Here is a 56,778-nt window from a genome sequence, read left to right on the forward strand (position 1 = left end):
GGTCGGGGCCCTTCGTTGAAAATCAGGCGACGCGGACGTTCTCGGCCTGCGGGCCCTTGGGGCCGGCGGTGACGTCGAACTCGACCTTCTGGTTCTCGTCGAGCGACTTGAAGCCGTTGGTCTGGATGGCGGAGAAGTGGACGAACACGTCCTCGCCGCCGCCGTCCTGCGCGATGAAGCCGAAGCCCTTGTCAGCGTTGAACCACTTGACGGTGCCCTGAGCCATGATCTTTTCCTTTGTTCGGTGCCAGGGGCACTGTGCCCCGAGCCGCTGAAGACATCCATCTGTGCTGATGTCCAGCGAACCGAAAACCAGGATCAAGAGATACAAGCCGCGACATCGTGTGCGGCCAGGACGACTTGCAGAGCCGTCCCTTCAACATCCGACACGGTACGCCATCGGGCCCGGGATCGCGGTTTCCACGCGATCCCGGGCCCGTCGGGTCAGACCCGCGCCGCCTCCTCGCGCGAACCGTCGGCGTCGAGCAGGCGGATCGCCTCGTCGAACTCGGCCTCGATGTCCGGGTTCTCCTTGTAGGTGGCCAGGCTCACCGCCACGGTGACGATCGTGTTGAGCACGAAGCCCGGCACGATCTCGTACATCTGCGAGCTGAGCGCCTCGATGTTGCCCCACACCACGACCGTCACGGCACCGACGACCAGACCGGCGAGTGCGCCGGGCGCGGTGAGCTTCCGCCACCACAGCGCCAGCAGGATGATCGGGCCGAAGGAGGCGCCGAAGCCTGCCCAGGCGTAGGCGACCAGGTCGAGCACGGTGCCGGTCCTCGGCCAGGCCAGTCCGGCCGCCACGAGGGCGATCGCAAGCACGGCGAGCCGGCCGAACAGGACCAGCTGGCGGTCGGAGGCGTCGTTCTTGAAGACGGCCTTGTAGAGGTCCTCGACCAGCGCCGAGGAGGTGACCAGGAGCTGCGAGGAGATCGTGCTCATGATCGCGGCGAGCACGGCGGCGAGCATGATGCCCGCGACCAGCGGGTGGAAGAGGATCTGGCCCAGGACGATGAAGACGGCCTCGGGGTCCTTCAGCGTCGCGTCGGGGTTCTGCTGGAAGTAGGCGATGCCCACGAGCGCGGTGCCGACCGCGCCGAAGAGGCTCAGCAGCATCCAGCCGATGCCGATGCGCCGCGCGGAGGCGGCCTCTCCGGCCGTACGCAGGGCCATGAACCGGACGATGATGTGCGGCTGGCCGAAGTAGCCCAGACCCCACGCCGCTGCGGAGATGACACCGAGCGCGGTCGCCCCTTCGAGCATGCTCAGCCGCGACGGGTCGACGGCGCGGATGCTGTCGAGCGTCTCGGCTGGCCCGCCGGTCATGAAGACCCCGACGACCGGCACCAGGATCAGCGCGAGCAGCATGATCGCGCCCTGCACGAAGTCGGTGTAGGAGACCGCGAGGAAGCCACCGAAGAGCGTGTACGCCACCACGACCGCGGCCACCACCAGCATGCCGGTGTGGTAGTCGGTGTTGAAGGAGCTCTCGAAGAAGACGCCGCCGGCGACCATGCCCGAGGACACGTAGAAGGTGAAGAACACCAGGATGACGGCGCCGGAGGCCATCCGCAACAGCCGCGAGCTGTCCTTGAGCCGGTTCTCCAGGAAGCTCGGCACGGTGATCGAGTCGCCCGAGACCTCGGTGTAGGTCCGCAGCCGCGGCGCCACGACCTTCCAGTTGAGCCAGGCGCCGACGGTCAGACCGACGGCGATCCAGCCCTCCATCAGCCCGGTCGCGTAGATCGCACCGGGCAGGCCCATGAGCAGCCACCCGGACATGTCCGAGGCACCCGCGCTCAACGCACTCACCATCGGGCCGAGGTCACGGCCGCCGAGCATGTAGTCGTCGAGGTTCGAGGTGCGCCGGTAGGCCCAGGCGCCGATGCCGAGCATGGCGACCAGGTAGGCCACGAGCGCAAGCATTTGGTAGGTCAGGTCTGACATCAAAACTCCATAATCGGGGGAAACGCCGCCGCAGAACCTAACCCGTAGACCTCGTTTGACTGTGATCGACGCCGCACGGCCGCGCTGGACCACGTCTGAGGTTGCTTGGCATCGGCGTGACGATCTCGACGTACGCACCCGCGGCGGGCTCAGATGCCCTACGGTCTTCCGCTGTGAGTACCACTGTCATCGTGGCCGCGACGAGTCTCCTCGCCACCCTTCTCGGTGCCGGGCTCGGCGCGTACTGGCAGCACCGGAACAACCGCAACCTGCAGCTGCTGGACGCCAGGATCCGCGTGTACGGCGAGTGCGCGGCGAGCCTGTACGAGTTCGAGCGCGTCACCTACAGCCGCGTCAAGGCCAGGCTCGACGATCTCCCCCACGCTGAGCGGGAAGCCCTGCGACAGGAGGCCTACCGCAACAACTCGGCCGCGCGCGCAGCCATCGGTCAGCTGAGCGTCCTCAGCGCCGGCAGCGCGGTCCCCAAGCGGTTCGGGCGCATCCGCGAGGACATCGGCGACCTCAACGACGCCACAGACCGCGAGGACCTCAAGGAGCGGCACGACAAGATCTACGTCGACCTCGACCGGGTCCTCGAGCAGGCCCGCACCGACCTCACCCGCTAGCTCGACGGTGACCAAAGCCCCTCGCCGGGTCCACCTTGGACCCTGCCGACCCGACTCTCCCGCGGGCGAGATTCGTAGGGACAGCGGGTCGCGAGGAGGATCGGCATGCAGGCAGTCATCGAGGGAGAGTCTCGGACCTTCAGCGACTACGAGGAGGCGTACCGCGCCTTCACCTGGGAGTCGGTGCGCGCGGGCCTCCCGGACCTGCCCGGCGGCCGCGGGCTGAACATCGCCCACGTCGCCGTCGACCGGCACCTGGCCGAGGGCCGCGGCGGCACCGTCGCGATCAGATGCGTGGCCGAGGACGGCACGGTCGAGGACCTGACCTACGCCGACCTGGCCGCCCGCACGAGCCGGTTCGCCAACGTCCTGGCCGAGCTCGGTGTGAAGAAGGGCGACCGAGTGATGAGCCTGCTCGGGCGGCAGCCGGAGCAGTACGTGGTCGCGCTCGGCACCCTCAAGCACACTGCGGTCTTCTCGCCGCTGTTCTCCTCGTTCGGACCCGAGCCGATCCGGGACCGGCTCTCGCTCGGCGACGCCCGCGTCCTGGTCACCACCCCGTCCCTCTACCGCCGCAAGGTGGCGCCGATCCGCGCCGAGCTGCCGGGACTCGAGCACGTCCTGGTCGTCGGCGACACCGCCGCCGAGGGCACGATCGCACTCGATCCGGCGATGGACGCGACGTCGCCGGACTACACGATCCCGCAGACCGACCCCGGCGACATGGCTCTCCTCCACTTCACCAGCGGCACGACCGGCAAGCCCAAGGGCGCCGTGCACGTGCACGAGGCCGCCGTGGCGCACCACGCCACCTCCGCCTTCGCGCTCGACCTGCGCCACGGCGACGTGTTCTGGTGCACGGCCGATCCTGGTTGGGTCACCGGCACCTCGTACGGCATCATCGCGCCGCTCACCCACGGCGCCACCCTGATCAGCTACGCCGGTGAGTTCGCCGCCGAGGCGTGGTATCGCCTGCTCGAACAGCAGCGGGTCGACGTCTGGTACACGGCACCGACCGCGCTGCGCATGCTCGTCAAGTACGGCACCGACCTCCCCCGGCAGCACGATCTCTCCGCACTCCGGCACATCGCCAGCGTCGGCGAGGCGCTCAACCCCGAGGTCGTGGTCTGGGGCCGCGAGGCGTACGGCCTCACCGTGCACGACAACTGGTGGCAGACCGAGACCGGCGCGATCATGATCAGCAACTACCGGGGCACGGAGGTACGCCCCGGCTCGATGGGCCGCCCGATGCCGGGCATCCGGGCCGCGGTGCTGGCCCGCGGCGAAGACGGCCGAGCCGCGATCGTCGACGGCTCCGCCCGCGAGGCAGGCACCGACGAGGTCGGTGAGATCGCCCTGCGGCCGGGGTGGCCCTCGATGTTCCGCGGCTACCTGAACGACCAGGAGCGCTACGACTCGTGCTTCGCCGGCGGCTGGTACCTCAGCGGCGACCTGGCGCGCGTCGACGCCGACGGCTACTTCTGGTTCGTCGGCCGGGCCGACGACGTGATCAAGTCCGCCGGCCATCTGATCGGGCCGTTCGAGGTCGAGACCGCGCTGATGGAGCATCCAGCCGTGCTCGAGTCCGGCGTCATCGGCAAGCCGGACGCGGTGGCGGGTGAGGTCGTCAAGGCGTTCGTCACGCTCAAACCCGGGTTCGAGCCCTCCGACGACCTCGAGCTGGAGCTGCTCGCCTTCGGCCGGCGGCGGCTCGGCGGTCTCGCGCCGAAGGAGATCGCGTTCGACCCGCACCTGCCGCACACCAGCAGCGGCAAGGTGATGCGCAGGCTGCTGAAGGCACGTGAGCTGGGTCTGCCCGAGGGTGACCTGTCCACCTTGGAGCGGCCGTCATGACCGCCCGCCGTCGGCCTGCTCAGACCAAGGCCGCACAGACTCCGGGTGGCGCGGTCGCCAAGCATCGGGCCGAGCTGCTGCGTACGATGCTGGTCATCCGCCGCTTCGAGGAGCGGTGCGCGGAGCTCTACAGCGCCGCCGAGATCCGCGGCTTCCTGCATCTCTACGTCGGCGAGGAGGCGATCGCCACCGGCGTCGTCTCGGCGCTGTCCGGCGACGACGCGATCGTCTCGACGTACCGAGAGCACGGCCACGCGCTGGCCCGCGGCGTCCCGATGGACGCCGTCATGGCGGAGCTCTTCGGCAGGCAGACCGGCTGCAGCCGTGGCCGAGGCGGGTCGATGCACCTGTTTCACCGGCCGACCTCGTTCGTCGGAGGCAACGCGATCGTCGGCGGCGGGATCCCGTTGGCCGTCGGTCTGGCGCTGGCCGACAAGCTGCAGGGACGCGATCGGGTGACGGTGTGCTTCTTCGGCGAGGGCGCCGCGGCGGAGGGCGAGTTCCACGAGGCGCTCAACCTCGCCAGCCTGTGGCAGCTGCCGGTGCTCTTCTGCTGCGAGAACAACCGCTACGCGATGGGCACCGCGATCGCGAAGGAGCACGGCCGGACCGATCTCGCGCTCCGTGCCTCGTCCTACGGCCTCGTCGCGGCCCCCGTCGACGGCATGGACGTCCTCGCCGTCGAGAGCGCGGCGCGACGGGCGGTCGACTGCATCCGGTCCGGCGGCGGTCCACACTTCCTCGAGCTGGCGACCTACCGCTTCCGGGCGCACTCCATGTACGACCCGGACCGCTACCGCGACAAGACCGAGATCGCGGGCTGGAAGGGACGCGACCCGATCGACGCGCTCGAGACGGTGATGCGGGCCGACGGCCAGCTCACCGACCAGGCACTGAGCGCGATGGAGGCCGAGATCGCCGCCGAGATCGACCTGGCGGTCGCCGCCGCCGAGGAGGGCCCGCTGGAGCCGGTCGAGGAACTGACCCGATTCGTGTGCTCGGACCAGGAGGCGTCATGACCACGGCGACCGCGTTGGAGACCACCTATCGCGACATGCTCCGAGAAGCGCTGCGCGAGGCGCTCCGCGAGGACGACCGGGTGTTCCTGATGGGCGAGGACGTCGGTGACTACGGGGGCTGCTTCGCGGTGAGCCTCGGTCTGCTCGAGGAGTTCGGTCCTGAGCGGATCCGGGACACCCCGCTCTCCGAGTCGGCCTTCGTGGGCGCCGGGATCGGAGCGGCGATCGGCGGGATGCGACCGATCGTCGAGGTGATGACCGTCAACTTCAGCCTGCTCGCGCTCGACCAGATCATGAACACGGCGGCGTCGCTGCTCTACATGTCCGGTGGGCAGTACAACGTGCCCCTGGTGATCCGGATGACCACCGGCGCCGGACGGCAGCTGGCTGCGCAGCACTCGCACAGCCTCGAAGGCTGGTACGCCCACATCCCGGGCATCCGGGTGCTCACCCCGGCCACGCTCGAGGATGCCCGCGGGATGCTCGCCCCAGCGCTCGCGCACCCCGACCCGGTGCTGATCTTCGAGCACGGCTCGCTGTACACGTCGAAGGGGACGATCGCCGCCGATGCCGGTCCCGTCGACATCGACCACGCAGCCATCCGACGGTCTGGCACCGACCTGACGTTGATCACCTACGGCGGCACGCTGCAGAAGACGCTCGAGGCGGCCGAGACCCTGGCCGTGGACGGGATCTCCGCCGAGGTCGTCGACCTGCGCACCCTGCGCCCGCTCGACGACGCGACGATCATCGACTCGGTGCGGCGTACGCATCGGGCCGTCGTCGTGGACGAGGGCTGGCGCAGCGGCAGCATCTCCGCCGAGATCGGCACTCGCATCATGGAGCAGGCCTTCTACGATCTCGACGCCCCGGTGGAGCGGGTCTGCACCGCCGAGGTGCCGCTCCCCTACGCCAAGCACCTGGAGGACGCCGCCCTCCCGCAACCCGAGGACATCGTCGCCGCCGCCCGCAAGGTGGTGGGGTGAACCATGGCCGACTTCACCATGCCCTCGCTGGGAGCCGACATGGACGAGGGCACGCTGCAGGAGTGGCTGGTCAAACCCGGTGACGCCGTCCACAAGGGCGACATCGTCGCCGTGGTGGACACCGCCAAGGCCGACATCGAGGTGGAGTCCTTCGTCGAAGGCGTCGTCCAGCAGCTGCTCGTCGAACCAGGGACCACCGTCCCTGTCGGACAGGTCCTCGCGGTCCTCGGGAACGGAGTCGCCGCAGCACCGTCCGGCGAGGAACCGGTGGCGCCGACTGTGCCGGTCGAAGCACCGCCTGTCGCACCGGCCCACGCCCCGAAGAGAGCCCCGAAGAGAGCGCCGAAGAAGGGCGCGGAGGAAGCCGAGGCGGACGTCTCGGTGGCTGCCGAGGTGGCTGCCGCGGTGGCTGCCGAGCGCCCCGAATCGGTCCGCGTGACTCCTCTCGCCCGACGACTGGCCGCCGAGCTGGGCGTCGACCTCCGAACCGTGACGACGACGGACGACGCGCCGATCCGCGCCAAGGACGTACGCGCCGCCGCGGCGGCCCCGCCCGCCGCCGTCGCCGCGGCCCCGCCGGCGCCGGTTGCCGAGGAGGCCCGCCCGGCGCAACAGCCGCCCAAGACGGACGCGATGCGCACCGTGATCGCCAACCTGATGAGCCGCTCGAAGCGCGAGGTACCGCACTACTACCTCTCGACCACGGTCGATCTGGCACCCGCGATGGCATGGCTGCACGAGCGCAACCGTGCCCTCGACGTCAGCCACCGGCTGGTGCCGGCGGCGCTGATGCTGAAGGCGACCGCGCTGGCCGCGCAGGCGACGCCGGCGCTGAACGGCTTCTGGGTCGACGGCGGCTTCACCCCCGGCGGTGCCGTGCACCTGGGCATCGCGATCTCGCTGCGTGGCGGTGGACTCGTCGCTCCCGCGCTGCACGACGCGGCCGACCTCTCCGTCGAGGAGCTGATGGCAGGGATGCGGGACCTGGTGACCCGAGCCCGCGCGGGCCACCTTCGTGGCAGCGAGCTCAGCGACTCGACCATCACGGTCACCAACCTGGGCGAGCAGGGTGTGGAGGCGGTGCACGGGGTCATCTACCCGCCGCAGGTGGCGCTGGTGGGCTTCGGCCGCGTCGTCGAACGCCCCTGGGCGGTGGACGGCCTCATCGGCGTACGTCCTGTCACCACTCTCACTCTCGCGGGCGACCACCGCGCCACCGACGGTTTCACCGGCGCCCGTTTCCTCACCGACATCGAGCAACGACTCCAGCATCCGGAGGACCTATGACCCGCGACGCCACCACCATGTCTCCCGCCGCCGCCCGGGCGGCGATCACCGCGGCGATCAGGCGGATCGTGCCCGACGCCGACTTCGACGCCCTGCCCGACGATGCTCAGCTCCGCGCCGAGCTGGAGCTCGACTCGCTCGACTTCCTCTCCTTCGTCGAGCTGCTCAGCGGCTCGACCGGCATCCGGATCGACGAGTCCGACTACCCCGACCTCGGGACCATGGGCCGCGCCATCGCGTTCCTGACGACTCGTGCCGCCGGCAGCGGGGGCCGTGGGGAAAAGTAGCGAGCCGCCGACCTCGATCAGCCCGCCTCCGTCACCCGAGACCACCTCTCGCCCGCACCCATTCGTCGTACGGCACCGGGTCGGCGTCCTCCTCGGCCTGTCCCACGATGCTGTCGGTGAACCACGTCCGAAGCGACACCATCTCCGGCGTGGAGCGCAGGGTGAGCAGGTGGTGGGTCTCGCCGATCTCGTCGGCCAGGTTGTCCGCGGCGAGCAGCTCACGGAGCAGAGGCGCCATCTCGCGGGGAAGGGTCATCTCGATGTCGACGTACTCCAGCCCCGACGCGGCTGCTTCCAGGGCGATCCGACGACCCATGTGACGTGCGAAGGCCGGCCGGGTCACCAGCCGCTCGATGAGCTGGCCGAGCTCGCGTGGCGGGGTCGGGCCGTCGTCGGAGTCGATGAGCTGGAGCTCACGGACCAGGTCGTCGAGCCGCTGGTCGATCTGGAGCCCGAGATACACCGGGCACCGGGGCAACCGCACGGTGACCCAGTCCGTCGGCAGCGCGACCGGCTCCGGCATCGGCTGCTCGCCGTACTCCACCAGCGGCGGACGTACGTCGTGCTCGACGCCGTCGCCGACGAGGTCTGCCCAGATGCGCCGGCCGTCGGCACGCTCCTCGATGCCCCACGACTTCGCCAGCACCGACACGATCGCCAGCCCACGCCCCGTGGTTCCTTGGCTCGCGACAGGAGGCGGGGCGACGGCCGGGAGCGGGATCAGCGCGCCGTCATCCTCGACGCTGAGGCGTACGCCGGGCTCGAGGTCACTCATCCGGACCTGCATGTAGGGGCTGCCACTGTGCAGGGCGGAGTTCGCCGCCATCTCGGTGACGCACAGGGCGGCGTCGTCGACGAGATGCGGGCGGCCCCACCCCCTGAGCCCGTCGGTGACGAACCTGCGCGCGCCGGGAACGCTGGCGGCCTCGGCGGCGAGACGCACCCGCAGCTCCGGTCGGCCTCTGTCGGGCACAGAGATCATGAGGCCAGTCTGCCTCGTGTCTCCCCCAGCCGTCACCGATCTCGGCAGCCCGATCAGCTGGCGGTGGCGGAGCGCCGGGCCCGATGCCGGCGTACCGCGGCGCGGTTGGCGCAGCGGACCGAGCAGTAGCGCTGCCGTCCGTTGCGGGTGACGTCCACGACCACCGCGGCGCACGGGTCCCCCTCGATCTGCCCCGCGGCGCACCTGCTCAGGCGGTGGATGCCGCGAGTGGTCAGGTGCAGCGCCGTGCCCACGCTGATCACCGCTCGCAGCACGTCGGGCAGAGAATCGTTGGTGTCGTCACGGAAGTGGAGGTGCCACCCCTCCTGGTCGTGATCGGTCAACCTCGGGTACGCCGTCGCCTGCGCCATCAGCTCGTTGAGCAGCCGCGCCCGATCCGCCGGCTCCTGCGCATCGACGACACGAAGCCACTCGTCGATCACCTCCCGCGTACGCCGGTGGTCGTCCGGCGACTCACCGAAGTCCATCGTCATCCCGAACTCCCGGGTCCGGGCCTCGATCCCGGCCCGGTCCTCGGGCCAGTCGTCGGCGAGCGAGGCGGCCATCAGCACGGCGTACTCGCCGTAAGGGTTGAGATGCATAAGACCATTACAGCAAAGTGGTGACCATGACCGACAGCGCAATCGAACAGTCCCGGGACGTGGACGCCCTCCACGAGCACGGCTGGCTCACCGAGTCCAGCCACCAGACGTCGGAGGGTCGAGTCCTCTACGTGCGCTGCGGGGAATGCGGCGTACGTCGCGTCGACCTCCAGCCTCACCCGCTCGTACCGCCGTGGTCGCTGAGCCGAGAGCAGGGGTGACGGGCACCGGGGAGGATCCGCGGCGACCGGTCGCTCCGATGCCGGCCGGAGCGATGCCGACGATCACCAGCGCAGGCAGAAGCCGACCTCCTGCCGACTACAGGAGCCCGGCCGCCTTCAACAAGACCGGCGCGATCACCAGCACCCCGCCAAGCACGACGGGCGCGCCCAGTACACCCAGGATCACCACCCAGACGCTCAGGCCGACCCGGCGGGCGTATGAGATGGCAAGGATGCCGAACCCGATCGCGGCCACCAGGAATCCGACGACGTAAGCAAGGGACCGCGCGTCCAGATCGTCTGCGTCGCCGGCGATCCCGGCGAGGATCACAACCGCCTGGCCGATGCTACCGAGGACGTACACCGTCACCGTGGCGAAGGCGCCCCACAGCACGAGCCCTGTGGTGCGCGGCGCCACCGGCCGGGGCCGGATCGCCAGGAGAGCCACCACGACGCCGAGGACCTTGAGAACGACCACCAACCAGTTCATGACCGACAGCGCGTCAGCCTCCTCAGCGTATTCTCCGGTCGCGAACCGGTCGGTGAGCTCGAACCAGACGCTGATCGCTGCGAACCCGGCACACCACAGGGCGACGACCAGTCCGACGGCAACGACGAATCGGCTGGGCGGGGACGATACGCGATGAGCCGGAGTCACGGACTCACCCGTCGTTGTGGGCTTGGTTGTCATGAGCACTCCGAGTTCAGTTGATGGAAGGGTTGGATACCTCCGGCTGACGAGCTCGCACTCGAATGGGCACGTCGCCGACGTGGCATCCGTCGAGCCAATGGTGTGACGAGCCAGCAACTCCGCTTGTGAGGTGCCCGGCGAGGTCGATCGGCTGACGTCACCTCCGGTCGAAGCGGGCAGAACGCGAAAAGGACCCGGAAAGAAGCCCGTGAGAGTGGGTACTCCCGCATCTCACGGGATCCTCAGGATCGCCTACACCCACCTCATGGACACCGAGTGCGCACGCTCACCATCGACGGCTTTCTCGCGCCAGCGGTGGCACCCATACGCCGAGGCCGTCCGCGGACCTCATCTGGATCCCTCGCCAGACCGACCATGATCATGACGAGGTCGCGAAACGGAACCTCAGGTCAGTCAACCCGCCAACGGCTCTCCCCCCGACGCCCGGCGGCGCTGGGCGAGGCGTTCTCCCAGCCGAAACTGGCGGTCCCAGTTGGGACTGTACTCAACCCCACACAGGGCCAGGACTCGCACCAAGGACTCGCGTGTCTCATCGCTCGGTTCTACCCCTAGGCCATTGCGCAGGCGGTCCTCGCACTCGCTGTACCAGCGCAACGCCATTCCCAGCTCGCTGCAGTTGCCGTGCATCTCCATCATGAGGCGGTACATTTCCTCGTTGTAGGGATCCAATGAGACGACTCGCTTGCATAGATCGATCGCCGCCAGCTCTCTGCCCTCGGACACCGCGATCACGATCAGGCCGTTGAGGACCTTGACGTACAGCGACTCGGCCCACATGCGCTCCTCGCGGGCCCACTCTGACTCGTCGTCGGGCAGAAACGGCCCATGATAGAGAGCTGCGGCTTGAGCGTAGGTGGCCTTGGCCAGGTCCACATCTCCGGCTTCAGCAGCTGCCGCTGCGGACTGCGCGAGCGTCGAGAAGTCCGTGATGTCGACACAAACATCCTCCGTGACCAACTCGTACCCGAAATCCACGTATCGCACCTCGGCCACCGAGGCGCCCGCCTGCTTCTCGCACTCACGAAGCACCCTGCGCAACGCATGAACGGCGACCTTCAATGATGCGTTGCCTCCCCCGTTGCTTCCCTCCGGCCACAGGACATCGACCAGCTGACTCTTCGGGATCACTCGCCCTCGTCGCATCGCGAGGTACTGAAAGAGCTTTCGTGTCTTCCCAGCTCGCAAGCCTGCTGCAGGCACCCCCTGGACGCGCACTTCAGATGTGCCCAGCATCTTGACTTCCAACCTTCGATCTGTCATCTGCTCCCCTGAGACGTCCGGCTCGATCATGGCCCCGAGAACGCCACCGGTGAAAAGTGTTGCCACTGTGGCTACACACTGCCACCCTGCACTACGCATGGGCATCGCGTAACTGTTTTACGCGAGAACGTTTAGCGCTCTCAGGTTTACCTTCGTCACGACGCTGCGGCCAAGCGACGTGGCGTTGGCCGGTCGACCAACGTCAGGAAGTCCATTTCGACACCACAGTCGGACTCGGCACGCTCGATCAACATGGCGGCCTGCAGGGACCCACCACCGAGCTCGAAGAAGTCGTCGTCAGCACCGACCGACGCCAGGCCCAGGACATCGGCGAAGATCCCGCAGAACTGCTTCTCCCGCTCGCCCTCCGGAGCCGAGAACGGTGCGCTGAGCTCGGGACGATCGAGCGGTTGCTGGCTCAACGTCAAGCGGTCGATCTTTCCGTTCCGACCTGTCGGTACTGCTCCGACAACGTACCTTCGAGGCACGGATGGCGCCGGGAGCCGGTGTTCCAAGAATGTCCGCACGACGTCGACATCGATCTCGCTGTCACCATCGATATAGGCCACCAGAACGCGGGATCCGTTGCTCGGCTCATGAGCGACGACCGCGGCGGTCGCGATCACGTCCAGCGATAAGAGCTCGTGCTCGATCTCCGCCGGCAGAACCCTGACACCGTCGATCTTGACCTCATCGTCAATGCGACCAACAACCTCCACCACGCCGTCAGCACCGAAACGGGCCAGGTCTCCGCTGCGATACAGCACCGGGAAAGGGTCAGAGTCGATCGGATTCGCAACGAACTTCGTCGCAGCTCGGGCCTCGTCGTTCAAGTAGCCCCTGGACAGGCTTCTCCCTGAGACGCACAGCTCACCGATCACGCGGCGAGGAACCGGGTTCAGGTCAGAGTCCAGCACATACATGTTCACATTTCGCACCGGCCGCCCGATCGGAACCGCAGACAGCCGTTCACGTGGGACGTCGTGCATGAGGCGGGTGGCGTCGCACAGTGACACGACGTTGGCCTCGGTGGACCCGTACACGTTGAGCACCTGGTACGTGCACGACAACGTGGGCCACACGCCCAGGCGTTCACCCGCCACTCGCAACGAGCGGAAGGACTCCGGTACGCCCGAGTCGAGCTTGATCATCTGCTCGGCGAAGGCCGTTGGCATCTGCGCGTGCGAGATGGCCTGATCCTCGATCCACTTCCAGGCCGTTCGCGGATCGCTGCCCAAGCTGTCGGGGGCAACGACCACGGTTGCTCCGGTCCACAGGCTGGGGAACAGGTCCACCTGGACCAAGCCCACGCCAGGAGGGCAGAACCACGATGCCCGTGAGTCCGGAGCCAATCCCGACGCCGCGGCGATCGCCACTGCGGTGTTGGCCATCGGCCCGTGCCTCAGTTCCACCGCCTTCGGTGTCCCTGTCGAACCGGACGTGAATGCGATGTGACTGGTGGCATCGGGGTCCAACGGGGGCGACACCTTGATTTCGACGTTCAGGTCGATCGTCGAGTCGCCGATGTCCATGTCAACGTCGATGAATCTCAAACCAGCCGCCGCGGCGCTGTGTCGCACCGAGTCAGTACTGCTGCTTCCCACCACGGCCACGGCCCCCGACTGGCGTAGCTGCTCCTCAACCCGCGTCGGCGGGAGGACTGGATCAATCAGCACCACCGGGCAGTCGGCCAAGAACGCAGCCAACTGGGCCACCGCGCTCCGCGTACCCCTCCCCAGCCCAACCGCCACAGGCTCGCGCGGCCGTGCGTGGCCGGCGATGAGTCGAGCGTTCGCGACTGCCAGCCTCGCGAGCTCGTCATAGTTGGTCGAACACTCGCCTTCCTCGATGGCGCATTTCGTCGGGCTCATCAGTGCGTGTCGCAGCACTGCCGTCCACACGCCGGACTCGGGGCCTGGTTCAACGGGCCCCATCCCGACAGCCAGCTCGTCTCGGGCGATGGCACCGGCCTGCTCCGCGGCCCCTTCCTCTCCCAGCAGCTGAGCCACTAGAGCGGCGAAGCCACGCACCTCCTCTGCCCCAGCCATCGGACCACGACCGGTGAACGTGACGAGATCCCCCGTGCGCTCGACCGACATCGCCGCTGCCGGCGATCGGACCACTCCGTCGGTGACCAGTTCGACGTCCACTTGGACGCCGGACACGGCACTCCTGGGCTGCTCCCGATATCCGTCGTCGTGAACGCAGGTCCAGGATCCCTCGGCATCGTCGATCTCGACCACACCGTCGGGCCGATAGCGAGTCGCGACTCTGGTGAGGACCTCGCGCGCACCGCGGGCGCCGGCCCCGTCCCATACCGCGGCGCGGAATGTCGTCTGGTAGGTGTTCATGTTCGCACGTCCGTTTCCGTGACTCGAAGTGTCGAAAAGCTGCTCGTGAAGCCAGGGCGGGCCGATGCCGCGACGGAGTCGAGAAAGTTGCTCACGATCCGGTGACCGTCGTGGCTGCCATGGCTCTCGGGATGGAACTGGACACCAACGGCAGACGCGCCGACCTCGAGACCCATCACCACGCCGTCATCGGCGGCGTTGGCCACCACCCGAAGGCTCGGGCCGGCGGTTGCGGGATCAACCGCCAGCGAGTGGTAGCGGGCGACTCTTGCCTCGGCCGGCAAACCGGCGAAAATCCCCGACCCATCATGAATCACACGCGAGATGTGGCCATGCCTCGGCCGGTCGAGCTGCTCGATGGAGGCTCCGGCCAGCAGACCGAGGACCTGGTGCCCCAAGCACACCCCCAACACAGGCTTGGTCTCCATCGTCGCCAACGCCACTGGCACGTGGCACGACTGAGCTGGATGTCCAGGTCCGGGCCCAAGGACCACAGCGTCGGTACGCGGGTCGGTGGCCTCTCGCACGGCCGACTCGACACCGACCTTGTCCGGCCGGACCACCGCCACCTCCACTCCGGCTCGCCTGGCGACGTAGTCGGCAAGCACGTGCACGAAGCTGTCTCTGGCGTCGACCACGAGGACCTTCATGAGCACCTCGTGACCGCTTGCCGGCTGCCGGAGAGTTTGGTCTGCACTTCCTCCCACTCCTTCACCAAGGACGAGTCCCACAGCACCCCGCCGGCGGCTCTGATGCGGTAGCCCCGCGGCAGTACCTCGACCATTCGGATGCAGATGGCCGAGTCGAATCGACCGTCGGAGTAGGCGTAGCCGACCACCCCTGCGTACGCACCGCGGGCTTCGGGTTCCAGGGCGGAGATGATCTCCATCGCCCGGAGCCGCGGCGTGCCCGTCATCGTTCCGGCGGGGAAGACCCTTCGGAGTGTTTCGAAGGGGCCACGGCTGCGGTCCAGCCGCCCTGCCACATGCGAGGCGAGATGAAACACGTTCCCGTACGCTTCCACCTCGAACTCGCTGCGCACCTCGACAGACCCGCCCACACACGTGTTCGCAATGTCGTCGCGACACAGGTCGAGCAGCATCAGGTGCTCGCCGAGCTCCTTCGCGTCCTCCTTGAACAGTGCCAGCGTCGCCGAATCCACCTCCTCAACGCCTGTACGGCGCACCGTGCCGGCCAACGGGTGGAGGTGCAGCTCCACCCCGTCGGACTTGGCGAAGCACTCCGGACTTGCACCCACCAACGTCCGCCCATCGCTCAACGGCCACATGAACGCGTACGGAACCTGCGAACTTCTCGTGAGCTCGTCGAACAAGGCCCGAGGGCACATCGAGCCCTGATCGCGGACGTTGTGGCTCAACACGACCTGGTAGGCATCGCCTTGGGCGATGTGTTCGGTCACCGCTTCGAAGGCAGCCCGGTAGGCAGCTGACGGGTCAGCGCCTGATCCGGGCGCCGTGGCCACCTCCTCGGACGCACGAGATGGCGCGTGTGGCCGGGCAGGGCCCTCGTCACTCAGGCTGACCTCGTGGACTGCTTCGGGAAGCACCAACTCCGCAAGCAGAGTGTCGTTCGTGACCCCAGGTGGGTACGGGATCGAGTCATCGGCATGCGTGGCCTCGAAGGCGAGGTGAAACAACACCGGGGTCTGCTCCGCGACCTCCCGGATCCCGGGCAGACCCAACGCCGCATCGAACAGCACCCACGGCTGTGTCTTGAACCGTTGGCCCAGGGACCACCAGCCGCGGGTCAGTAGATGCTCGGGATCGAACACCTCGAGCCTGTCCACGAACACAGACACACGAAGCCTCACCCCACGTGCAAGCAGGGTGGGCGCGCTCGAGGTCTGGTCGTGCAGCAACCACTCGTCGGACGGCGGCTCGCCCTCGCGCTGGGACGATACGGACCTCTCGTCTTGACGCGTCATTGCGCCGACCGTGAGTCGACGAGGCGCGCAGCCTTCCAGCTCGCCGTCGCGCCGGTCTTGGTACGCGGGCTCAACGAGTCCGCGAACTCCACCGCCACCGGCATCGCCAGCAGGTCGCCCAGTGCCCTGCCCACCTCCGGCGTGCGGTTCGCCGGGTCAGGAATCAGCAGCCGCAGTCGCGCCGCGGGCGACTGGTGAGAACCGTCGACGAGAACCTGGTATCCCAAACACCCCTGGAGGTCCTGCAACGCCAGGCGCTCGACATCATAGGCGGAGACGCGCTGCCCCTCACCCGTCAGTACCTGGTCGGCCACCCGCCCCAGCACCGTGAGCATCCGGCCCGGATAGCCGTCGTTCGGCGAAGTCCCCAGCGCGACCAGATCACCGGTTCTGAATCGGTTCATCGGGCGAAGCCCCGGAATCAGCGACGTCACCACCAGCTCGCCCACCTGGCCCGCGGCGGGGGCGCCGTCATGCGGATTCACCAGTTCGAAGTGGTAGTTCAGCTCGTTCAGTCGCAGTGTCCCGTCCGGCCACCCCGATGCGACGCACAGCGCCTCCTGGGATCCGTACATCGCCGGCGACACCCGTGTCCCGGGCCAGAACGACTCCGCATTCGACCGAAACTCCGGCGTGGACAGCTCGCCCAGCACCAAGAACCTCTTGATGGCGAAGTCCCGTGGGCTCAGTCCCGCGGCCGAAGCGACCTCGGCAAGCTCCAACACCATCGACGGCGCACACACCACATGGGTCACCTGGAGCTGACGCAGAATCCGCAACGCCTTCGACAAGCCCACGCGAGGAGAGTCCGGCCACAGTTTGACCTGTGGAACCCCGAGCGCGCGAGCCACCGCCCCGAAAACGTCGCCGAAGGCGTAGAGCTCACTGGGGCCCATGATCGCCACCACGGCTGGGCGCCCGTCCTCGGCCAGCATCGACGTCCATGCACGGATCAGCGTGCGATTGCTCGCCCACACCTCCAGCTCCCCGCGGGGGCACGGCGTGGGCGGACCGGTGGTGCCGGTCGTCTCGTAGTAGACCTCCGCCTCGGCGACCGATCCGGCCAGGATGTCCAGGCCGGCCTCGACCAGGTCTGCCTTCGTGGTGAACTCGTTGGTCCACCGATCGCCCAGCTGCTCGGCCCGCCGGGAGTAGAACACAGACTTGCGGGCGGCCAGGGCACGCACCTGCTCCAGTCGCTCAGCTCGCCAAGATTCCAGGATGGGCGAGCGCGGGTCTCCGTCCCAGCGATTCTCCACGCTCTCCCACGCGCGCTTGAGAGCCTCAGGCCCTCGGTCCTCAGTTGAAATCGCCACGCGGCCACCGTGTCGAAGGAGGGTTGCCCTGCGGTTTCCACCTGAGCACCCGGCCATACCGACGCTTAGCCCAGCATCACCCCGGTCCGGCTACCGAGACTAAGAACCAGACAGCTCCATGATGACGCGCGCCGTCTCCGTCGGATGAGTGATCATCGGCCAGTGTCCCGTGGCCAGCGTGCGACGGTCCCAGCCGAGCTGCTCGGTGGACAGGTCCTCGACCGGTGGGTTGGTGACCAGGCACTGCACATAGGCAACACGCGCCGCCTCGGCGCGCATCGGGTCCTTGATCGCCGCCTGCCTGTACGTAGCGATCGGCTGCCCAGTCAGCCGCGGTCGCATCCACGCGAAGTCAGCATCGCTGATGCCGTGCCCCGGATAGAGCTGGTCCAGCTGCTCTCGCGTGAACCAGGGGATCGCCCCATCTTGCGCCAGACCCGTCATGAACGTGGCCACGCCGGACCCCATGACCTCGAACCATGACTTGTTGGGTTTCGGCAGGATTGCGTCGATGAAGATCACCCGCCGGATACCGTGCGGCTGTCGTTCCAGTACGGCAGCGGCGACGTAGCCGGCGAAGGAGTGGGCGACCAGGGTCACCTCGGAAAGGCCGGACAGCACCTCGCAGACGTCCTCGACCCACGCGTCCAGGTCGACGGCTTCCGCTGGGGTGGCATCACCGCCCGTGGTGCGCAGCTGTGGCGTCACGGACTGAAACCCATGCTCTCTCAACAGTGGCGTGATGCGCTCCCACACCCAGGGCCCGAGTCCACTGCCACCGATGAGCACGATGGGGTTGTTGGCGTTCATGCGTTCACTCCTACGCGGTTGATGAAGTCGTCCAGATCCGTGATGAAGTCGGTGGCGGAGTCAAGGGAGGCGACGTGGCCGCCGCCGTCATGCGCGTACCAGGCGACGAGGTTGTTCTCGCGTGCGGAAACCTCACGCCCAGCGAAGTCCCCGCTGCCGAACACGCTCACCGCGGTCGGCACGCCTGCGGTGACGGCATCGACCTCGGCTGAATCCATGGAGTAGATCCGCATACTGCTTCCGGCACTGCCAGTCAGCCAGTACAGCGTGGCATTGGCCAGAATGAAGTCCGTTCCGAGCCCGAAACCGTCGCCGAGGTCCCCTTGCCACAGCTGGTATTTGTCGAGCTGCCAGACAAGCAGACCAACTGGAGAATCAGACAGCGCATAGGCCAGCGAGTCCGGGCGACGACTCTGCAGATGAAGGTATCCGCCGCTTCCCGCCAGGAACTCCCTCAGTCGGGTCCAGGCTGACTTGTCGCTCGCATCTTCAGCCATGAAGCCCTTCAGACCCGCGCTGACATGGACGCCGATGACCCGGTCAGGCGCGATCGCGCCGGCCGCGCGGGCCACCACGGATCCCCAATCCTGTCCATGGACGATGAACCGGTCGTGGCCCAATGCCGCCATCGCGTCGGCCAATAGCCGCGCCGAGTCGGCGACCGACCATGCACCCGGTGCTGCCTGGGACGTACCGAATCCCGGCAGCGATGCCAGCACAACCTCCGATGCCAGAGCTCGAAGTGGCTCGATCACCCGATGGAATGCGAGGAAGGAGGTCGGCCAGCCATGCAGGAGCAGGATCGGTACGTGACCGGACCCCGGGAATCTCGCCACGTGCACGCCCCGGCCGTCGATGTCGAGGATGTCGTGGTCACCGAGTCCCGGCTGCCGTGGTTGAGCGAGCCACCGTTCCCACTCAGAAACGAACCGTTCCACCGTCGATGCCGTGACACCGCGCGCCCGGCCATCGGCGGGCGGCAACACCGGCCATCGCGTCTCGCTCAGACGACGACCGAGTGCCTCCATACCTGGGCCCCCACCCGGAAGGGCCCCCACGAGAAGTTGGTAGCATGCTGTCACGTTGCCCACGCTAGAAAACTGACAGGAGCCTGTCAAAAGGAGAGCATCGTGACGGATGTCGATGTCGACGCAGCCCTACACGCCATTTTCCGGGCGAATCGGCTCTTACGTGACGCCAGTGAGCGCATCTCCACTACAACAGGCCAAACACACTCCCGTCGGATGGTCCTCCAAGCAGCCGGCGACCGCGCCACCGTGCCGGACATCGCCCGCAAGCTCGGGCTCCAGCGCCAGAGCGTCCAGCGTGTGGCCGACGAATTGGTCCGGGAGGGCCTGGCTCGCTACGAAGAGAATCCTCGCCACCGCCGGTCGCCGCTGCTCGTCACGACCGCAGAGGGCAAGACCACGCTCGCCACCATCCACACCGCTCACTGTGCCTGGGTGCAGGAGATCGAAGCCACAGCAGGCGAACTCGATTGGACCCGACTTCGAGGCGATCTCGACCGCATTGCACGGGTCGTGGACGGTCTCCACCAGGCGCAGGGGTAGATCGCGGCCAGGGTCAGCACCAGCAGGCTTCTCGTCAGATCCGTGCCGACCGTCCGCTGCCTACTCGAGTCGATGGGCCTGAGCTGACTCGGGGGTCCGGGCCGACCTGTCACGCGACGGGCCGCCGGCGGCGAGGCCGTCGAGATTGGCGCACAGATCGTTCAGGTGGCGGTCGGGGAAGAAGTGGTCGCCGCGGTATCCGGTCACTTCGAAGGGTCCGGTTGTGAGCTCGACCCACCGCTTGACTCCCTCGGGGTCGACGTCCGCGTCCTCGAGTCCGTAGCTGGCAGAGATCGGGCAGTTCACCGGCTCCGGGTCAGGCGCGTAGGTCTCGGCCAGAGCAAAGTCCGCGCGCAGGAGGGGCAGGAACATCGCCCGCAGCGAGGGCTCTGCAAACACCTCCGGCGGTGTTCCTCCCAATATGCTGATCGCTGCAGCAAAGCTCTCGTCGTCGAGCTCGTGCCTCACGAGAGCGGGTGGTTGAACCGGAGCTTCGGCCGCTGCGACCCCAAGCCCATCGACCTGGACGCCGCGACCCTGCAGTTCCTTCGTAGCAGCATGGGCGATGTAAGCACCCAGACTGTGGCCCTGCAGCAGGAGCCTTCCGCGAGCGGCGAGGGTTTCCAGTTCGTCGCACAACGGGCTGATCAGCTGTGAGATGCGCGAAGCAAGGGGTTCACCCAGGCGTCTTTCCCTGCCGGGAAGCACGACCGCCATCGCGCGGTGGGGACTGCTGAGCCTGCCCACGAAGCTGTACGCGCCGCGGCCGGCGGGCGGAAAGACCACCACCGTGGTTCCCGCCCGCCCGCCGGGTAACTCATGCAGGAACCTTGCCTGCATCCGCACGACTTCCCCTCAGAACCAGTGCCACGCTTACCGCCGCTACGGCGAGGATGACCGTGGACACCCACATGGCACTTCCGATGGTGCTTTCGTCGAAGGCACCCTTCGTGCCTGCCCCCAAGGCGATCGCCGTCAGTGAGGCCAGGCCGATCGCCTGGCCCAGCTGCCCGAGCGTGGTGACGATGCCCGATCCCAGCCCGGCGTCTTGCATGGTGAGGTTCGTCAGCGCGGCGGTCTGCGCGGCAGGGAAGGTCACGCCGCCGCCGAGACCGACGAGGATCATCCCCGGCAAGAGGCCTTCCCAGAAACCGTCGCCGAAGGGGCGCGAGGCCAGGAGCGCCATGCCGACAGCAGCCACGCCCAGACCCGTCACCATGACGCCGCGGGCGCCGACCGTCGGCATCCGCTTGATGGCCTGCTGGATGCCGACCATGAACACGAGGCAGTAGGGCACCCACGCAAGTCCGTTCTGCAAAGGCGAGTAGCCCAGCAGCGACTGCATGTACAGGACCAGCAGGAAGAACATGCCTGCAGTTGCGGCGTTGAGCAGGGCCAGACCCAGGTAGCCAGCTGCCCGGACGCCGTCCTGGAGGAAGCTTAATGGCAGCAGGGGCGTCGAGGACCGGCCCTGCAGGGTGACGAAGGCCGCCAGGAGCGCCAGCCCGATGAGCAACGGGGTCAGCGTGGTACCCGACATCAAGCCGTGCTCGGCGATCTGGAGGATGCCATGCACCAGTGACACGGTGCCTCCGGTGACCAGCAGGGCGCTCAGGGGCCCGTCGGAGATCTTGCCCTGCATCTTGGATTCGGCCACCAGCCCCACGATCAGTACGGCCGGGATGATCGCCAGGGGCACGTTGATCCAGAAGATCCACCGCCAGCTGATGAGGTCGACGAGGGCCCCGCCCAGGAGCACGCCGGCGACAGACCCCAGACCGGACAGTCCGCCCCAGATACCGAATGCCTTCTGGAGTTCCTTCGGGTCGGAGAACGTCAGGGCGATGATGCCCAGGGCCGCGGGCGCCGCGAGGGCCTCGGCGAGGCCCTGAAGCACTCTCGCGCCCAGCAGGACTTCGGCGGAGGTCGACGTTGCCGCGACGACGGAGGCCACTCCGAACATGAGGGCACCTGCGACGAACACCTTGCGTCGTCCGATGACATCCCCGAGTCGACCGCCCATCAGGAGGAGACCTCCCGCGGCCAGTAGGTATCCGTTGACGACCCAGGTGAGCATCGAGTTGGACATCTCGAGGTCGTCACGGATCGACGGAAGAGCCACGTTCACGATGGTCGCATCGAGGAAGATGATGAACTGAGCCGTGGCGAGCACCCACAAGATCGTCCATCGCTTCGGGTTCGTCGCACTCTCACTCCCCCACTCCGACTTCTGCGCATCCACCGTCGTGTCGTCGTTGGGCGAACTCACGTTGTCTCCTTTGTCGGCAGGCGTCTCGCCCGCGAAGTTGCGTACACGCCGACACCATCAGCCAGGCCAGTTACGTATCGGTTAGGGATCCCGCGGCCTCCAAAGCCAGACCCACCGCCCCTTTACTCCGGCTGGTCTAGGAATTGCCGCGGAGGTGGTGCAGATGCCCAACGTTCTGAGCCCGATAGGCGTTCGCCAAACTGATCTGGCCCGCGACGAACCGCTCGCAGGGTTGCTCGACGCTGAGGTGCGTCGTGCGCGCTCGGCGGTGCCGTTGGTGGCCTCGACGTCCATAGGACACCCCGAGATGCGAGCGCTGGCCGGTTCCGAGTTCGGAGACCTGACTACGGAGGGCTACCCGGGCGCACGCTTTCACCCCGGATGTGAGGTCTTCGACCGAGTCGAGGAACTGGCCCAGGCCCGAGCCTGCTCGGCTTTCGGGGCATCGTTCGCAAACGTGCAGGCACACTCGGGTTCCACGGCGAACCAGGCCGCCACGGCCGCGCTGGCCAGCCCTGGTTCACGGGTGTTGTCCATGGATCTGAAGGCCGGCGGCCATCTCTCGCACGGCGCGCGAGCATCACAGACGTCGCGCTGGTTCGAGTACGTCCACTACGACGTCGACGGCGAGGGATTCCTGAACTATGACCAGATCCGTGCACAAGCTCGCGAGGTGAAGCCGGCTCTCATCATCTGCGGCGCGAGCTCGTACCCGCGGCAGATCGACTTCGCAGCATTCTCGGACATCGCCCGGGAAGTCGGAGCTGCCCTCATCGCCGACATCTCTCACATCAGTGGACTCGTGGTGGCCGGGCAGCACCCCTCCCCCGTCCCGCACGCCGACCTCGTCACCACCAGCACCTACAAGCAGCTCGCCGGGCCGCGCGGAGGGCTGATCCTGGGCGGGACGAATGTGCCAGACCCTCAGGCCCTGCACCGGCGAGTCGATCAGGCGGTCTTTCCGGGCCTTCAGGGCACGCCCAACGGCGCAGCGGTCGCGGCAAAGGCGTGGGCGCTCGGTTACGTGACCAGCCCCGAGTTCCGCGCGATCGCCGCTCGCATCGTCGATCTGGCGCGCATCGTCGCCGACCGGCTGGCGAGCCATGGCCATCGCATCGTCACGCGCGGAACCGACACGCACATGGTGTTGGTCGACACGTCGGCGGCCGGGCTGTACGGCCTGGAGTCCGAGCGGTCGCTCGAGGAAGCCGGGATCCTGGTCAACCGCAACGCCATCCCCCACGACCCCCGGCCGCCCAGTCGGCCCAGCGGAATCCGACTGGGGCTCAACAGCCTTGCTCAGCTCGGCGCCTCAGACGCCCAGGCAGCCCTCGTCGCGGACATGGTCGCAGCCGTCCTCGCTGCTCTGCGGCAGACAGAGACCTACCAGCTGCGGGACACCATCGAAACGACCCGTATCGAAACGGCGACGCTGATGGAAGAGCTCTGGACCACGTACTCAGAGGCCACCGCAACGAGAGGCGTATCGGCATGACCACGACCAACCACGACTCATTCCCTCTCACCGCGACGCAGGAGGCCTATCTGGTCGGGCGCGGCACAGGCGTGGACTTCGGCGAAGTCGGTTGCCAGGGCTACTGGGAGTGGCAACGCCCCTACCAGCCGGGCGACGAGGCCAAGGTTCGCGATGCGTGGAGCACGATCGTGGAGCGGCACCCGTCGCTCCGAACGGTGATCACCGGCGACCGCTCGTCGCAGAGGACGCTCCCTCCGGAATCCGCGTGGACCTTCACCTTCAACGACTGGTCCCAACTCCCACCCGATCAGGCCGACGACCAGCTGACCCAGCTTCGAGACCACCTGTCGCATCATCTGTTCGACCCCAACACCTTCCCCCTGTGGGACGTGCAGGTGTCGTTGATGCCGGATCAGAACGCCTACATCCACTTCAGCCTGGACCTGTTGGTCGCCGACGCGTGGAGTTACTACCAGGTCCTGGTCCCGGAATTCGCGGCTCTTCTTCTCGGCCAAGACCTGCCGGCGGTGCCGGAAGCGTCGTTCCAGGACTGGGTCATCGCCCAGGAACGTTCCACCCGCGAGTCGGCCTCATGGCGACGATCAGAACAATACTGGGTCAACCGGCTGCCGAGCCTGGCTCCCGCCCCGCAACTGCCTCGAGGACCGGGCGAGGGGACGGAGTTCACGCGCTTGGAAGACTCGGTGGACGCTCGCGGATGGGCTGCCATCCAGAAGACCGCCGGCAAGCGACGGGTGGCCGGCACAGCACTCGTGGCAGCAGCGCTCGGTGAGGTGCTGCGACGTTGGGGGGCCGGTGAGAAGTTCACCATCACGGTGCCCACCTTCGTGGCATCACGTGCTTCCGAGGTGTACGCGGGGGTGGTGGGAGACTTCACCAGCACGATCCTCCTCGAGGTGGACGGGTCCGGCGACTCGTTCGCGGCCCGGGCCCAGACAGTGCAAAGGCAGCTGTGGAGCGACCTGCCCCACTCGGCGTTCAGCGGCATCCATGTCGCTCGCGAGATGGCTCGCGCCTCGGGCGCCACACAGGTCAGCTTCCCGTTCGTGCTCACCAGCCTGCTCGGTCAGCCACCTCGCCGCTACCACACCGACCTGGGCGTCTCCACCTACACCAGCACCAGGACGCCGCAGGTGAGCGTCGACGTACAGGTGGCCGAGGTCGAAGGCGCCTTGGCGTGGAGCTGGGACTTCCGGCGCAGCGCGTTCCCGCGCGGCCTGATCGAGGACATGTTCACGGAGTTCGGTCGAGTCTTTCGTGATCTGTCGGGAGACGACGTCTGGGACAGCGCCGACTGCATAGCCCAGCTCCCGACCCACCAGGCAGCCGCGCGGGCGCGCGCGAACAGCACAGACGGTCCCGTTCCGGCGAACACCTTGGGCGAGTCGTTCTGGAGTCACGTCGAGTCACGACCCGCCGCAACGGCGTTGGTGAGCGAAAACGGCAGCCGCCTGACCTACGCCGAACTGGCTCAAGCCGCGAGAAAAGTCGCCGGGGCGGTCACCGATTCCGCCCACGAAGACGGCCCGGTGGCCATCGTGCTGGCGAAGCAGGCAGCGCAGTTCGTCGCCGCGCAGGCGGCGAACTATGCCGGCCGCACGTTCGTCGCCCTGGACCCGGACCAACCCCTGACCCGGCTGCAGCGTGCGTTCGACTCGGCTTGCCCCGCTCTCGTCATCGCCGACGAGCCACTGGCATCAGCCCTCGCCTCGCTCACGCAAGCCCCCGTGCTCACCGTGACCCGGGCACAGGCGCACGAGGCCCTCCGGATCCCGGCCACACCCCCTGAGGCGTGCTACGTGGTGTACACCTCTGGCACGAGCGGGAAACCGAAGGGCGTGGTGGTGGGCCAGGTGGGGGTGGCGAACGCGTTCGCCCACATGAGTGAGATCGGAGCGATCGACCACACCGACGTCGCCTACGCCGTCTCCCCCTTCCATTTCGACCTGGGCATGTTCGAGGCGCTCGGCATGCCGGCCCTCGGCGGGACAGTGGTCGTCGCACCGCCCATCGTTTACCCGCTGAGGTGGCTCAACGACGTCCAACGTGAACGGGTCACGGTGTGGAACTCCACCCCGGCGCTGCTGAGCTTGCTGCTCGATGCCGCCGAATCCCAAGGAGAGACCCTCACCAGCCTGCGTACGGTGATCCTGGCCGGCGATCGGATCCCGGGGCACCTGCCCCACCGCCTGGCGCGGCTGGCGCCCAACTCGCGCCTCATCGCGTCGGGGGGCCCGGCCGAGACCTGCGTGTGGTCGGTCTACTACCCCGTGCCCGTCGACTTCCCGGCGTCGAGCCCCTCAGTTCCCTACGGGCTGCCCATGCGCAATCAGCGTTATCTGCTGCTGGACCACCTCGGCCGCGAAGTGCCCGACTGGGTCGAAGGCGAGATGGTCGTCGAAAGTGAGGTCGGACTGGCCGAGGGATACCTGAACCTCCCCGGCGAGACCGCAGAGAAGTTCCTGCACGCCGCCACCCCCGGTACCCGCCGATACGTCACCGGAGACATGGGCCGTTGGAGGCCGGACGGACTCATCGAGATCACGGGTCGCAAGGACTTCCAGATCAAGGTCAACGGCATACGCATCGAACTGGGCGAAGTCGTCGAAGCACTCAAGACCCTGCCCGAGGTCCACGACGCGGTGGTGGTGCAAGCAGGCGGCACCTCGGACTCACCCCTGGTCGCCTTCGCGAGGAGCGACGACGTCGCGATGAGCGAGATCGCGGTGAAGACCCACGTGTCGAACCTGCTTCCACGCGCAGCGGTACCGGCAAGGGTCATCGTGGTCCCGCAGTTCCCGCTCACCCCCAACGGGAAGGTCGATCTGCTGTCCCTGCAGGAGACCGCAGCTGAGGCCGTCGCGGCCGCGGCGTCCCAAGACGACGGATCCGTCGAACGCGACGCCATCGAGGTCGTCCTGTCGGCCTGCTGGCTGAGTCTCCTCGGGCACCGGATCGGGCGGGACGACAACTTCTTCAGCGTCGGCGGCACCTCGTTGGACGTGGCCAAGGCGACGATGCGATTCAGTTCCTTGACAGAGTTCGACGTCGATGCCCGGACGATGTTCATCCACCCCACCGTCCGGTCAGCGGCGCGAGCGCTCCTGGAACGTCACGGCCAGGAGATGCTCAACCGATGCAAGCTGATCACCAACGCCTAGCGGCAGCGGTGCAGCCCACGGTTGGCGCCACAGGAGGCGTGGCACTCCGCCTGATCGCCGAGAAGGCTGATGCGGTGAAACTCAATCGCCCACGACCGTTTGCCTGATCAGGATGGCGGGGGCTGGCTCCCCGCCATCCGTATTTGCCGCGCGTAACACGGCTACTCGTTCGCCGTGCGGCAACTTCCCGGGTCGCCGCCGGCGTGTAAACGCCGGGCGTCGGCCCCACCGACAACCGTCGATGGAGATCGATCCTCGCGTTGCTGCGGAAGAACATCCTCGAACGCCGCCTGTGGGCGCCCGGGAAGTGATTCGCACCATCGTCATCGACAGAGAGATCCAACTTTGTGGCCATCACCAGGCGGCGCTCGGCAGACTGCTGCGGTTGAGTTCGACGCGGCGTGGCCCCGCCGGCCAATGAGGATGCATGACTCAACAACCACCCGATCGTGCGGGGGTCCCCAGATGCGCGTACCCTGTTCCCAAGGGAGGTCCCGCATGTCGAATGCCCGGTTGACGCTCGCCTCACACGCGCTGTGCTGGCTCGAGTATTGGCGCCGTGAGGGCAAGGAGTTCCTCACGTCCGACAAGCTCGCCAAGAGCCTGGGAAGTAATCCGGTCTCGGTCCGCAAGGTTCTTGGCGGCGTTCGAGACGCCGGAATCTTGCGCACCGGACGTGGTCCCGGGTCGGGCTGGGCGTTGGCGCGGCCCGCTTCGGAGATCACACTCCTGGACCTGCATACCGCTTTGGGCCTGTCAGGACCCTTTGGCCTTCACGCCTCACCTCCGGACTTCAGTTGCCCGGTGGGCGGCGGCATCAGCCAGACGTTGACTGCCGTCTACGGTCTGGCTGAACTGCGTATGGCCGAAGTGCTCAACGAGGTCACTATCGAACTCATGCTCGAAGATATCCTTCGAGTCAACCAAGGTGGCGAGTCCTGGGCTGCCCGGATTCTTGAGCAAGAATCCGGGCAGCCGGGGCTCGCCTCGATGCTTGGCTAGGACCGTCGGGTCAAGGTCGCGGTCAGATTGTCGGGGATGAAGAAGCCCCCCTCCGCGACCGACAAGGGTTCCTCGGAGAGCTGTAGCTCGAACTCACTCGTCAGGGCTGAGAGCGCCAGCGTTGCCGAGTGGATGGCGAACTGGCGCCCGATGCACATGCGCGGCCCCGTGCCGAACGGCTTGTAGATGTGCGCGGGGCGCGCCTTCACCTCCTCGGGCTGGAACCTGGAGGGACGGAACTCGTGTCGATCCGGTCCCCAGGCCTCGTCGTGGTGAAGAGCTCGGGTAAGCACCGCGGCCCATCCGCCCTTGGCCACCTGATGGACACCGCCGACAGTTGCGTCCTCCTTCGCGACCCGCAAGAACGCCGGCGTGGGCGGCCACAGACGCAACGTCTCGTCGATCACACGCCGCAGAGCGCGCAGCTTGGGCACTTCGGCGAACGTGGGGTACTGCCCTTCGAGCACCTCGGCGGCCTCCTGCCTCACCTCCTCGAGGATCTCGGGGTGGGTGTAGAGGTACATCAACGCGAACGAGATCAATGAGGCGGTCGTGCCGTACCCGGCCACCATGAAGGTGGTGATCTGGTAGCGCACGTTCTCCTCAGGGAGCGTCCGGCCTGTTTCCGGGTCCACGTTCGTCAACATCGCGTCCAACAGGTCGCGCTGCTCGCGGTGGGGGTTGGCCTTGCGCTCTTCGATGACGGCGTCGACCGTCTGGTTCAGCAGCCGCACCCAGCCTTCGAAGTCCGCCCGCCGCTGCTCCTGCAGGTCGGGCGGCAGCACGCTGAACATCAGCGCCTCGACCATGGCGTCGACGTAGGGGTGGCGGCCGGCCTCAGGCCCCATCGTCCCGAAGTCGTAACCGAACCCGGCCCGCCCGATGATGTCGAGCGAGAGCTTCGTGGCCTCACCGCCCACGTCGACAGGTCCGCTCTGCTCCTGCCAGTAGGCGATGAACTGTTCCACCGACTCCCGCATCGGCTCGTGGTAGCGGGCCAGGGCCTCCTTCGAGAACGCCGGCATCAGAACCCGGTGGGCAAGGCCCCAGTTCTCTTCGTCGTTGCGGGCGGTGAAGAGACCATCTCCGGTGATCGGCCTGAATGCTTCCATTCCGAAGCCCGCGAACTTCTCGAACCGACTGTCATCGAACAGGTCCTTGCACACCTCCGAACCCGAGGCGACGACCATCCCGAAGCCCGGCGCCTGGGTCTCGAAGATGGGCCCGAGCTCCTGAGACCAGCTGAACAGCTTCTGCATGGGCTTGACGAAATCTGAGTTGGGAGCGTCGAGCAGCTCAGGGTCTCTGCCCGCAGGGTGCGGGATCGTTCCCAGGCTCCATTCTTCGAGCATCAATCTTCTCCTCTTCGTTGGTCAGCGATCGCGTTCGCTGAAGCTCGCTTCGGCCAAAAGGTCGGCTCCGCCCAGTTCGGCGTGCTGGCGGAGCAGGCGGGCAAGTCGAGCCATGCGTACGGCCATGCGCCGCAGCATCTCCATCCCCTCGGTGTCCTCGAGCACCTCACCCGCGGCGTCGCCGAAGAGCACCGCCGGAAATCCCGAGCCGGGCAGGATCATTCGGTTGAGTAGGAGGTGTTGGAGCAGATAGTTGTACGTCTCGACGTGGGAGTAGCGCCGGCCCGTGACGAACGCACCGCCCACCTTGTTGGTCAGCACCCTGTCGAAGCGCAGGTGTCCGGTACCGATGCGCTCGATGAAGGTCGGCAACGTGGGGCTGGGCCCGAACCCGTGCACCGGTGCCGAGAAGATGACCCCGTCGCAGGCAGCGAGCTTCGGGATCAGCCCTGGAAGCGCGTCGTCGACCTCACACGGCGAGCTGCGGAAATTGCAGTCACCGCACGCTCCGCACGGACGCAGGTCCATGTCCCATACGTTGACGACCTCGAGGTCCACGCCTTCCTCGGCAAGGACGGCCTCGAGGAACCGATAGGCGTGAACCCCGTTGCCGTCGGCTCTCTCGGACCCGTTGATCCCCAAGAACTTGATCCGTTCAGCTTGCTCGGCCATGGCCGCAAGCATGTGGAGCCTCAGTAAGGTATCGGTTAACCGCTCGGCCGGCGTTCGCTCTCGCCGTTGACCCCGGCGGGAGACTGTCGGACCAGGAGGCAATGATGCATGTCGTGTTCTACAGGAACCTCAATCTCGGTCACGCCGGGTCGCCGAACCGGGAGCAGCTGGAGGGTGCGCTCGAGCGGGGCGGTGCCTCGCACGTGAAGTCCTTCCAAACGAATGGGACGGTGTTGATCAAGTCCGAGGACCCCGAGGGCGTTGTGGCTGCGGCAGCAAGCGAACTGGCCGCCACTGCAGGGTACGACGACGTAGCCATCGTGAGGCCGCTGGCGGACCTGGAGGAACTGCTGGCGCTGGGGGTGTTCGAGAAGCACGTATCCCCCCGCACCTACCGCGAAACGGTGACGTTCTTCCAGGGCGGCACGAAGCCGAGCTGGTCGACGCCGTGGACCAACGCCAAGGACGACGTCGACGTGCTGCACGTCGGAGACGGGATCGCCCTGAGCCTGATCCGCAAACCCCGCAACTCCGCTGGGAGCCCGACCTTCGAACTGGAACGGGCCACTGGTGGCGTGGCGACGACGAGGAACCGAGGCTCTATCGATCGGCTGTTGAAGGCTGCTGCGACTTGGAAGTAGTCCTACCTACGTTCTGCCTGCTCGCGTGCCCCGCGCTGCGCCAGGCGAATGCGTGGTCGACGCCGTTCGACGAAGACCAAGCGAAGAAGTTTGCCGACCGCCGCGATGCCGCGGCGTTCTTGACGTCCAGATGGCTGACAAGTGAAGCTGCCGGCCGGGTGCTCGACCTGCCGACTCCACAGGTTCTGATCACGCGGGAATGCGCTCAGTGCGGGTCGACGGCGCATGGGCGGCCCCGAAGCGGCGAGGCTTGGTTGTCGGCATCGCGGCGCCGGGACCTGGTCGCCGCAGCAGCCGGCGGTGTCCCAGTCGCTGTGGATCTGGAGCCGGTGCGGGCAGGAGCAGATGTTCCAGACTCTTGCTTGACCCGCCGAGAACGCGACGCGGACTCCCTGGGCCGGCTTCGCCTGTGGACGCGCAAGGAGTGCCTGGTGAAGCTGGGGCTGTGCAGCCTCGACGACTTCGGGACCGTCAGCGCCGGGGCACCCGAGATGGACAGCGTGCAGGTCGGGGCCGTGCACCTGAGCTCACACCTGGTGCGGCCACAGATGGGAGAGCCCCACCTGGTCACCGTCGCCTCCTTGGGCCGACGGCCCCCCACCCCAGCCTTCGTATCCCGCCGGGATGGGGCGCCGATCAGCCTCGGCCGACGCGGGCCGAAGGGTCGAACCGGATGGGCAACGACGTGAGCCGGTGCACGGTGATGGAGTTCAGCCACACCAGGTCCTCGGCTCGAGCATCGAGCCTCAAGCCCTCGAGCCGGTCCAGCGTACGGCGGAATGCGACCTCTCCTTCCAGCCTCGCCAAGGGCGCGCCCAGGCAGAAGTGAGTCGCCTTGCCGAAACTCAGGTGCGGGTTCGGCTTCCTGGCCACGTCCAGTCGCGCAGGGCACTGGATCACCGCTTCGTCGTGATTGGCCGTGGGCAGCGCGATCGCCACGTGCTCACCCGGTGCGATCGTGGCATCACCGATGCTGACCTTTGACCGGGCGAAACGGTAGGTGACGGCCGAGACCGGGGAGTCGAACCGCAACAGCTCCTCCACGAGCAGCGCTGTGGACTTCGCGTCGCCGTGTGCCAAGGCCCGGCTGAGCTGCTCAGGGTGAGTCAACAGCGCCAACAGGCCGTTGGCCAGCAGGTTGACCGTCGTCTCGTAGCCGGCAGACAGGAAGAGGAACGTGTTCGAGCGAGCCTCGACCTCCGTGAGCCGGCCCTCGTCGACGGCGTGAGCCATGGTCGTCATCACGTCCTCGCGCGGCTCCACTCGGCGCCTGGCAAGCAGTTCACCGGAGAAGTCGTAGAACCACGTACCAGCGGTGAAGATAGCACTCTGGTCCAGGTCGTTTCCGACCCCGGTGATGACCGAAGCGTTGGCCTCGAAGTCCGCCTGATCGGCCTCCTCGACACCCAGAATCCGACTGATCACCGCGATCGGCAGCGGCAACGCGACCGACGTCACGTAGTCGGTTCTTCCCGCTTCGATGAACGTGTCGATGAGTCCGTCGACAAAGGTGGTCATCCACGGTCGAAGCGGCTCCACGTTCTTGCGTATGAAGGCATCGTTCAACACGCTCTTCATGCGTCGGTGATCCTCGTCGTCGGCGAACAGAATGTGCTGTGCGAGCGGGAAGTCACCCGCCAAGGACAGAAATCGTCTGATCGTCGGATCGGCGGCATCGGAGCTGCGGACCAGGTCACGGTTCGCGAACACGGCCTCGACCGCCTTCTGTCCGACGGCGAGCCAACTGGGCATCCCGTCCGGGAGGATCACGCGCACACACCCCTCAGTGACCCCCGTCTTGGCGTAGATGGTCTGGGGCGAGGCAAAGTCGGTGCTCTCAAGCTTGACGACAGTCGGCTGCTCGGTCATTCGTCCCTCCAGTTCGCATGTGGTGACCACCGTCGCAACACGCGGTTATGCACCGAGAAACGAAGGCGCGCTCTCGTTAACCGTGGCTCGCATCGTGCCGTCTCACACTGGCAGGACGAGACGACTCGAAGGGATCTCATATGCGCGAAAACATGGACGTCGGCCGGGCGAACGCGTGCCGCATCTACGACACACTCATCGGAGGTGGCAATCTCTCCGAGGCTGACCGCTCGGCCTATGGGCGTCTCCTGGAGATCAATCCCGGGACCCCGTTCGTGGCACGGGAGAACCGTGACTTCATGCTCAGAGCCTGCCGGACGCTGGCCAGCAAGTACGGGGTGCGACAGTTCCTGGACCTGGGCTGCTCCTTCCCCACCCTCGACACGCCTAACCTGCACGAGGTCATCGCCGAGCACCAGCCGGAGGCCCGGGTGCTGTACGTCGATGTCGAGGCCGAGGTGGAACGCGCCTGGGAACCTCTTGTTGAAGGGCTCTCGTCTGTGGGCTTCATCCACGGCAACGTGTCCGACCCCCATGGCACCCTCGAGGCCGCGCGGGCGGCCGGCGTGCTGGACTTCGACGAACCGATCGCCATCGTCTTGACCGGCGTCCTCCCGTTCGTCCCCACCGACACCGACCCCTGGACGGCCGTATCGGCGTTTCGAGACGCTTGCGTCGATGGCAGCCACCTCGTGCTGTCGCATGCCCTGACCTCGGAGGACTGGCCCGCCGGAGCAGAAGAGGTGCTCAGTATGTACCGCGAGCAGATCCAGCCGATGTTCCCCCGACTCGAGCGTGACGTGCTGCGCTTCTTCGACGGATACCGACTCCTCGAGCCGGGCCTGGTCTCTACCCCCGCGTGGCGGCCCGACACCCCACCGGATCCAGACCTCGTGGCGTTCAAGCGTGCGGTCGCGGCCGTCGGGATCAAGGAGCCCTGCCCACGGTAGAAGCCGCACCACGGACGAAGGCATGTGTGGATCCCCTCCCACACATGCCTTCGTCACTTCACGTGCGTCTAGCTGCCGCCCTGCGCGAACTCAGCCAATGCGGCTGACTTGAGGCGCAGGGCGATGCCCGCCGCAGTCGGATCGTCGTACATCTCGCTCATCCGCAACGACACGCCCAAGTCCGAGCGGGCCGCGGCCGCGGTCCTGGCCAGGATCAGGGAGTGGCCACCCTCGTCGAACAGGTTCGCCGTGCGCGACACCGAGCGTTGGAGGAGCATGTCCCACAGCTCCAGGACCCACTGTTCGAGCTCGGCCACGTCATCGTCCACCACCGTCGAGACGTCAGCGCCGGCTGCCGGGGTCGACGACGAGGCGCTGAGGATCGCGCCGGCCGTCGCGGCGGCGATGACGGCGTGTCTGTCGATCTTGCCGTTCGGGGTGAGCGGCATGGAGTCAGCGGTCACGGCCACCACATCTGGCCGGATCGCGCGTGGCATCCTCGAGAAGGCACCCCGGATCACGGTCGGGTCCGGGGACCCCTTGATCAGAAGGTAGACGCGCTCGCCGTCGCACGCCGCAGCGGCTGCTCCGACCCCCGCTACCGCGGACGCGATCGACTCATACTCCCCTAGCTCCACCCGGTGTCCCCGCACCTTGACCTGGTCGTCCGACCGCCCCAGGAATACGATCTGGCCGTCGACGACCTTCGCCCGGTCGCCGGTGTCGTACCAGCGAACGCCCTCGGTCACGACGAACTTCTCGGCGGTGAGCGCGGGTTGTTCCCCGTACCCAAGTGCCAGGGCCGGGCCACCGATCAACACGTGCCCGACCTCTCGGGGCGCCACCGGTTCGGTGTACGAGGAACTGACGAGGCGCACAACGTATCCCGGCAAGGGCGTCCCGATGGGCGGGTCGGCGGCGAGATCATCACGCAACCGGAAGTGGGTCGCCCAGATCGTTGCTTCCGTCGGCCCGTACACGTTGCGGGCGTCACGGCTGCGGCGCACCACCTCCATGGCCATGGACTGACTCAATCGCTCGCCCCCGACAACGACCCGGGCGATCTTCGACTCCGGGCCCCATCCCTCAGCAAAGAGTGCCGCCATCATGCTCGGCGTCCCATGGACGACGTCGACATTGCCGCGACGGATCTCGGCCACCGCATCCGAGACTCCGCGAAGGCCATGCCCACCCTCGGGGAAGACAATGCTCGCCCCACAGACCAGCGGAAGCAGGAGCTCATCGATGGAGATGTCGAACGTGGGGCTGGTCAGAGCCAGCATTCGTTCACCGCCCCGTACGAACTCCGTCTTCGACGCAGCGCGGACATGTTCAGCCAGCGCTGAACGTCCCACCCAAACCGCCTTCGGCTCGCCGGTCGACCCCGAAGTGAACATCGCATACGCACGCTCGAGGGGCCGGTTCGGGTCGGTCCACTCGACCGCGCCGTTCGCGTGAGGCGTGACTCGTAGCCCGCCGGAAGAAGACCCGATCTCCACATCCGTCTGTGCCTTGATCCGAATAGCCTCGACGCGACTGTCTGGCAAGGAATCGCTGACCGGAACGTAGGCGACCCTCGCCGAGAGGCATCCGAGCAGGGCGACAACGAGATCCGGCCCATGGTCAGCGGTCACCAACGCCGTCGCAGCACCACACTCGAGCAGTTCTGCCCGCAGGCGCGCCACCCGATCGGCGACCTCGGCATACGTAAGGCGAACCTGACCTTGTTCGACAGCGACCTCATCCCCCATCACCTCCACCGACTGGAGGAACAGCTCATCGACGTCGGCGGCGGGATCGGCATTCACCGTGCCCAAGTCCGCCGCCGAATCCCGGCGTCCCAGATCGCCTACGGCCCCACCACGTGCCACATCGCTCAACGCCTGAACGAGGTCATGACCGAGCTGCTCGATGAATTGGGGGGTGAACATCGACTCTGCGTAGTCGATACGCAGCTCAACGTCCCCATTCGGAGTGTTCGATGCCGTCACCTGGAACGGAACCCTGGCCGTATCATTCATCACCGGGCGCGGCGCCATGCTCCCTCCACCCGCCAATGCCAGGGCCTGCGGGTCCGCGGCATCAGTGGTCACCAGCACGTTGTAGAGGGGATTCAGGCCACTCTCGCGGCGTGGCCGCAAGGCCCGCACCAACGATGAGAACGGAACCTCGTGCTCGAGGTTTCCGCTGGCCGGACCCGCCGCGACCCGTGCCAACGCGGCCGACACCGATTCCGTCGGTTCGAGCTCGACCCGAATCGGCAGGCTGTCGGCAAACGGGCCCACGGTCGAGGACAGCCGAGCAGACCTGCGCCCGGACACCGACAGGCCAACGACCATGTCCCACTCTCCGCTGTAGCGGCCACACACAGCCGCCACCGCCAGCATCAACAACGCTGACGGTCCAGCCGACTCCCGGCTCGCAGCTGCGATCGATTTCGCCCACGCCGCTTCGTCGACGCGGAACGAACGGTGGCCACCGCGAAACCGTGAGGCGTTGTTCCCCACGGGCCGATCCGGCGGGAAGTGAGCCGGCGTGGCCGAACCCAGGTGCTCTCGCCACCAGGTCAAGGCCTCGTCGCTGGGTTCCTCGTCAGTGGAGATCACTCCGGCCTGGACCAGGCCCCTGAACTGGTCGGATGTGTCGGTGGATCCCCCGTTGTACCGCGCACAGACCTGTTCGGCCAACGTGGCGATCGACTGACCGTCCGCCACCACATGGTGGGTCTTGACCACCAATGCCAATGACGTCGACATGTCACCGTCGGGTGCGCGCGAGGCTGCGTTGGTTGCCTGCAGCACCCATGCCTTCGTGCACGGCCCGGCGTGGGGGTCGATCGGCTCCGACGCGATGCGGTGTGTCGCGGTCTCGAGGTCGACGTCGCGGACCACCTCGACCGCGGCTGCCGGCACCAGGTGTGACTCGATGCCCGCAACCGTGGCCCGATAGGCGGTGTTGAGCACCGGGTGAGCTTTCAGCGTCTCCTCGACAGCTCGTGCCAGCAGGTCCGCGTCGACCACACCGGTCACGTCGTAGGCCGTCGTGATCGTGTAGGGACTCAACGGTGCTGCCTCGGCCTCGCTGGCGAGAATTGCCGCCTGGGTCGGAGTGACGGGCACCGCGGAGCAGGGATCGTCTAGCGTGGTTGTCGGTTCGATCCCGAACGCGCTACGACGGTCGTCGAGCGGCTTGCTTTCCCACCGCTGCAGGAAGTCCATGCTGGTCTCTCCTAAGTCGTTGAAGTCGCTGACGGCCTCAGCCCTAATCTCGTTCGGATGTGAGTGGCCAAACCGGCCGGGTCCGTGGTGCAGAAGTAGTGATCACCTGTGGGCAGCACGGACAAGCTCACCGGGCTGCCCAGCCGTCCCCACTCGACGTACCTGTCCTGGAAACCATTGGTTGCTGGGTCTGCCCCGCCCACGACACAGTGGACCGGTACGTCCAGCGGTGCGGGAGGTTGGTCGAGGTCGGTGAGGTACATCCGGACCATCTCCTGAAGGTCGTGGCGCACAACCTTCAGGATGCGGGTGATGTCCGAGTCGTCCAGGACCCCGTCGAACCCGCCGAGACCGCGCATGTGTCCCAGCAGCAGCGCGTCGTCGCCGTCCCTGACCAGCGCCATCGATGCGTGTGGGTCGCGATCCGGCAGCGCCGCTCCCATGAACACCGCGTCCAGGCGGATCCCCTCCCGCCGCATCGCCCGGGCGAGCCGGTCTGCGGTCGCGCAGCCGGCGCACTGTGCGTACACAGCCGTAGGCATCTCCGGCAGTTGCCTGAGCTCCTCGACCACCTCGTCGGCCACCTGGCTGATGGGCTTCATGGCTGACCCGTCTGCCAGATCGTGGCCCGGCAGGTTCACAGACAAGACCTCCACGGCGTCACCGAGCTGGTCGGCCAACGGCTGATAGGCGATCGCGTTCCCACCGCCGTAGGGAACACACACCAAGCGAACCTTCGCTGTCGTGTCGCCACCGGACAGACGTACCAATCGGTTGAGGTGGTTGGTGGAGCCGTCGGAGTCAAGGTAGTTCGCCAACTCTCGCACCGTGGGGTATCGGAACAGTGCGACGGTGGGCAGGTCCGGGTCGATGAGGCGGGCCGCCTTCACCGCCTTGAAGGAGTCGCCCCCCAGAAGGAAGAAGTCGTCCACGGCGCTCTCCACCGGTGTGGACAACACGGCTGTCCACACCTTCGCGACGTGAGCCTCACGTTCGGTTCCCAGAGGCACCTGCTGCGCCGAGGCGGTGAGTTTGTCGGCCTTGTCGAACAGAACGCGTACCTGACCGCGGTCCAGCTTCCCGCTCGCGTTGAGAGGCATCGCCGTGACCCACCGAAACTCCGACGGAATCATGTATGAGGGCAGCTCGGCGACCAGCTTCTGCCTGACCGACCGCATGTCTGGTCGCTGCTCGGACTCGAGGACTGCCACCAGCCGCTCGTCCGGGTCTGCCACGGAAAACACGACCGCAGAGGTGACCTGCCCGGACTTGATGACGGCGGCTTCGACGTCGCCCGGTTCGATCCGGAGCCCAGCCAGCTTGATCAGGAAGTCGCGGCGCCCCAGCAGTTCCAACGTCAGCTCGTTGTTCCATCGAGCGATGTCGCCGGTGTCGTACCAAACCTCTCCGTCCTCGCGCGCCTGGAACTTCTCCTGCGTCAGGCCCTCGGCGCCCAAGTACCCGGAGGCCAACCCCACGCCACCCAGCAAGAGCCGCCCGGGGACACCGATGGGACACAGTCGGCCCTGCTCGTCGACGACGATGCCCTTCTGATTGGCCATGGGGCGCCCGTAAGGGACCGCGTTCCACGTCGGGTCGACCTCGGTGACGCGGGTGTAGGTCGAATGGATCGAGGCCTCTGTGGCACCCCCGAGGACATCGAACGTGGCATCACCGAAGAACGCCCACCACCGTGCCGGCATCGACAGGGGCGCCCAGTCGCCGCCCAGAACGGCTGCGCGAAGCGGAGGAGGTTCCTGGCTCGCGTCTTGCTCGAGCTCGTCGAGGAAGGCCCCCAGCAGCGCGGGTGCCGAGTTCCAGACCGTGGCCTGTTCGTCGGCCGCCCGCTCGAGCCAGTGGGACGGGTCACGCCGGAACTCGGGATCCAGGATCACCGATGCCCCGCCGGCGCTGAGGATGCCGAAGCCCTCGAAGATCGACATGTCGAAACCGGTGGAAGAGATCGCCAGGCACCGATCCTCTCTGGTGAGGTCGAGTCGCGCGGCAAGATCGTTGAGGTTGTTCACGATGCCGCGATGGCGAATCTGCACTCCCTTGGGCACCCCGGTCGAACCGGAGGTGAAGATGATGTACGCGTGGGCATCAGGTTCGACGGCGCAAGGTTCGAAGCCCGCTCCACCGCCCTGGGATACCCACGACTCAACGACCTCCGCGCTGGTGAACTCTGCAACGGGCTGGGCAGCCTCCCGGATCTGGTCGAGGCGCTCGGCGGCCATGTCGTACGCCACCGGCACGAAGGCTGCTCCTGTCATCGAGGTGGCCAAGCAGGCCACGAGATACTCCCGGCCGGGAGGAAGCGCAACCAGGACCGTCCTCGTGGGGCCCGCCCCTTCCTTGACCAGCCGAGCAGCGACCGCGGTCGCATCCGTGACGAGCTCCTTGTAGGTGACGACGACACCGCCGGGCAGCAGAAGGGCCGCGGCGTCGGGGCGGGTCTCAGCCTGCGCCAGCACCAGGTCGTGCAGGGTCTCGGCGCCAGAGAACTGTTCGTCGGTTGCGTTGATGGCGGCCAACGTCTGTGCTTCGGCGGGGCTCATGGTGGGTAGCTCGCCGACCGCCTGCGACGGGTCCTCGCAGGCGACTTTCAGGCAGTGGTCGATCGCGGACAGCAGGGCCTCGACCCGGCTGGAGGTGAACAAGTCGGTGTCGTACTGGACGTGTATCCGGGTGTCGCTGGCCTGGTTCCGGACACTGATCAACAGCTCGTACTTCGCAGCATGGGAGTTCACGTCGTCGTCCAACGTGGTCGTACACCCCTCGAATGCGAAGGCGCTCCCGGGAGTGTTGTCCTGCTGGAACAACACCGCTGTCAGCGCCTTCCCGGTTCCGTCACCGCTGAGACCCAGGCGCGTCACGACCTCGTCGAACGGCGCGTTCGCTCGCTCCTGGGCCTGGCTGACGGTGTCCTTCACCTGCTCCACCAGCTCAGCGAAACTCATCTGTGCCGGCACCTCGGCGTCCAGGACCAACGTCTTGACGAAGAATCCGATGAGCCCGGCCAGTTCTTCGGAATCGCGGCCCGCGGCACTTGTGCCGAACACGAACTCGTCCTCGCCGCCATGCACCCGAGCCAGCACCAGGAACGCTGCCAAGGTGACGATGAATGGCGAAGCGCTCAACGCGCGAGCGCAGTCCTGGATCGCTCGGGTCCGTGCACTCCCCAACCAGAGAGCTCGCTCGTCACCGCCGAACGAACTCTGCGCTGGCCGCTGCTTGTCCGGCACGAAACGCAACGCCGCTTTCCCCTGGGCGCGCGACACGAAGTGCGCGACTCCGTCACTGTCGCCGCTGCCCGCCTCGACGTTGCCCAACTTCAAGTAGTCGACCGCGATGGGCCGAAGTCGCGGCTCGTCACCGCGAAGAAGAGCGGCGTAGGTCGTGGCCAACTCGCTGGCGAAGATGCCCATGGACCACTGGTCACACGCGATGTGATGGATCGTCAGCAACAGTTTGTGTCGCATGGGACCGAGCGAGATCAACGTCGCCCGGAACGGAAGATCCTCGGTGAGGTCGAAGCTGGTCGCGATCTCGGCAGCGATGATGCTCTCGGCCTGCACCTCACGCAGTTCAGCTTTGGACTCTGCCAACGACCTGACCGTGAGCACAGAGGCCGGCGCTGGCTGCAATACCTGAGTCAGGTCGCCATCAGCGTCGGTGAAGGTCGTGCGGAGTGCGACGTGCCGTTCCACCATCGCCGCCAGCGCTCGGTCGAGCACCCCCACGTCCAGCGGCCCCTCTACGTCGTGGAGCACGGGGACCGTGAACGCAACGTTCCCGCTGAGCTCGTTGGCCACCCACAGTCCTTGCTGCGCAACAGTGGCCGGAGCGCGCGTTCCAGGGGCGCCTGGTCGAATGTGTGTATCAGAGTGCTGTGCCTGCGATCGGGCTCGCCGGGCACGCTCTTCCAATCGCTTTCGTAGGCTCTCTGCCATGACTCCTCCTCGACAACGCACCGACGGTCACACGGTCGAGTAAGGAATGGGCAAGGCTGAGCGTGAACGGCTTACCGTCGCCTAACCTGCTCCATCGACGCTTCCCGGGTGGCCGGTAGTAGATACTCAGATCAGGTCGATGTAGCAATCGTCGGTGCACGCTGTGCCGGCGCCAGCCTCGCCATACATCTGGCCCGCGCAGGCCTGTCAGTGGTGGTCATCGACCGCGCCAAGCGCGGAAGCGACAAGCTCTCAACCTTGTACATCCACCAGCCGGGAGTACAGCAGCTCCGAAACCTCGGTGTGCCGATGGGCGACACGTTGGCGGGAGCGCCGGCTATGGACACGCTCACGTTCCGCACCGAGGGCGTGGAACTGCAGGGCCGGGGGCCGGTGTGCGGTGACGGCAACGTCGCCTATGCCCCCCGACGCTCGGACCTGGATGAGTTGCTGTGCTCGCAAGCAGAGGCCGCTGGCGCGACCGTTGTCCATGAAGCCCGCGCGACCGGCCTGCTCGCTGACGAGGATCGAATCACGGGGATCTGCTTCCGCACCTCCGAAGGCGATCACCTGTTGGGGGCTCATCTGGTGGTGGGGGCAGACGGGCTGCGTTCAACGGTCGCCGAGAAGGTGCAAGCCCGCACCTACCTGGAACGGCCCAAGGCCTCGATCTGCTATTACGGGTTCTTCGAAGGGTTGGACGACCCGTTCTCCCAGTTCCAAGGCGGGCGGCGCTGGGTCGGAGTGATCCCCACCGCCGGCGCGCACCTGGTCGCCGCGTATCTGCCCCAAGGCGAGTTCACCACCGCGAAGGCCAATCCCCAGGCCGCCTTCCGCCAGACCCTCGCCGAGGTGGACGCCCGTCTGTACGCGAAAGTCATGGACGCGAAACAGGCCGAGCGACTCATCGGGATGGGTGACCAGCGCAACTATTACCGCGCCGCATCAGGCCCGGGGTGGGCACTGATCGGGGATGCCGGACACCACAAGGATTCCTTGACCGCTCAAGGAATCACCGACGCCCTGGTGCAGTCGGCCATGCTCGCGGGCGACCTGGCCCAGGTCCCCATCGACGACCCTGACCGAGTCGACCAGGCCACCAGAGATTTCGAACGCAAGCGCGATGAAGAGTCCCTGGCTCGCTACTACTCCACCTTGGCCATCGCCCGATTGCAGCTGGATCCGGCTCGTAGAGCAATGCTCGAGGCGATCGCTCCGAGCCCACAACTGTGTGACCTCTACGCCTCAGCCGTGGCCGGGGTCACGACACCGGCCGAGTTCCACGCGCGCCTTGCCGAACATGGCGTCGATGCAGACCGATGAAGCAAGCACCCACCATGGGAGAAGATCAGATGACCGACCAGTTGGACAACGACCACTCGCTCAGCGGCGATGCCAGCATGTACACCAAGCCCGTGCTCAAGATCTACGATCCGATCGCGCTCGGGATGGTGTGCCCCATCGCCTGGCGCTGCTCACGAGGAACGATGCTGCAGTTCTTCAACGACAATGTGCGGGGCAAGCACCTCGACATCGGGCCCGGGACTGGCTTCTTCCTCGACAAGGCGACCTACCCGGTCGAGCACCCAGACATCGTCGTCGCAGACCTGAACGAACTCGTCCTGCGCACCACCGAGAAGCGGATCATCCGGTACCGGCCCCGCACCATGGTGCAGGACGCGCTCATGCCGCTTCAGACCGATGAAGTGTTCGAGTCCATCGCCATCCAGAACGTGTTGCATTGTCTACCCGGCACGATGAAGGACAAGGCAGTGGTGTTCGACAACCTGATCCCGAATCTGGGCACGGGCGGGGTGCTGTTCGGGTGCACCGTTCTTGGGAAGAACCACGGCCTCGGGCGCGCAGGGTCGTGGATGATGGAGAAGTACAACGACGCGGGATCGTTCCACAACCGTCAGGACGACGTGCAGAGCCTCGAATCGATCCTGGCCGATCGTTTCGAGAGGTATTCCGTGAGGACCCGGGGTGCCGTTGCCTTCTTCGAGGGCCATCGTGGCTGAGGCGCTGGAGGCCACCCAGGGCCCCACCCTGCTCGTCGCACACTCTTATGCCGGTGTTCCCGCGGCGCTGGCCGTGGCGCGGCTGCCGCAGAAGTTACTCGAGACGGTCTCCACGATCCTCCTGGGCGCAACCTGCCGGTCGCAGGTCGGTCCATCTTCGACGACTTCGGCCGCGGCGCGGCGTACCTGAGGAAGTCGTCGCTCAAGCTCGACGGAGTGGCGATCCCCGTGCCCACCAGGACGCAGCTGGATGGGTGGGTGATCACGGTCTGAACGGAGACTTGCTCGCCCAATTCACGGCGGTGACGAGCCAGCAACGCCGCTTGTGAGGTGCCCGGCGGGGTCAATCGGCTGACGTCACCTCCGGTCGAAGCGGGCAGAACGCCAAAAGGAACCGGCCGTTGCCCAGAATTCCCTGGTCAACGGCCGGTTTCTCTTGTGCGTGATACTGGGTTCGAACCAGTGACCCCTTCGGTGTGAACGAAGTGCGCTACCACTGCGCCAATCACGCGTTGCGGGTGAAACATTAGCGCATACGCTCGCCGGACCCACATTCGGGGACACGCCGGACGTAGGCTCCGAGCCATCAGCCCGACACCCGGAGGCGACCGGAAGGAGCGAGGATGCTCGCGTACGAACGGACCGGCAGCGGGGAGCCGCTGCTCCTGCTCCACGGCATCGCGCACCGCAGGCAGGCGTGGGCGGGGGTGGTGGAGCGGCTGGCCGACGAGTTCGAGGTGATCACCGTCGATCTGCCGGGACACGGCGAGTCGCCGGCGTTCGATCTGGCGGGACGTACGGTGCGGGCAGCGGTGACGGACGAGCTCAACGCACTCCGGGTCCATCTCGGGATCGAGCGGCCGCACGTCGTCGGCAACAGCCTCGGCGGACTGCTCGCGCTGGAGATGGGCGATGCGGGGCACGCGCGTACGGTGACGGCGCTCTCCCCCGCCGGGTTCTGGATGAACCGCGTCGACTACCTCTACGTGCGCGGCCTGTTCGCGGGCATCCAGGCGATCGCGCGGCCACTGGCGCCGGTGGCGGGGACGGTGCTGCAGTCGCGGGTGGCACGTACGGTCACGATGAGCTGCTTCTTCGCCCACCCGGAGCGGATCGACGCGGCGGTCGCGGCCGCCGACACGGCCAACATGGTCGCCTCGCGGGAGGGGATCAGGACGTTCTTCAGCAGCGCCTACCGCTACCCGGGCGCGACACAGACCGACGTGCCGACCACGATCGCCTGGGCATCCCGCGACCTCACCCTGCTCCCCTACCAGGCGAAGGTGGCCGCACAACGTCTCCCGCATGCGACCCACCGCCGGCTGGCCGGCTGTGGCCACGTACCGATGAACGATGACCCCGACCTGGTGGCCGAGGTCATCCGCGAGACCGCTCGTACGCAGCCACGGGGGCAGCAGGTCGCCTAGCCGCGAGCGGCGAGGATCCCACGCGGGTCGAAGGCGACCCGGATCTCGGTGATCAGTCCGTCCTCGACGCGCATCCAGTTGGCCGTCGGGGCGGGCTCGGCGATGGCGGTGTGCAGGTCGAACCAGGTGATCACGCTCGGCCCGTCGGCGAGCCGCTCCTTCACCTCGATCTTGTCGAGCACCTGCGCCATCCCCTCGAGACCCGCGACGCAGCCGTCGGCTCCCTCGATCGTGGCGAGCGGGCCGGCGAAGCTCACGTCGTCGGCCAGCAGCGCGCGCAGGCGGGTGAAGTCGCGCTCCTGCCAGGAGGTGAAGTACGCCTCGGCGAGGTCGGCAGCGGATGTGGTCATCGAGTCTCCTCAGGTCATCGGGCTTTCAGCACCCAGCCTGACCCGGAGCCGACGAGCACTCAAACAGATAGTTCTGCTGGTTGCTAGCATCAACGGTTATGGAGATCGGACAGCTCCGCTACTTCGTCGCCGTCGTCGACCACGGCTCGTTCACGGCCGCCGCGCAGCGGCTCCACGTCAGCCAGTCGGGCATCAGCGCGCAGCTCGCCAAGCTCGAGCGCGAGCTCGGCCACGAGCTGCTCGTCCGAGGTCCCCGCAGCGTACGGCTCACCCACGCCGGCGAGACGCTCCTCCCCCGCGCCCGCGAGGCGATCCGGGCGATCGAGGGCGTGCGGCAGAGCGCCGACGAGCTCAGCGACCTGATCCGAGGTCACGTACGCCTGGGGATGATCGCGGGCTGCACGATCCCCGGCTTCCTCGACGCCGTGGCCACCTTCCACCGTGAGCATCCCGGCGTCGGCGTCGAGCTCGTCGAGGACACCTCCGACCGCCTCCAGCGACGTACGCTGGCCGGCGAGCTCGACCTGAGCCTGATCTCCCACGCGGGACCAGTCATCGACGGCCTGGCCACGGAGTCGGTCAGCGACGAGCGGCTCGCGGTGATCACGCCGGCCGGCCATCGCCTCGCCGGCGCCCGGCCTCGGCTCGCCGATCTCCACGAGGAGACGGTGCTGTGCATCCCACCGGGGACCGGCGTCCGGACGGCTCTGGAGCAGTCATGCGCCCGGGCCGGTGTCGAGCCGAAGATCGACCTGTCCGGGTCCAACCCGGAGACGTTGCTCGGGCTCACCGCCCGCGGGCTGGGGGTCTGTGTGCTGGCCGAGTCGATGGCTGCCGGGACCGATCTGGTCGCGACGCCGATCGTGGACGCGGAGGTGCGCGCCGGACTGGCGCTGGTGATCCGGAAGGACGATCAGCAGCGGGCGACCCGCAGGCTCTTCGACCTGCTTCAGGCCGCGCTGACCTGAGGATGACGCAGCCCGGGGTGCTCGTCGGGCAGCGAGCGACGCAGCACGAACCAGCTCACCACCAGGCACAACGCGACCAGCGGCCAGCTGAGCGCGACCCTTGCGATCGCCAGGGCGAGCACATCTCCGGACCACCACAGCGGTCCGAAGATCGCGACCCGGATGACGTACTGACAGACCCAGACCCAGCTCGCCAGCGCATAGCCGCGCAGCAGGACCGGGTCGCGGCGCCAGGCCCCACGCTGGCGCAGGATCAGGCCGACGACCACGCCGAGCAGGGGCCAGCGGAACGCGATGCTGACCACCCACACCAGGGCGCTGGCCGCGTTGGCCGCGAGCTGGACCACGAAGAAGTCCTCCGCCCGCCCCGTACGCAGCGCGATCATCGCCGCGACCGCGACCCCGGCCACGCCCAGCAGCACGGCGCGCGGCTTGCGGCCCCGGCGCCACTGCCAGACCGCCACGATCGCGGCCAGCCCGAGGGCCACCACGGTCGCAACCCACAGCTCACCGCTCAGCAGCCAGCCGGCCACGAACGCCACCGGCGGGACGGTCGCGTCGATCGCTCCACGCGCGCCTCCGAGGAGGTCGGCGAGGGTCTCGGCGTCATCGTCGCGGCGGTCGGTCGTCGTCACGCGAGTAAGGGTAGCCTTACCAGCAAGTGGCGCTGACGTCTCGGCCGACGTAGGTGACGCCGCGGACTGCGGGGGTGACTCCTCGGCAAACCTTTACCTGGAGGGCGACCGGGCGACGTACCCCGGCCATCCGGCGCCGATTGGCTCTGAGCGCCGCTGCTCGGGCACGCGGAGACGGCTCACCCCCAGCGGAGGTTTCAACGTGTCACACGAGCACCACCCCCACTCGCACGGGCCCGACGGTCACCACCACGACCACGAGCACGGCCACTCGCACTCCCACTCTCACGAGGTCGACGAGATCACCCTCGCCGCCTCCTCGGACGCGTCCGACAGCGACCTGCGTCCTGCCGAGGTCTCCCGGCGCAACCTGCTCCGCGCCGCCGGTATCGCCGGGGCGGTGACCGCCGGGATGGCCGGCATGACCGGCGTGACGCCGGCGATGGCCGAGACGGCCACCGCCACCGCGCGGACCGGCAACCGGGCCACGATTCGGCACTGGCTCGCCGGCGACCACCACATCCACACCCAGTACAGCTCGGACGGCATGTACCGGGTCATCGACCAGGCGCAGCACGGCGCGGCGTACGGCCTGGACTGGCTGGTCATCACCGACCACGGCGGCGCGACCCACGCCAAGCTCGGCGTCGACCTGGTCAACCCCGACATCGTCGCAGCGCGCAAGATCCTCCCCGAGACCCTGATCTTCCAGGGTCTGGAGTGGAACATCCCGGCCGCCGAGCACGGCACCGTCTTCGTCGCCCCGGGGCGCAACGAGGTCGCGGTGCTCAAGCAGTTCGAGAACGACTACGACGGCAGCGTCAAGAACGCTCGCGCCAACACCCCGGAGAACGAGGCGCTCGCCGTCGCCGGGATCCAGTGGCTCGGTACCCAGATGGCCAAGCGCCGGATCGAGGATGCGCTGTTCCTCGCCAACCATCCCGCCCGCAACGGAATCGACAGCCCGCACGAGGTGCGGGCCTGGCGCGACGCCGATCCCCGGATCGCGATCGGTTGGGAGGGCGCACCCGGGCACCAGGCCGGCGGGCTGCCGACCGGCTACGGTCCGGGCAGCGCGCGCGGCGGCTACGGCAACGCCGCGGGCGTCGACTCCTTCCCGGGCTACCCGCCGGAGAGCTACCGTTCCTGGGGCGGCTTCGACTTCTACACCTCGACCGTAGGCGGCCTGTGGGACTCCCTGCTCGCCGAAGGGAAGCCCTGGTCGATCACCGCGAACTCCGACTCGCACCGCAACTGGAGCGACACGGCCGTCCGCGGTGGCGGCGACTTCAACGCCAACGGACGCTACGACGACCCGGTCTACGGCGGCGGGATCCAGCTCGACCTGGCCGACTTCTGGCCAGGCTTCTACAGCCGCACCCACGTCGGGGCCGCGTCCCGTGACTACGGGGCGGTGATGCGCGGCATGCGGGACGGGCGGGTCTGGGTCGACCACGGCAGCCTGGTCAAGAGTCTCGACGTACGGCTGGTCGCCACCAGCCGCCGCGGAACGGTCTCCGAGACGCTCGGCGGCACGCTGCAGGCGCCGCGCGGCAGCCGCGTCGAGCTGGTGGTCACGATCACGGCCCAGGACGTCCCGAACTGGTCGCAGTTCATCCCGCAGCTCAACCGCGTGGACGTGATCCGCGGCGTAGTCGACGTCGACCACGCCTCCGGTGACGCCGACACGATGACGGCTCCTGACACCCGGGTCATCAAGCAGACCGACGTCTCCGGCCGCACCGGCACCTACACGCTGCGCTACGGCCTCGGCGAGCTGGAGGAGGCCTTCTACGTGCGCCTGCGCGGCACCGACGCCAACCGGTCCCAGCCCGGCTACCTCGGTGCGAGCATCGACCCGGCCGGTCCCGCGATCGACGTCGTCGGCGACGCCGACCCGTGGGTCGACCTGTGGTTCTACACCAACCCGGTCTGGGTCGTCCCGACTCGATGACCAGCCAGCGCCTGGCCGTCGACGCCGACGCCCGGGACCTCGCCGCCGCCGAGCACCTCGTCCACCGCCTGGACGAGGTGCTCGGCGGGGGCCGGCCCGAGGATGCGTACGTCATCAGCACCCATGTCGTGCGCGAGCCGACCGCTCGCTTCGTCGCCGTCCTGGACTGGCCCGACGGCCCTCCGACCGAGGAGCTGACCGCGCTCCTCGCCGACCGCCTCCCCGAGGCGTACGTCACCCCCGACTCCCCCGCGATCGCCGAGGCGGAGGCCCGCACCGCCGGGCGCCTGGCCCGCTATCCCGGCCGGACGAGCATCGAGACCGTGACGACGGTGACCGCGGTCGAGGCCGGCGGCGTCGTCGACGCCGTCGAGGGGCTGGCCGGGATCGGCCTCGAGCCCGCGGACACCCTCGACCTCACCGGGTTCGCGCGGCCGGTCTGGCGCGAGGGGCGGTGCGTGCTCCTGGTCCAGCGGGCGGCCGCCGGGCTGGTGCCGTTCGAGGCCCGCCACCAGATCCCCTGCTGCTCCGACCACTGAGACCGGCCGGCAAGCCTCAGACCGACGCCGAGCCCCGCGGCAGCGGCGCCTCCCAGTGGCGCCACATCGCCAGCAGCCGCCAGCCCGAGCAGGTGACGAACGCGACCGCCATGGCGAGCGTCGCGGGCACCCCGGCGTACAGCCCGAAGGCCGCGACCGCCGCGCCGGCGAAGGCCGGGATCGCGTAGAAGACGCTGCGGCGCAGGATGATCGGGACCCGGCCGGCGAGGACGTCGCGGATCGCGCCGCCGCCCACGCCGGTGGCCAGGCCCATGATCGCGGCCGCGAGCGGGGAGAGCCCGAAGTCGAGCGCCTTGACCGCGCCGGCGATGACGAACAGCCCCAGCCCGAGGGCGTCGAAGACGTTGACCATGGGCTCCAGACGGCCCAGCGCAGGGTGGAAGAAGAACGTCAGCAGGCCGGCGGTCATCGGCACCACGAGGTAGCGCCAGTCGGAGAGCGCGGCGACCGGCGTCGCGCCGATGGCCATGTCACGAAGGAAGCCGCCGCCGAGACCAGTGACGCAGGCGAGGACGATCACGCCGAAGATGTCGAGCTCCTTCCGGACCGCCATCAGGCCGCCGGAGAGCGCGAAGACGAAGCACCCGACCAGGTCGAGCACGAGAAGGGTCAGCGTCTGTTCCACCGCCAAATGGTCGCCTCGTACGTCCCGAAATCCCCAAATGCCACGGCCTCGCGGCATGGGCACCCCATACGATGACGGTCAGTGGCGTAGGGTCGTCACAACCGTTTCTAGAATTGAGAAGAGGATGTCGGCCGAAGGATTGCCTTTGACTCCGGGCCAGCTCGAAGAGCAGGCACCGGATGAGGTTGGTCCCGTCCTTCTGCGGCTCATCTCGGTCAGTGACGATGGTCTACGCATGCTTCTCGTCGACGACGAGGATCGTGAATACACCGCCGACATCGACGACCGTCTCCGTGCAGCACTCGAGGCTGTGTCGACCCGCCGATCGGAGCAAACCGTGAACAAGACCCCGAGCAGCAGCCTGCGGCCCCGTGACATTCAGACCCGTATCCGTGCGGGCGAGAGTGCCGAGGAGGTCGCCGCTGTCGCCGGCACCACGGTCGAGAAGATCTTGGCCTTCGCCGGTCCCGTCCTCGCCGAGCGCGAGCACATGGCGCAGCGTGCCCAGCAGGCTTCCGTACGCCGTCGGCCCGGTGAGGCCGCCAGCACCGCCCGCACCCTGGGTGAGGCCGTCAGCGCCCACTTCCAGACGATGTACGTCGACCCAGAGTCGGTCAACTGGGACTCCTACCGGCGTCCTGACGGGCGCTGGAAGCTCACCGGTGAATACGAGACCGCCGAGCGCTCCGGCATCGCCGAGCTGACCTACGACGCCCCCGGCAACTACGTCGAGCTCGACAACGACGACGCCCGCTGGCTGACCGGCGAGAAGCTCGAGGCCGCGGCGCCCGAGCCGGAGCCGGTCGTCACCGACGACATGCTCGCCGCCCGCCGGCGCCGCGCGAAGAGCCCGGCCACCCCTCCCCCGGCTCCCAAGCCGGTCCCGGCGGCCAAGGCGGCGAAGCCGGACCCGGTCGATGTGGACACCCCGCTCGAGGCGTTCCTGGGCGACGAGAGCCCGACGGAGAAGCAGGCGCCGGTCCCGGCCGAGCCGGAGCCGGCGGTCGAGCCGGCAGTCGTTGACACCCCGGCCGCCGAGGCCGAGCCCGAGCCCGCCGAGGAGGCCCCGCAGAAGCCCGCCAAGAAGGCGTCCTCGCGCCGCAAGCGCGCCTCGGTGCCGAGCTGGGACGAGATCATGTTCGGCGGCGGCAAGCAGGACTGACAGACTCCTCACACCACGTTCACGGACCGGCCATCGGCCGGTCCGTGATGCGTTGGGGAGCCGACCGACCAGTGTCGGGCTGGGGTCGGGCGGCGTTCATGCGCCACCGATGAAGTGAGTGGAGGCAAGCACCTTCCACCTTTCTCGGAGGCCCCCGATGCTCCTGCCCGAATCGCTGAGCCGACGCTCCCTCCTCTCCGGCACCGCCTCGACCGGTTTCACCGCAACCGCCGCCATGCTGCTCGGCACCGGCTCGATCCCCGCCGACGCCGTCTCCGTCAAGAGCGCCAAGCCGCTCTCCGGTTACCCGTTCACCATGGGCGTCGCCTCCGGCGACCCGCTCCCCAACTCCGTCGTGCTCTGGACCCGCCTCGCCCCCGAGCCGCTCGCCGTCGACGGTCTCGGCGGCATGCCGCAGGAGCCGGTCAAGGTCCGCTGGCAGATCGCCGAGGACCCGCGCTTCCGCAAGATCGTCAAGGCCGGCACCGTCACCGCCACCCCGAACTTCGGGCACTCGGTCCACCCCGAGGTCTGGGGCCTGCGCCCCGGCCGCGACTACTGGTACCGCTTCATGGCGGCCGGCGAGGTCAGCCAGACCGGCCACACCCGGACCGCCCCGGCGTACGGCTCCCCGCTGGCGCGGATGAGCTTCGCCTTCGCCTCCTGCGCGCTCTACAGCCACGGCTTCTACACCGCGTACCGACACCTGGCGGACGAGGACGTCGACGTCGTCTTCCACCTGGGCGACTACCTGTACGAGTCCGGCGTCACCGCCGAGAACAACTGGCGCCGGACCACGGTCGACCCCTCGCTGGCCGGGGAGACCCTCGATCTGGCGCGCTACCGCCAGCAGTACGGCCTCTACAAGTCCGACCCGGACCTGATGGCCGCCCACCAGTCGCACGCGTTCGTGGTCGCTCCCGACGACCACGAGGTCGAGAACAACTGGGCCGACGAGATCCCCGAGGAGCGCAGCCAGTCGCAGGGCGCGCTGTGGATGCCGCGGCGTACGGCTGCCTTCCAGGCCTACTACGAGCACCTGCCGTTCCGGGCCAGCGCGCTGCCGGACGGGCCGGACATGCAGATCTACCGGAACCTGCGCTACGGCGACCTCGTCGACTTCAACGTGCTCGACACCCGGCAGTATCGCGACGACCAGGCCTACGGCGACGGCAGCGACCCCGCGAGCCCAGAGCTGACGCCGGACATCTACGACCCGTCGCGATCGATGATGGGGCTCGAGCAGGAGGCGTGGCTGCAGCGCAACTGGCGCCAGTCGACCGCCCGCTGGCAGGTGCTCGCCAACCAGGCACCGATGGCCGAGACCGACCTCGACGAGTCCGAGGCCAAGACGCTCTACATGGACCCGTGGGACGGCTACGTCGCCAACCGCAACCGGCTCCTCGAGGGCGCCCGTACCAGCGGGATCGAGAACCTCGTCGTCATCACCGGCGACCGGCACCACAACTACGCCAGCAACCTGCTGGCCGACTACGACGACCCCGAGTCGGCCGTCGTCGGCAGCGAGTTCGTCGGCACCTCCGTCGCCAGCGGCGGCGACGGCGCCGACATGACCACCGGCGGTGAGACCCTGCTGCGCGCCAACGACCACCTGAAGTTCTTCAACAGCCAGCGCGGCTACGTCCGCGTCAAGGTCACGCCCGAGGAGCTCTCCAGCGACTTCCGCGTGGTGCCGTACGTCCAGCGCCGCGGCGCCCCGATCTCCACCCGCGCGACCTACGTCGTCGAGAACGGCCGCCCCGGCGTCCAGCTCGACACCCAGAACGCGCCGGTCGGGACGAAGTACGCCGCGGTCGACATGCCCACGCTCAACCGCTGATATCGACTCCGCCGCCCCAGAGCGGCGCGCGCTCGTCGAAAGGAGGTGGAGCGAGGGAGCGCAGCGACTGAGCGGAGCCGACGTCGACGAGCGCTTAAAGCGCCGCGATGCGCGAATTGCGAAGCAATCGCTATCCAAACGGCAGGGGCTCGGGCGCCAGGGAGACGGACTTGGCCCGGGCCGCCGTGAGGCGGCGACGGTGGTGCTGGCGGCAGAGAACCTCGTAGGAGACTGCGCTCGGGGTCGTGCCGGACTCACGGTCGGTGTCGCCGACGACGACCTGGTCGCCCTCGGTGACCATGACGCCGTCCTCGACCCGGGCGTTGTGGGTGGCCCGCTTGCCGCACCAGCACAGCGCCTCGACCTGCAGCACCTCGGTCCGGTCGGCGAGCTCGACGAGACGGGCGGCACCGGGAAAGAGCCGCGTGCGGAAGTCGGTGAGGATGCCGAAGCAGAACACGTCGATCTGCAGCTCGTCGACGATCTTGGCCAGCGCCTCGATCTGCTCGGGCGTGTAGAACTGCGCCTCGTCGCAGATCATGTAGTCGATCCGGGCGCCGTGGGTCAATGAGTCGACCGCGTGGCGCCAGAAGTCGAAGTCGTCGGTGACCTCGATCGCGTCGTGGGTCAGGCCCAGGCGAGAGGTCACCACCGCCTCGCCGGAGCGGTCGTGGGCGGTGAAGATCAGCCCCACCCTGCCGCGGGCCGCGTGGTTGTGGTTGGTCTGCAGCGCGAGGGTCGACTTCCCTGCGTCCATCGTCCCGGTCCAGAAGGTCAGCTCAGCCACTCGCGGAAGCCTAGTGGTCCGCGCCCCGGCTCGTGGCAGGACCCTCGACGCTGGACTTGCTGCGCCGATAGTGGCGCGCGACCCGTGCCCGGTTGCCACAGCCCTCGGAGCACCACTCGCGCCGTGGGTGGTCGCGTACGAAGTAGAGGACGCAGCCGGGGCCGCCGCACGCCTTCAGCTCGTGGGGTGCCTGCTGGGTCAGTGCCTCGGATCCTTCCAACGCGACCAGGCTGAGCTCCCGCTGCAGGCCGGAGCCGTCGGCGAGCCACTCGCGCGCGTAGCCGCCCTTCGGACCGTGGCGCAGGACGGGCCTGCAGTGGGAGACGAACTCGTTGAGCACCGCGAGCGCCGCTTCCGTGCTGAGCCCCTCCGAGACGCTGTGCGGCCGGCTGTCGCCGGTCACCTCGGCGGCCAGCCGGCGCAGGGCATCGCGCAGCGCCCGGGCCCGGCCCAGGTCGTGGTCGTCCAGGTCCTGGTGGCGACCGAGTCCCGCCTCCTCGGCCCAGATCCGCAGGTGCGCCAGGCACTCCAGCGAGTCGTGCACGGCTGATCGGTCGGCCCAGATCGTGTTCATCAGGCGTACGGCCCGGGGCTGGGTCGGGTACAGCACCGGCACCTGGAGCTCCACGGCGATCTCCTCCGTCCTCGATCTAATGGTCAGTCTAGGCCTCAGCCGTGATCCGGCTCCTAGCGACGGCCAGCTCGGCCTCGAGCTCGCTGATCCGCTCGGTCAGCTCGGCGACGGTCTTCCGGGCGACCTGCAGAGGCACCAGCTGCGGGATGTGCTGCTTGCAGTTCCAGTCGTACGCCTCGACGTCGATCAGGATGCCGCGCTCGACCCGCGCCGAGCTCCCGGCCGGAGCCAGCGAGTCGACCAGCTCGGGGTCGTCGTCGAGCTCGACGACCCGCGCGCGGCCGAAGATCTTCATCCTCGCCTGCAGCTGGTAGTCGATCAGGAACAGGGAGACCCGCTCGTCGTGGTCGAGGTTGCCGCGGGTGATGTACTGCCGGTTGCCGCGGAAGTCGGCGAACCCCAGGGTGGTCTCGTCGATGACCTTGAGGAACCCGGGCGGCCCGCCGCGGTGCTGCATGTAGGGCCAGCCGGTCTCGCTGACGGTCGCCAGGAAGAAGCTGTCCCGCGACGAGATGAACGCGGCCTCGCCGCGTCCGATCCGGTCAGGCTCACCGCCCGCCTCGACCATCCGTGCGTACGCAGCGGCGCTCCCGTGGATCTCCTGGTGCTCGGTCACCAGCGGTGTGAACGCGACCTGCCCGTAGTGCCCGGTCATCGCCTGTCCTCGACTCCGTGCTCACCCATGACACACCCCTTCCCGCCGGATAACGGCGAGTCGTCTCTAATGGATACACACGGTATAACCATTAGAGACGAGGGTTTCATTCCCCTAGGAGACGAGCAGCGGGATGAGCATCTCGTCGGGCGTCAGCGAACCGTGCAGCCCGACCAGCGTCGTCTCGTAGTTGAACAGGCTCGTCGAGACCACCGCGTGCTCGCCGTGGGAGGCGACGATGACGTCGCCGAGCCGCGGCAGCACCGACGGGGTGACCGGTCCGAACCAGCCGCGGCCGATCGCGGTCTCCCGGGTCATCACCTCGGCCTTGTCGCCCAGCTTCTCCGACCAGGTCGCGACCACGTCGTCGACCGCGCCGCGCGAGCAGTAGAGGTGGCGGAAGCGCGCCTCGCCACCGACCAGCACGACGCCGTCGCGGAGCTCGGGGAAGTCGTCGATGTCGGTGCGGGAGGCGGCCGGCGAGTCCACCATGCCGTGGTCGGCGAGCACCAGGAGGCGTACGGACGGGTCCAGGGCGTCCCGCAGCTGCTCGGCCTCGGCGTCGATCATCGAGAGCTGCTGCAGCCACGGCGAGGAGGCGACCCCGTACTTGTGGCCAGTCCAGTCCAGGTCGCCGTCGTAGAGGTAGGTCAGCGAGCCCGGAACCCGCGAGAGCGCGACCGCCGAGGCGATCCGCTCCCCCACCCGGTCGGCGCCGACGAACTCCGCGCCCCGATGGGCGGCGATGGTCAGCCCCGAGCCGCCGAAGGCCCGCTTGTTGATGACCGTGACCGGCACCCCGGCCTCGCCGAGCCGCTGGAAGACGGTCTGGTTGGGCTGCCACTCGACCGGGTCGACGTCCTTGCGCCACTGCAGCGCGTTGAGGAGGTGCTCGGTGCCCGGGATGCGCGAGGTGTAGCCGACCAGCCCGTGCCCACCGGGCGTCAACCCGGTCCCGAACGAGGTGAGGCTGGTCGCCGTCGTCGACGGCACCCCGGCCGTACCCGCCGCCTGGTCCTCGCTCAGCGAGGCCAGGAACGGGGCCGCGTGCGCGTAGCGCCGCAGCAGGTTGGTGCCCATCCCGTCGACCAGGAAGACGACGTACGCAGCAGCCGACGGCAGCTCGAGACCGGACCTCGCTTCGGAGGTGCCCAAGGGGACGTCCATGGCGGCGGCGACCGCCGGCAGGACATCACCCAGTGAGCGCTCCCCGTAGGCGGGGGCGAGAAACCCGGTCACCCCGTCGTCACCGGTTGTGGGTGCGAGCCGAGAGCGATTCCGCGAAGGAGAGCAGGCGGGCGACCGAGTCGTGACCGTCGGCGGCAGCCGAGACGCGCAGCGAGAAGTCGTCGGGGGTGAGCACGCCGGTGTAGCCGTGGTCGGCGTCGCAGTTGGGGTCGGAGCAGCCCGCGGGCTCCAGGTCGACGCGGTTGACACCGCCCCACCCGATGGTCATGACGACCTCGGCCGGCTTGCTCGACCCCTTGGTCGGGTTGGTGATCATCCGGGTCACCACCACGGAGTTGACCGAGTCGATGCGCACGGCCTCGGTCGAGGTCGAGGTGTAGGGCTCGGGCAGCAGGTCGTCGCCGGCGTGCTCGTCGGTGTGGGCCAGGATCAGCCGGGACGGGGTCAGCACCAGCACGGAGAGGTGGCGGCGCACCTCGTCGCGGTCGAAGGTCGGCTCGTGGTGCAGAAAAAAGGAGGACACCTTCTCCCCCGCCACGGCGGACGCGACGCAGTCGGCCACCACCTCGGGGTAGTAGCCGGTGCGGTCGATCTCGGCGCGCAGGTCGTCGGCGCGGTCGAGATCATCGGTGCGGGTGCTCATGACGCCCATCCTTCCACGGTCCGCCACAGGCCGCCTAGCCGCGGGACCTCCCGCGCGAGGCGCGGGTGGCCACGATCGTGAGGGCCAGGCCGCACACGGTCAGCACCGCACCGGCGAGGTAGATGGGCCGGGGCCCGGCAGCGGAGTCGGCGATCAGTCCGCCGACGATTCCAGCACCGGCGGCGGCGACCTGGTAGCCGGAGGCGTTGACCGCCATCGCAAGCGTCGGCGCCTCCCCCGCCGTGGCCATCACCCGAGCCTGCATGCCGGGAATGATCGCGAAGCCGAACAGACCGATCACGACGACTGCCGCCCCGGTGAGCGCGGTCGAGCTCGCGACGAGCCAGGTGGCCAGAAGCGTCGCGGCCAGCAGGCCGAGCAGGCCGGGCTGGAAAAGTCTCGGGTTGCGATCGTGGAGCGCCCCGCCGACGAGGTTGCCGATCGTCGCGCCGACGCCATAGGCGAGCAGCAGCAGGGGCAGCCGGCTCGACGGGTGACCGGCCAGATCCGTGAGCAGGGGCGCGAGATAGCTGAACACCGTGAGCACACCGACGTTGCCGACCGCCGTGACGGCCAGCGCGAGCAGCACCGGCGTCCGGCGCAGCACGCTCAGCTCGGAGACCGCGGAGGTCCGGCCCGCCTCGGGCGGCGGGGTCAGCTGCCAGAGCACCAGAGCGAGCCCGATCAGGCAGGCGACGGCGATCGCGGCGAACGTCGCCCGCCATCCGCACTGGCCGCCGATCTGGGTGCCGAGTGGCGCGCCGAGGATCATGGCGAGGTTCATCCCGAACGCCAGCCGGGCCACCGTGCTCCCGGCCCGCTCCGGCGGCGCCGACTGCACCGCGATCACGATGGCCTGGGCGAAGAAGGTCGAGGTCACCAGCGCGGTGACCACCCGGGCCACGAGCAGCAACGAGAAACCTGGGGCGAGAGCGGAGACCGCGTTCCCGAGGACCGCGACT

49 protein-coding genes and 1 tRNA gene (1 of these 50 only partly in view) are annotated in these 56,778 nt (G+C 67.9%); 21 read left to right on the plus strand and 29 right to left on the minus strand.

What is annotated here, in order from left to right; translation table 11 throughout:
• Nucleotides 1-22: 22 nt before the first annotated feature.
• Nucleotides 23-226 carry a cold-shock protein gene (locus ACFVDI_RS11685; protein ID WP_378904634.1) on the minus strand — a complete coding sequence of 68 codons (204 nt, stop codon included), beginning with the start codon at nt 224-226 and terminating at the stop codon, nt 23-25.
• 218 nt (nt 227-444) lie between these two features.
• Nucleotides 445-1,953, minus strand: coding sequence for a sodium/proline symporter PutP (gene putP / locus ACFVDI_RS11690; protein ID WP_378904637.1), 1,509 nt, complete (start codon nt 1,951-1,953; stop codon nt 445-447).
• 173 nt (nt 1,954-2,126) lie between these two features.
• Here putP and ACFVDI_RS11695 point away from each other — a divergent pair, with 173 nt between their 5' ends.
• From ACFVDI_RS11695 to ACFVDI_RS11720, 6 genes are all read left to right on the plus strand, one after another.
• Entirely contained in the window at nt 2,127-2,579 is a 453-nt protein-coding gene (locus ACFVDI_RS11695; RefSeq protein ID WP_328531283.1) for a hypothetical protein, read from the plus strand.
• Between the two features lie 105 nt (nt 2,580-2,684).
• Entirely contained in the window at nt 2,685-4,433 is a 1,749-nt protein-coding gene (gene acsA, locus ACFVDI_RS11700; protein WP_378904641.1) for an acetate--CoA ligase, read from the plus strand.
• A complete protein-coding gene (gene pdhA / locus ACFVDI_RS11705; protein ID WP_378904644.1) occupies nt 4,430-5,452 on the plus strand; it encodes a pyruvate dehydrogenase (acetyl-transferring) E1 component subunit alpha in 1,023 nt (340 codons plus the stop codon). Before acsA ends, pdhA begins: the two co-directional genes overlap by 4 nt.
• Nucleotides 5,449-6,438, plus strand: a complete 990-nt coding sequence (locus ACFVDI_RS11710) for an alpha-ketoacid dehydrogenase subunit beta (protein WP_378904647.1) — start codon at nt 5,449-5,451, stop codon at nt 6,436-6,438. The genes pdhA and ACFVDI_RS11710 overlap by 4 nt, the downstream gene beginning before the upstream one ends.
• 3 nt (nt 6,439-6,441) lie before the next feature.
• Nucleotides 6,442-7,725: a dihydrolipoamide acetyltransferase family protein gene (locus tag ACFVDI_RS11715; protein ID WP_378904650.1), complete on the plus strand. Its 1,284-nt coding sequence runs from the start codon at nt 6,442-6,444 to the stop codon at nt 7,723-7,725.
• Complete coding sequence (locus ACFVDI_RS11720; RefSeq protein WP_378904653.1) at nt 7,722-8,012, plus strand: acyl carrier protein; 291 nt, start codon at nt 7,722-7,724, stop codon at nt 8,010-8,012. Before ACFVDI_RS11715 ends, ACFVDI_RS11720 begins: the two co-directional genes overlap by 4 nt.
• 31 nt (nt 8,013-8,043) lie before the next feature.
• On the opposite strand, the gene ACFVDI_RS11725 is transcribed toward ACFVDI_RS11720, so the two are convergent.
• Complete coding sequence (locus tag ACFVDI_RS11725) at nt 8,044-8,994, minus strand: ATP-binding protein (protein WP_378904656.1); 951 nt, start codon at nt 8,992-8,994, stop codon at nt 8,044-8,046.
• Nucleotides 8,995-9,047: 53 nt separating this feature from the next.
• Nucleotides 9,048-9,596 carry a CGNR zinc finger domain-containing protein gene (locus ACFVDI_RS11730; protein ID WP_378904659.1) on the minus strand — a complete coding sequence of 183 codons (549 nt, stop codon included), beginning with the start codon at nt 9,594-9,596 and terminating at the stop codon, nt 9,048-9,050.
• A gap of 26 nt (nt 9,597-9,622) precedes the next feature.
• Here ACFVDI_RS11730 and ACFVDI_RS11735 point away from each other — a divergent pair, with 26 nt between their 5' ends.
• Entirely contained in the window at nt 9,623-9,817 is a 195-nt protein-coding gene (locus ACFVDI_RS11735) for a hypothetical protein (RefSeq protein ID WP_378904662.1), read from the plus strand.
• Between the two features lie 97 nt (nt 9,818-9,914).
• Here the strand turns inward: ACFVDI_RS11735 and ACFVDI_RS11740 are convergent, their stop codons facing one another.
• The 8 genes from ACFVDI_RS11740 to ACFVDI_RS11775 form a co-directional block, all read right to left on the minus strand.
• Nucleotides 9,915-10,508, minus strand: a complete 594-nt coding sequence (locus ACFVDI_RS11740) for a hypothetical protein (RefSeq protein WP_378904665.1) — start codon at nt 10,506-10,508, stop codon at nt 9,915-9,917.
• A gap of 414 nt (nt 10,509-10,922) precedes the next feature.
• Nucleotides 10,923-11,819 carry a BTAD domain-containing putative transcriptional regulator gene (locus tag ACFVDI_RS11745; protein WP_378904668.1) on the minus strand — a complete coding sequence of 299 codons (897 nt, stop codon included), beginning with the start codon at nt 11,817-11,819 and terminating at the stop codon, nt 10,923-10,925.
• Nucleotides 11,820-11,944: 125 nt separating this feature from the next.
• A complete protein-coding gene (locus ACFVDI_RS11750; RefSeq protein WP_378904671.1) occupies nt 11,945-14,140 on the minus strand; it encodes a non-ribosomal peptide synthetase in 2,196 nt (731 codons plus the stop codon).
• On the minus strand, nt 14,137-14,790 hold the full coding sequence (locus ACFVDI_RS11755) for an anthranilate synthase component II (RefSeq protein ID WP_378904674.1): 654 nt from the start codon (nt 14,788-14,790) through the stop codon (nt 14,137-14,139). The genes ACFVDI_RS11750 and ACFVDI_RS11755 overlap by 4 nt, the downstream gene beginning before the upstream one ends.
• Complete coding sequence (locus tag ACFVDI_RS11760; RefSeq protein ID WP_378904677.1) at nt 14,787-16,085, minus strand: chorismate-binding protein; 1,299 nt, start codon at nt 16,083-16,085, stop codon at nt 14,787-14,789. Before ACFVDI_RS11760 ends, ACFVDI_RS11755 begins: the two co-directional genes overlap by 4 nt.
• Nucleotides 16,082-17,272, minus strand: coding sequence for a phenylacetate--CoA ligase family protein (locus ACFVDI_RS11765; protein ID WP_378904680.1), 1,191 nt, complete (start codon nt 17,270-17,272; stop codon nt 16,082-16,084). The genes ACFVDI_RS11760 and ACFVDI_RS11765 overlap by 4 nt, the downstream gene beginning before the upstream one ends.
• A 228-nt stretch (nt 17,273-17,500) precedes the next feature.
• On the minus strand, nt 17,501-18,211 hold the full coding sequence (locus tag ACFVDI_RS11770; protein WP_378904683.1) for an alpha/beta fold hydrolase: 711 nt from the start codon (nt 18,209-18,211) through the stop codon (nt 17,501-17,503).
• The gene (locus tag ACFVDI_RS11775) at nt 18,208-19,239 is read right to left on the minus strand and encodes an alpha/beta fold hydrolase (RefSeq protein ID WP_378904686.1); all 1,032 of its coding nucleotides are present in this window, start codon (nt 19,237-19,239) and stop codon (nt 18,208-18,210) included. The genes ACFVDI_RS11770 and ACFVDI_RS11775 overlap by 4 nt, the downstream gene beginning before the upstream one ends.
• A gap of 102 nt (nt 19,240-19,341) precedes the next feature.
• On the opposite strand from ACFVDI_RS11775, the gene ACFVDI_RS11780 reads away from it, so the two are divergent.
• Nucleotides 19,342-19,782, plus strand: coding sequence for a MarR family winged helix-turn-helix transcriptional regulator (locus ACFVDI_RS11780; protein WP_378904689.1), 441 nt, complete (start codon nt 19,342-19,344; stop codon nt 19,780-19,782).
• Nucleotides 19,783-19,842: 60 nt separating this feature from the next.
• On the opposite strand, the gene ACFVDI_RS11785 is transcribed toward ACFVDI_RS11780, so the two are convergent.
• On the minus strand, nt 19,843-20,622 hold the full coding sequence (locus tag ACFVDI_RS11785; RefSeq protein ID WP_378904888.1) for a thioesterase II family protein: 780 nt from the start codon (nt 20,620-20,622) through the stop codon (nt 19,843-19,845).
• Complete coding sequence (locus ACFVDI_RS11790; protein ID WP_378904692.1) at nt 20,600-22,051, minus strand: MFS transporter; 1,452 nt, start codon at nt 22,049-22,051, stop codon at nt 20,600-20,602. The genes ACFVDI_RS11785 and ACFVDI_RS11790 overlap by 23 nt, the downstream gene beginning before the upstream one ends.
• A gap of 163 nt (nt 22,052-22,214) precedes the next feature.
• On the opposite strand from ACFVDI_RS11790, the gene glyA reads away from it, so the two are divergent.
• The 3 genes from glyA (at nt 22,215) to ACFVDI_RS11805 (ending at nt 27,712) form a co-directional block, all read left to right on the plus strand.
• Entirely contained in the window at nt 22,215-23,546 is a 1,332-nt protein-coding gene (glyA, locus tag ACFVDI_RS11795; RefSeq protein ID WP_378904695.1) for a serine hydroxymethyltransferase, read from the plus strand.
• A complete protein-coding gene (locus ACFVDI_RS11800; RefSeq protein ID WP_378904698.1) occupies nt 23,543-26,710 on the plus strand; it encodes an amino acid adenylation domain-containing protein in 3,168 nt (1,055 codons plus the stop codon). Before glyA ends, ACFVDI_RS11800 begins: the two co-directional genes overlap by 4 nt.
• Nucleotides 26,711-27,208: 498 nt before the next feature.
• Entirely contained in the window at nt 27,209-27,712 is a 504-nt protein-coding gene (locus ACFVDI_RS11805; protein WP_378904701.1) for an Rrf2 family transcriptional regulator, read from the plus strand.
• Here the strand turns inward: ACFVDI_RS11805 and ACFVDI_RS11810 are convergent.
• Both ACFVDI_RS11810 and ACFVDI_RS11815 read right to left on the minus strand, forming a co-directional pair.
• A complete protein-coding gene (locus tag ACFVDI_RS11810) occupies nt 27,709-29,064 on the minus strand; it encodes a cytochrome P450 (protein WP_378904704.1) in 1,356 nt (451 codons plus the stop codon). The genes ACFVDI_RS11805 and ACFVDI_RS11810 overlap by 4 nt on opposite strands.
• Before the next feature lie 21 nt (nt 29,065-29,085).
• Nucleotides 29,086-29,736, minus strand: a complete 651-nt coding sequence (locus ACFVDI_RS11815; RefSeq protein WP_378904708.1) for a flavodoxin family protein — start codon at nt 29,734-29,736, stop codon at nt 29,086-29,088.
• A 104-nt stretch (nt 29,737-29,840) separates the two neighbouring features.
• Between ACFVDI_RS11815 and ACFVDI_RS11820 the strand changes: the two genes are divergently transcribed.
• The gene (locus ACFVDI_RS11820) at nt 29,841-30,377 is read left to right on the plus strand and encodes a DUF1697 domain-containing protein (protein WP_378904711.1); all 537 of its coding nucleotides are present in this window, start codon (nt 29,841-29,843) and stop codon (nt 30,375-30,377) included.
• Nucleotides 30,378-31,013: 636 nt separating this feature from the next.
• On the opposite strand, the gene ACFVDI_RS11825 is transcribed toward ACFVDI_RS11820, so the two are convergent.
• On the minus strand, nt 31,014-32,246 hold the full coding sequence (locus ACFVDI_RS11825) for a cytochrome P450 (protein ID WP_378904714.1): 1,233 nt from the start codon (nt 32,244-32,246) through the stop codon (nt 31,014-31,016).
• Between the two features lie 140 nt (nt 32,247-32,386).
• Here ACFVDI_RS11825 and ACFVDI_RS11830 point away from each other — a divergent pair, with 140 nt between their 5' ends.
• Nucleotides 32,387-33,196 (plus strand): SAM-dependent methyltransferase, encoded by an 810-nt coding sequence (locus tag ACFVDI_RS11830; protein ID WP_378904717.1) that lies wholly within the window; start codon nt 32,387-32,389, stop codon nt 33,194-33,196.
• Between the two features lie 68 nt (nt 33,197-33,264).
• On the opposite strand, the gene ACFVDI_RS11835 is transcribed toward ACFVDI_RS11830, so the two are convergent.
• Entirely contained in the window at nt 33,265-36,414 is a 3,150-nt protein-coding gene (locus ACFVDI_RS11835) for an AMP-binding protein (protein ID WP_378904720.1), read from the minus strand.
• A gap of 11 nt (nt 36,415-36,425) precedes the next feature.
• Entirely contained in the window at nt 36,426-40,367 is a 3,942-nt protein-coding gene (locus ACFVDI_RS11840) for a condensation domain-containing protein (RefSeq protein ID WP_378904723.1), read from the minus strand.
• Nucleotides 40,368-40,475: 108 nt separating this feature from the next.
• Here ACFVDI_RS11840 and ACFVDI_RS11845 point away from each other — a divergent pair, with 108 nt between their 5' ends.
• Together ACFVDI_RS11845 and ACFVDI_RS11850 are read left to right on the plus strand one after the other, a co-directional pair.
• A complete protein-coding gene (locus tag ACFVDI_RS11845; protein ID WP_378904726.1) occupies nt 40,476-41,690 on the plus strand; it encodes an NAD(P)/FAD-dependent oxidoreductase in 1,215 nt (404 codons plus the stop codon).
• Nucleotides 41,691-41,719: 29 nt separating this feature from the next.
• Entirely contained in the window at nt 41,720-42,388 is a 669-nt protein-coding gene (locus ACFVDI_RS11850) for a hypothetical protein (RefSeq protein WP_378904729.1), read from the plus strand.
• A 439-nt stretch (nt 42,389-42,827) separates the two neighbouring features.
• Here the strand turns inward: ACFVDI_RS11850 and ACFVDI_RS11855 are convergent.
• A tRNA-Val gene (locus tag ACFVDI_RS11855) sits at nt 42,828-42,899 on the minus strand.
• Between the two features lie 112 nt (nt 42,900-43,011).
• Between ACFVDI_RS11855 and ACFVDI_RS11860 the strand changes: the two genes are divergently transcribed.
• Nucleotides 43,012-43,815 carry an alpha/beta fold hydrolase gene (locus tag ACFVDI_RS11860; RefSeq protein ID WP_378904732.1) on the plus strand — a complete coding sequence of 268 codons (804 nt, stop codon included), beginning with the start codon at nt 43,012-43,014 and terminating at the stop codon, nt 43,813-43,815.
• Here ACFVDI_RS11860 and ACFVDI_RS11865 read toward each other — a convergent pair.
• Nucleotides 43,812-44,165: a nuclear transport factor 2 family protein gene (locus ACFVDI_RS11865; RefSeq protein ID WP_378904735.1), complete on the minus strand. Its 354-nt coding sequence runs from the start codon at nt 44,163-44,165 to the stop codon at nt 43,812-43,814. The genes ACFVDI_RS11860 and ACFVDI_RS11865 overlap by 4 nt on opposite strands.
• Before the next feature lie 98 nt (nt 44,166-44,263).
• Between ACFVDI_RS11865 and ACFVDI_RS11870 the strand changes: the two genes are divergently transcribed.
• A complete protein-coding gene (locus ACFVDI_RS11870) occupies nt 44,264-45,133 on the plus strand; it encodes a LysR family transcriptional regulator (protein ID WP_378904738.1) in 870 nt (289 codons plus the stop codon).
• Here the strand turns inward: ACFVDI_RS11870 and ACFVDI_RS11875 are convergent.
• Nucleotides 45,115-45,768 (minus strand): DUF3159 domain-containing protein, encoded by a 654-nt coding sequence (locus ACFVDI_RS11875; RefSeq protein WP_378904741.1) that lies wholly within the window; start codon nt 45,766-45,768, stop codon nt 45,115-45,117. The two genes, ACFVDI_RS11870 and ACFVDI_RS11875, sit on opposite strands and share 19 nt — an antisense overlap.
• Before the next feature lie 202 nt (nt 45,769-45,970).
• Here ACFVDI_RS11875 and ACFVDI_RS11880 point away from each other — a divergent pair, with 202 nt between their 5' ends.
• Together ACFVDI_RS11880 and ACFVDI_RS11885 are read left to right on the plus strand one after the other, a co-directional pair.
• Complete coding sequence (locus ACFVDI_RS11880) at nt 45,971-47,722, plus strand: PHP domain-containing protein (protein WP_378904743.1); 1,752 nt, start codon at nt 45,971-45,973, stop codon at nt 47,720-47,722.
• Complete coding sequence (locus ACFVDI_RS11885) at nt 47,719-48,261, plus strand: hypothetical protein (RefSeq protein ID WP_378904746.1); 543 nt, start codon at nt 47,719-47,721, stop codon at nt 48,259-48,261. Before ACFVDI_RS11880 ends, ACFVDI_RS11885 begins: the two co-directional genes overlap by 4 nt.
• Before the next feature lie 16 nt (nt 48,262-48,277).
• Here the strand turns inward: ACFVDI_RS11885 and ACFVDI_RS11890 are convergent, their stop codons facing one another.
• A complete protein-coding gene (locus ACFVDI_RS11890; RefSeq protein ID WP_378904749.1) occupies nt 48,278-48,907 on the minus strand; it encodes a trimeric intracellular cation channel family protein in 630 nt (209 codons plus the stop codon).
• A 124-nt stretch (nt 48,908-49,031) separates the two neighbouring features.
• On the opposite strand from ACFVDI_RS11890, the gene sepH reads away from it, so the two are divergent.
• Both sepH and ACFVDI_RS11900 read left to right on the plus strand, forming a co-directional pair.
• On the plus strand, nt 49,032-50,069 hold the full coding sequence (sepH, locus tag ACFVDI_RS11895) for a septation protein SepH (protein WP_378904752.1): 1,038 nt from the start codon (nt 49,032-49,034) through the stop codon (nt 50,067-50,069).
• A gap of 157 nt (nt 50,070-50,226) precedes the next feature.
• Nucleotides 50,227-51,909 (plus strand): alkaline phosphatase D family protein, encoded by a 1,683-nt coding sequence (locus ACFVDI_RS11900; RefSeq protein ID WP_378904755.1) that lies wholly within the window; start codon nt 50,227-50,229, stop codon nt 51,907-51,909.
• A 130-nt stretch (nt 51,910-52,039) separates the two neighbouring features.
• On the opposite strand, the gene ACFVDI_RS11905 is transcribed toward ACFVDI_RS11900, so the two are convergent.
• The 6 genes from ACFVDI_RS11905 to ACFVDI_RS11930 all read right to left on the minus strand — a co-directional run.
• Nucleotides 52,040-52,696, minus strand: a complete 657-nt coding sequence (locus ACFVDI_RS11905; RefSeq protein ID WP_378904758.1) for a thymidine kinase — start codon at nt 52,694-52,696, stop codon at nt 52,040-52,042.
• Between the two features lie 10 nt (nt 52,697-52,706).
• Nucleotides 52,707-53,324, minus strand: coding sequence for a CGNR zinc finger domain-containing protein (locus tag ACFVDI_RS11910; RefSeq protein WP_378904761.1), 618 nt, complete (start codon nt 53,322-53,324; stop codon nt 52,707-52,709).
• 34 nt (nt 53,325-53,358) lie between these two features.
• A complete protein-coding gene (locus ACFVDI_RS11915; RefSeq protein WP_378904764.1) occupies nt 53,359-53,985 on the minus strand; it encodes a pyridoxamine 5'-phosphate oxidase family protein in 627 nt (208 codons plus the stop codon).
• Nucleotides 53,986-54,099: 114 nt separating this feature from the next.
• Complete coding sequence (locus ACFVDI_RS11920; protein WP_378904767.1) at nt 54,100-55,224, minus strand: alkaline phosphatase family protein; 1,125 nt, start codon at nt 55,222-55,224, stop codon at nt 54,100-54,102.
• A 7-nt stretch (nt 55,225-55,231) separates the two neighbouring features.
• Complete coding sequence (locus ACFVDI_RS11925; RefSeq protein WP_328531409.1) at nt 55,232-55,816, minus strand: DUF5998 family protein; 585 nt, start codon at nt 55,814-55,816, stop codon at nt 55,232-55,234.
• A 34-nt stretch (nt 55,817-55,850) separates the two neighbouring features.
• A protein-coding gene (locus ACFVDI_RS11930; RefSeq protein ID WP_378904771.1) for an MFS transporter crosses the window boundary here: on the minus strand, nt 55,851-56,778 show its 3' portion. The gene runs 224 nt beyond the window's last position; the window shows 928 of its 1,152 coding nt (coding positions 225-1,152); its start codon lies off the right edge, out of view; it ends in the stop codon at nt 55,851-55,853.

This window comes from Nocardioides sp. NPDC057767 (genome assembly GCF_042798275.1).
Taxonomy (GTDB): Bacteria; Actinomycetota; Actinomycetes; order Propionibacteriales; family Nocardioidaceae; genus Nocardioides.

Excerpts from the sequence above, each read along its gene's own strand:
- ACFVDI_RS11745 (WP_378904668.1), bottom strand. The coding sequence starts at position 11,819 with ATGATCGAGCCGGACGTCTCAGGGGAGCAGATGACAGATCGAAGGTTG.
- ACFVDI_RS11820 (WP_378904711.1), top strand. The coding sequence starts at position 29,841 with ATGCATGTCGTGTTCTACAGGAACCTCAATCTCGGTCACGCCGGGTCG.
- glyA (WP_378904695.1), top strand. The coding sequence starts at position 22,215 with ATGCCCAACGTTCTGAGCCCGATAGGCGTTCGCCAAACTGATCTGGCC.
- acsA (WP_378904641.1), top strand. The coding sequence starts at position 2,685 with ATGCAGGCAGTCATCGAGGGAGAGTCTCGGACCTTCAGCGACTACGAG.
- ACFVDI_RS11825 (WP_378904714.1), bottom strand. The coding sequence starts at position 32,246 with ATGACCGAGCAGCCGACTGTCGTCAAGCTTGAGAGCACCGACTTTGCC.
- ACFVDI_RS11850 (WP_378904729.1), top strand. The coding sequence starts at position 41,720 with ATGACCGACCAGTTGGACAACGACCACTCGCTCAGCGGCGATGCCAGC.
- ACFVDI_RS11770 (WP_378904683.1), bottom strand. The coding sequence starts at position 18,211 with ATGAACGCCAACAACCCCATCGTGCTCATCGGTGGCAGTGGACTCGGG.
- ACFVDI_RS11800 (WP_378904698.1), top strand. The coding sequence starts at position 23,543 with ATGACCACGACCAACCACGACTCATTCCCTCTCACCGCGACGCAGGAG.
- ACFVDI_RS11735 (WP_378904662.1), top strand. The coding sequence starts at position 9,623 with ATGACCGACAGCGCAATCGAACAGTCCCGGGACGTGGACGCCCTCCAC.
- ACFVDI_RS11925 (WP_328531409.1), bottom strand. The coding sequence starts at position 55,816 with ATGAGCACCCGCACCGATGATCTCGACCGCGCCGACGACCTGCGCGCC.
- ACFVDI_RS11885 (WP_378904746.1), top strand. The coding sequence starts at position 47,719 with ATGACCAGCCAGCGCCTGGCCGTCGACGCCGACGCCCGGGACCTCGCC.
- sepH (WP_378904752.1), top strand. The coding sequence starts at position 49,032 with ATGTCGGCCGAAGGATTGCCTTTGACTCCGGGCCAGCTCGAAGAGCAG.
- ACFVDI_RS11830 (WP_378904717.1), top strand. The coding sequence starts at position 32,387 with ATGCGCGAAAACATGGACGTCGGCCGGGCGAACGCGTGCCGCATCTAC.
- ACFVDI_RS11840 (WP_378904723.1), bottom strand. The coding sequence starts at position 40,367 with ATGGCAGAGAGCCTACGAAAGCGATTGGAAGAGCGTGCCCGGCGAGCC.
- putP (WP_378904637.1), bottom strand. The coding sequence starts at position 1,953 with ATGTCAGACCTGACCTACCAAATGCTTGCGCTCGTGGCCTACCTGGTC.
- ACFVDI_RS11775 (WP_378904686.1), bottom strand. The coding sequence starts at position 19,239 with ATGGAGGCACTCGGTCGTCGTCTGAGCGAGACGCGATGGCCGGTGTTG.
- ACFVDI_RS11760 (WP_378904677.1), bottom strand. The coding sequence starts at position 16,085 with ATGACGCGTCAAGACGAGAGGTCCGTATCGTCCCAGCGCGAGGGCGAG.
- pdhA (WP_378904644.1), top strand. The coding sequence starts at position 4,430 with ATGACCGCCCGCCGTCGGCCTGCTCAGACCAAGGCCGCACAGACTCCG.
- ACFVDI_RS11860 (WP_378904732.1), top strand. The coding sequence starts at position 43,012 with ATGCTCGCGTACGAACGGACCGGCAGCGGGGAGCCGCTGCTCCTGCTC.
- ACFVDI_RS11870 (WP_378904738.1), top strand. The coding sequence starts at position 44,264 with ATGGAGATCGGACAGCTCCGCTACTTCGTCGCCGTCGTCGACCACGGC.
- ACFVDI_RS11785 (WP_378904888.1), bottom strand. The coding sequence starts at position 20,622 with ATGCAGGCAAGGTTCCTGCATGAGTTACCCGGCGGGCGGGCGGGAACC.
- ACFVDI_RS11810 (WP_378904704.1), bottom strand. The coding sequence starts at position 29,064 with ATGCTCGAAGAATGGAGCCTGGGAACGATCCCGCACCCTGCGGGCAGA.
- ACFVDI_RS11685 (WP_378904634.1), bottom strand. The coding sequence starts at position 226 with ATGGCTCAGGGCACCGTCAAGTGGTTCAACGCTGACAAGGGCTTCGGC.
- ACFVDI_RS11715 (WP_378904650.1), top strand. The coding sequence starts at position 6,442 with ATGGCCGACTTCACCATGCCCTCGCTGGGAGCCGACATGGACGAGGGC.
- ACFVDI_RS11900 (WP_378904755.1), top strand. The coding sequence starts at position 50,227 with ATGCTCCTGCCCGAATCGCTGAGCCGACGCTCCCTCCTCTCCGGCACC.
- ACFVDI_RS11710 (WP_378904647.1), top strand. The coding sequence starts at position 5,449 with ATGACCACGGCGACCGCGTTGGAGACCACCTATCGCGACATGCTCCGA.
- ACFVDI_RS11720 (WP_378904653.1), top strand. The coding sequence starts at position 7,722 with ATGACCCGCGACGCCACCACCATGTCTCCCGCCGCCGCCCGGGCGGCG.
- ACFVDI_RS11730 (WP_378904659.1), bottom strand. The coding sequence starts at position 9,596 with ATGCATCTCAACCCTTACGGCGAGTACGCCGTGCTGATGGCCGCCTCG.
- ACFVDI_RS11815 (WP_378904708.1), bottom strand. The coding sequence starts at position 29,736 with ATGGCCGAGCAAGCTGAACGGATCAAGTTCTTGGGGATCAACGGGTCC.
- ACFVDI_RS11915 (WP_378904764.1), bottom strand. The coding sequence starts at position 53,985 with ATGACCGGGCACTACGGGCAGGTCGCGTTCACACCGCTGGTGACCGAG.
- ACFVDI_RS11805 (WP_378904701.1), top strand. The coding sequence starts at position 27,209 with ATGTCGAATGCCCGGTTGACGCTCGCCTCACACGCGCTGTGCTGGCTC.
- ACFVDI_RS11740 (WP_378904665.1), bottom strand. The coding sequence starts at position 10,508 with ATGACAACCAAGCCCACAACGACGGGTGAGTCCGTGACTCCGGCTCAT.
- ACFVDI_RS11750 (WP_378904671.1), bottom strand. The coding sequence starts at position 14,140 with ATGAACACCTACCAGACGACATTCCGCGCCGCGGTATGGGACGGGGCC.
- ACFVDI_RS11725 (WP_378904656.1), bottom strand. The coding sequence starts at position 8,994 with ATGATCTCTGTGCCCGACAGAGGCCGACCGGAGCTGCGGGTGCGTCTC.
- ACFVDI_RS11755 (WP_378904674.1), bottom strand. The coding sequence starts at position 14,790 with ATGAAGGTCCTCGTGGTCGACGCCAGAGACAGCTTCGTGCACGTGCTT.
- ACFVDI_RS11865 (WP_378904735.1), bottom strand. The coding sequence starts at position 44,165 with ATGACCACATCCGCTGCCGACCTCGCCGAGGCGTACTTCACCTCCTGG.
- ACFVDI_RS11835 (WP_378904720.1), bottom strand. The coding sequence starts at position 36,414 with ATGGACTTCCTGCAGCGGTGGGAAAGCAAGCCGCTCGACGACCGTCGT.